We start from the raw sequence: 56,772 nt of genomic DNA, 5'->3' as shown, positions 1-56,772 counted from the left end.
TGTCAACGTCGCGTACCTGTTCTTTCAGGCGCTGGGCGATTCCCTTGAGCAGCAGGTCGCCGACCGGGTGGCCAAGGCTGTCGTTGATGTGCTTGAAGCGGTCGAGGTCCAGGAACAGCACTGCGCCCTGGCGGTTGGACACCTGCGCACAGGTGAGTACGCCCTGTAGCCGGTTTTCGAACAGGGTGCGATTGGGCAGGCCGGTCAGCGGGTCGTGGTGGGCCTGATAGTCGAGTTTGGCCTGGGCGTGCTTGATGCTGGAGATGTCTGCAAAAACCGCCACGAAGTGAGTGACCTCGCGGTCGCTGTTGCGCACGGCGCTGATGGTCAGCCAGCTTGGGTAAAGCTCGCCGTTCTTGCGCTTGTTGTAGATTTCGCCCTGCCAGTGGCCCTCGTCGGTAAGCTGGTGCCACATGGCCAGATAGAAAGCGCTGTCGTGCTGGCCCGAGGCGAGCAGGCGCGGGGTCTGGCCGAGGGCCTCGATCTCGCTGTAGCCGGTGATTTCGCTGAAGGCGCGGTTGACGGCACTGATGCGCTGGTCAATGTCGGTGATCAGCACGCCTTCGGCGGTGTTCTCGAACACGGTGGCGGCCAGCTGCAGTTTTTCTTGCATCAGGTGACGCTCGGTGATGTCGCGGGCGATGGTCAGCATGCAGTCGACGCCGGTAATCGGCAGGGGGCGGGCGGACAGCTCGCAAAGGCGGATCTGCCCGTCGCTGCGGCGGATATGGCAGGTGAAGTCGCGCACGAAGCCGTCGCGGTTGAGCTGGTCGACCAGGCGTTTGCGCTCGTTGAGGTCGACCCAGATGCCCAGGTCCAGCGAGGTCTGGTCGATGGTTGGGTTGAGGGCGTAGCCGGTGAGGCGGCAGAAGCCCTCGTTCACCTCCAGCAGCAAACCGTCGCTCTGGCGCGACAGCAGCAGGCCGTCGGGCGAAGCGTGGAAGGCTTTTGCGAACTTTTCTTCTGAAGTTTGCAGCTGCTGCTGGGTCTCCTTGAGCTGGCTGATGTCGCGTACTGCCACAACCAGCGCGGGCGTGCCGTCCAGTTCGAAGGTTTCGGCCGAAGTCAGGCCGGTGAACAGTTGGCCGTTGCTGCGGCGGAAGCTCATTTCCAGGTTGCGGATACCACCTTGGTGCAACCTTTCAAGCAGGAGCGGGCCACTGCCTTCTATGCCCCAAAGGTCAAGATCGGTGGCGGTGCGGCCAATGACCTGGTCTGGCGGCAGGCCGATCTGCTCTTCGAAAGCCTCGTTCACCTCCAGCAGGCAGCCATCGCTGTGGCGGGCGATCAGCAAGATATCGGGACACTGCTGGAATACCGAGGCGAACTTCTGTTCGGACAGGCGCAGGGCGTCCTCAGTGCGCTTGGTTTCGCTGATGTCGATCATCAGCCCGCGCATCACTGGCTGGTGGCCGTGTTCGATCATGCTGACGATGTTGCGTACCCAGAGGGGCTGGCCGTCAGCCCGGATCACCCGGTAGTCCAGGCTGTGGTCCCGTCCTGCTGCAGTCTCGCTGTCGCAGTAGGCCTGTGCCCAGAGCGCGTCCTCCGGATGCAGGATGCTGCGCCAAAAACCGGGCCTGAGCCAGTCACTCAATGGGTAGCCGAGCAGGTCTTCGGCATGGGGTGAAACGTAGCTGTAGGTGAAGTCGTTGGCATCGGCTTCCCAGGCGATGGCTGACAGGCTCTCGACCAGGCCGCGATAGTGGTATTCGCTGCTGCGCAGCTCTTGCTCCAGGGCGATGCGACGGGAAATTTCCGAGCTGAGTCGGCGGTTGATGCGAATGACCACTGCCAGCACAGCCATCAGCAACAGCACCGCTGGCAGGCCATACACCAGCAGGTCGGACCAGAACATCCGCTGGTCGACTACATTGCCCACCCAGTGCTGCTGGATCTGGCTGATTTCGCTGCTGCTCATGTCGGCCATCACTTTATCGAGAATGCCGACCAGCACGCTCTTGTCGCGGGGGACGGCCATCGCCAGCTGGTAGCGGTAGGGCGTTTCGCCGCTGACATAGAGGCCGTCGAGCTTGAGTTGGCGCAGGCTCCAGATACTGGAAGCGAGGTCGCCGACCACGGCATCCACCTGGTCGGTGGCCAGGGCTTGCAGCGTGGAGCTGACGTTTGGCAGGGCAACCAGGTTGAGGTCCGGGTGGTGGGTGCGCAGCAGTTCGTGCGGGGCGTAGTTTTCTACCACGGCGATTTTCAGGCCGTACAGGTCAGCCAGCTTTCGCGGCTGTGCGCCGCCTTTGTGCGCGAGGATGACAATGGGGAAGTCGAGGTACGGGCGAGTGAAGGCCAGGAAGCCCTGGCGTTCCGGGGTGGACATGATGCCGGGCAGCAGGTCGATACGGCTTTCCCGCGCCTGCGCCAGCACCTCGGTCCAACTGCTGGGCTCGACCGGTTTGAACGTCACACCCAGGCGCTGCTGGATCATGGCAATGTAGTCGGCGGCCAATCCCTGGTAACGGCCCTCCTGGTCGCGAAACTCGAACGGTGGCCAAGAGGCGTCTACGCCCAGGTTGAGCTGCGGGTGGGCAGCCAGCCAGGTTTTCTCCTCGTCTGTCAGGGTCAGGGCGCCGGCCGTTGTGTTCCACAGAATCAGGATCAGCAACAGAATGGCCGGCTTCAAGGACATGGCAGCCTCGCACTCAGGTGGTCTGAAGTCGAGTGTAGACGGGCATTGCTGCAGGCGTGCAACGGAAGGGGGGCTTTATGTGGCGGGCCACTAAAGAAAAACCCCGGCCTGGGCCGGGGTTTTGTCATCACTCGTCGAGGAAGGAGCGCAGGTGCTCGCTGCGGGTCGGGTGGCGCAGTTTGCGCAACGCCTTCGCTTCGATCTGACGGATCCGCTCACGCGTTACGTCAAACTGCTTGCCCACCTCTTCGAGGGTGTGGTCGGTGTTCATGTCGATACCGAAACGCATGCGCAGCACCTTGGCTTCGCGCGCAGTCAGGCCCGAGAGCACGTCACGGGTGGCTTCCTTGAGGCTTTCGACCGTGGCCACGTCGATCGGGGACTGCATGGTCGAGTCCTCGATGAAGTCGCCCAGGTGCGAATCTTCGTCGTCACCGATCGGGGTTTCCATGGAGATCGGCTCTTTGGCGATCTTCAGTACCTTGCGGATCTTGTCCTCAGGCATTTCCATGCGCTCGCCCAGCTCTTCCGGCGTCGGTTCACGACCCATTTCCTGCAGCATCTGGCGGGAAATACGGTTGAGCTTGTTGATCGTCTCGATCATGTGCACCGGAATCCGGATGGTGCGTGCCTGGTCGGCGATCGAACGGGTGATCGCCTGACGGATCCACCAGGTGGCATAGGTCGAGAACTTGTAGCCGCGACGGTATTCGAACTTGTCTACCGCTTTCATCAAGCCGATGTTGCCTTCCTGGATCAGGTCGAGGAACTGCAGGCCACGGTTGGTGTACTTCTTGGCGATGGAAATCACCAGACGCAGGTTCGCCTCGACCATTTCTTTCTTGGCGCGGCGGGCCTTGGCTTCACCGATCGACATGCGACGGTTGATTTCCTTGATCTCGGCAACGGTCAGGCCGGTTTCGGTCTCAAGGTCGATCAGCTTCTGTTGGCAAGCGACGATGGCAGCGTTCTTTTCACCCAGGGCGGCAGCCCACTTGGTGTTGCGCTTGGCCAGGTCACCGCTCCAGGTCTGGTCGGTTTCGTTGCTTGGGAACATGCGCAGGAAGTCGGCTCGCGGCATGCGGGCGTCACGTACGCACAACTGCATGATGGCGCGTTCTTGCTGTCGCAGACGGCTCAGGGCGTCACGTACACGCTCGACCAGTACCTCGAACTGCTTCGGTACCAGCTTGATCGGCATGAACAGGTCGGCCAGGGCCTGCAGGGCCTCGATGCTTTCCTTGTGGCTACGACCATTTTTCTTCAGGACCTTGGAGGTTACCTGAAGCTGATCGGATACCGCACCGAAGCGCTGGGCCGCGACTACCGGGTCCGGGCCGCTTTCGGCCTCTTCCTCGTCGTCACCGCTTTCGGATTCTTCTTCGTCGTCGTCGGACTCTTCCTTCGCCGCAGCGGCCTTGGCGCCCGGGATCGGCACTTCTTCGGTTGGCGCGGCAATGTTGTCGTCAGGGTCGATGTAACCGCTGAGAACGTCCGACAGGCGGCCACCCTCGGTGGTGACGCGGTCATATTCGCCGAGAATGTAGTCGACAGTGCCCGGGAAGTGGGCGATGGCGCCCATGACTTCGCGAATGCCTTCCTCGATACGCTTGGCGATTTCGATCTCGCCTTCGCGGGTCAGCAGCTCGACAGTACCCATTTCGCGCATATACATGCGCACCGGGTCGGTCGTGCGGCCGATATCGGTTTCAACTGCCGCCAACGCAGCAGCGGCTTCTTCGGCCGCGGCTTCATCGGTGTCGGCTTCCGCCAACAGAAGGGCATCCGCATCCGGAGCACTCTCGAATACGTTGATCCCCATGTCGTTGATCATGCGGATGATGTCTTCCACCTGTTCCGGATCTGAAATATCCTCAGGCAGGTGGTCGTTGACCTCCGCGTAAGTCAGGTAGCCCTGCTCACGACCGCGGGTGATCAACTCTTTGATACGAGACTGCTGTTGCGCTTTTCCGGACATAACACCCTATCCACTGAAGGTCTTGGCGGGCAAAAAACAAGCCGAGGATTATACCCGAGCATGGGCCTCACGCGCCAGATGAGGTCGGCGTTTGTGCGGGAACATTTCGGCTCAGCAGGGCGAGGAGCTGGTTTTTTTCCTCGCTGGTCAATTCGCTTTGACGTGATTTCCTGAGCAGTTGTTCCAGGCTGCGCTCGCGTTGGCGGGCGGACAAGCTAGTTATAGTGTCGAAAAACTGTTGTTCAAGGTTGTCGGCTACGATAAGCCATTCCTTTTCCGCCAGGGCCCGCAGCAGGCGGCCTTGTTCGGTGCCGTGCCAACGTGCGATCAACTGCATTGAGCTTAGCCCAGGATTTTTCTGCGCGGCTTCGATCAGTGCAACCAGCAGCTGGCTGTACAGGTGTTCTTCGTCGGCGAAGTGGCTGGCATCCTCCACCTTGCCGGCCAGCAGCGGATGGTGCAGCAAGGTTCGCAGGGCGGCCAGGGTGGGCGGCTCGACCGGTGCTGGCACGCGGGGAGGTGCTTCGTCGCGTTGCTGCCAGGGCTTGCCGCCCTTGCGGTTCTTGTCCCAGGGCTTGTCGCTCCACGGCTTCTTGCTGCCACCCTTGTTGGGTTTCCACGCCTGCTCCTGATGAACGGGGGCAAAGTCGTGCTGCGGCATGTCGCCGTAGTCGGGGGTGTAGCTGGCCATGGCGTCGTAGTCGTAGCCAGGGTCATAGTCCGGCATGCTGCTGGCCGCCGGGGCTTGTTGTGCCAGCTGCTCGACCTGCTGCGGGTCCAGGCCGGTGATTTCCTTCAGGCGGTTGCGCATCAGCTGACGCAGGTTGGCGCCGGGGATCTTTTCGATCAACGGTGCGGCCAAGGTCGCCATATGCGCCTTGCCTTCCAGCGAGCGCGGGTCGGCTTCGACGCCAAGTTGCTCGAAGAAGTAGTCGGCCAGCGGTTGGGCGTGCTGGTTGATACGGGCCATGAAAGCGTCGGTACCTTCGGCGCGCACCAGGCTGTCCGGGTCTTCGCCTTCGGGCAGGAACAGGAAGCGCGCGCGACGGCCGTCCTGCAGGTTCGACAATGTCGATTCCAGTGCGCGCCAGGCCGCCTTGCGCCCGGCCTGGTCGCCGTCAAAACAGAACAGCACGCTGGGCACCACGCGGAACAGGCGCTTGAGATGCTCTTCGCTGGTGGCGGTGCCTAGGGTGGCCACGGCATTGCGCAGGCCTTGCTGGGCCAGGGCAATGACGTCCATGTAGCCCTCGACGACGATGATCTCGTCGAGGTTGCGGTTGTGCTTGCGCGCCTCGTACAGCCCGTACAGCTCCTGCCCCTTGTGGAACACAGGTGTTTCCGGGGAGTTCAGGTACTTGGGCTTGTCGTCGCCGAGCACCCGGCCACCGAAGGCGATGATGCGCCCGCGGCTGTCACGAATCGGGAACATTACCCGGTCGCGGAAGCGGTCGTAGCGCTTGCCGCTCTCGGCGTTCTCGATCAGCAGGCCGGCATCGATCATCACCTTTTGCTGCAGGGTGTCGGCACCCAGGTGCTTGAGCAGGTTGTCCCAGCCGGGCGGGGCAAAGCCCAGGCCGAAGTCGCGGGCAATTTCCCCGGACAGGCCGCGGCCCTTGAGGTAGTCCACCGCTGCCTTGCGTGACGGGTGGCTGCGCAGGGCCTGGCGGTAAAACTCCGAGGCGGCGTCCAGTAGCGGGTACAGTGGCGAGTCAGTGGGCTGGCGCGGCTTCTGGTCGCGGCGGCCTTGCTCGCGGGGTACTTCCATGCCGGCGGCGCGGGCCAGTTCCTCGACGGCCTGGGGGAAGTCCAGGTTGTCGTGGTCCATGACAAAGCCCAAGGCGTTGCCACCGGCGCCACAGCCGAAGCAGTAGTAGAACTGCTTGTCGGGGCTGACCGTGAAGGACGGGGTTTTTTCTTTGTGGAACGGGCAGCAGGCGGAGTAGTTCTTGCCGGTTTTTTTCAGCTGGACGCGCGAACTTACCACGTCGACGATGTCGAGGCGGTTGATCAGGTCGTCAATGAAACTCTGGGGAATCAGCCCGGCCATGGCAGTCTCGTCATCTGGCAACTGGCAAGTCTAATCGTTCACGCGCCGAATGGGGCGAGTGCTGCTTGGGGAAGTGCGAGGGAATGTGCTCGTCGCCAGCCCCTAAGGGCTCGTCAGTCGGACGTGCACGTCTGGTCATACAGCAAGGAGGACCAGCTCTGACGTTTCAGGCAGGTTGCCCATGATGCAGTCCGCATGAAGCTTGTGCAGGGCCTTGAGCTAGCTGCTCAAGTTTGAAGCGACCACTGCCATCGCCCGGGGGTTAGCCGGGCAGGGCAGAAGCTTTGCGTTGAACGCCTGTATTAGTACAGACGAACGGCGCGGCGCTGTTCGCGCTGAACTTTCTTGGCGTGACGCTTAACAGCAGCAGCTGCTTTGCGCTTACGCTCTGCGGTCGGCTTCTCGTAAAACTCGCGGCTACGAACTTCAGCCAGTACACCGGCTTTTTCGCAGGAGCGCTTGAAACGACGCAGAGCTACGTCGAAGGGTTCGTTCTCTTTAACTTTGACGGCTGGCATCCAGGGCTACCTTAATTCATTACCGGGGTAGACGTGCTCCTGGCAAAACAAAGGTGTGCTGGAGAACGTCGGTTTTCAAGGGTTGCGGATGTTAACCCTTAGCAAGCCGGAATGCAAAGCCTCTGATCGAAAACCGCTGGTCGGCACCCGACACGGGGACTATCATGCGCGGCTTCGAATTCAGCCCCCACAAGGGACGAGCCCATGCTAGTACTGGGATTGGAAACATCCTGCGACGAAACTGGCGTCGCATTATACGACAGTGAACGCGGTTTGTTGGCCGACGCACTGTTCAGCCAGATCGACCTGCACCGCGTCTTCGGCGGCGTGGTGCCCGAGCTTGCCTCGCGTGATCACGTCAAGCGCATGCTGCCGCTCATCCGTCAGGTGCTGGACGAGGCAGGCTGCGTTGCCACCGAAATCGACGCCATCGCCTACACCGCGGGCCCCGGCCTGGTCGGCGCCTTGCTGGTGGGCGCTTCCTGCGCCCAGGCGCTGGCCTTTGCCTGGGACATCCCGGCGATCGGTGTGCACCACATGGAAGGCCACCTGCTGGCGCCCATGCTGGAAGAAAACCCGCCCGAGTTTCCGTTCGTCGCTTTGTTGGTTTCCGGTGGCCATACCCAGCTGGTCCGGGTCGATGGCATCGGTCAGTACGAACTGTTGGGCGAGAGCCTGGACGACGCTGCCGGTGAAGCGTTCGACAAGACCGCCAAACTGATCGGCCTCAATTATCCCGGTGGTCCGGAAATCGCGCGTCTGGCCGAACAAGGTGTGGCCGGGCGCTTCGTGTTCCCGCGGCCAATGACCGATCGGCCAGGCCTGGAATTCAGCTTCAGTGGCCTCAAGACCTTCGCCCTGAACACCTGGCAGCAATGCAAGAATGCTGGCGACGACAGTGAGCAAACCCGTTGCGACCTGTCTCTGGCATTCCAGCAGGCGGTGGTGGAGACTTTGACCATCAAGTGCAAGCGGGCGCTCAAGCAGACCGGCCTCAAGCGCCTGGTCATCGCGGGTGGCGTGAGTGCCAACAAGGCCCTGCGCGCGTCCCTGGAGGACATGCTCGGTAGCATCAAGGGCAACGTGTACTACGCGCGCCCGCAATTCTGTACCGACAATGGTGCGATGATCGCCTACGCCGGTTGCCAGCGCCTGTTGGCCGGGCAGCAGCAAGACCTGGCGATCAGCGTGCAGGCACGCTGGCCGATGGAGCAGTTGCCGCCGCTGTAAGGTAGTGCGTCGAAGGTTCAGAAGTGCCGTTCGCGCCCTGCAAACAAGTCGCGCAGGTTGTTGCGGTGGCGCCACACGATCATCAAAGTCAGTACGCTGATCGGCAGCAGGGCCTCGGGCTCGCGCCAGGCCAGCAATGGCAGGGTGAGTGGCGTGGCAATCAGTGCGGCCAGTGAGCTGGTACGCGTGAGGTAGAAGGTCAGCAGCCAGGCGCCGATGGCCAGCAGCGCGGCCGGGAAATACAGGCCCATGAGCATGCCGGCTGCCGTCGCCACGCCCTTGCCGCCCTTGAAACGGAAGTACAGCGGGAACAGGTGGCCCAGCACCGCGCATATGCCTACCCAGGCCTGCGCGTGCAGGTCCAGCCCGGCAACGCGGGCGAGCAATACCGGCAAAAGGCCCTTGCACAGGTCGCCAAGCAGGGTCAGGATCGCCAGTTTACGGCCTGCCAGGCGAAGCATGTTGGTGGCGCCGGCATTGCCTGAACCGCTGGAACGCGGGTCCGGGCTGCCCGAGAGGCGGCTGAGAACAATGGCGAAGGACAGCGAGCCGAGCAGGTAGGCGAGCAACGCCAGTAACCAAAACATGCTAACTATTCCGGGCGAGGACGCCCTGATTCTAACGGCGCCAGTCGCCCTTGTCGTGCTGTGGAGAGAAGTGCTTGGACAGAGTGTTCATCGAAGGCCTGGAAGTCGATACCGTCATCGGTGCCTATGACTGGGAGCGGGATATTCGCCAGTGCTTGCGCCTGGACCTGAGCTTTGCCTGGGACAACCGCCCGGCCGCCGCCGGAGACGACCTGAACCTGGCGCTGGACTATGCCAGTGTGTCGGCGCGCATCCAGGCGTTTGCCGAACAGGCCCGTTTCGAGCTGGTTGAAACATTTGCCGAGCGCCTGGTGGCCACCTTGATGGACGAGTTCCACATCCCCTGGGTGCGGTTGAAGCTGACCAAGCCGGGCGCGGTGCCGGCGGCCCGTGGTGGTGTAGGCGTGGAGATCGAGCGCGGATGTCTTTGAGCACGGTTTACCTGGGCCTGGGCAGCAATATCGACCGTGAGGCGCATTTGTGCGCCGGGCTCGATGCATTGGCTGGCATTCTGAATGACATGCGCTGTTCGCCGGCATTCGAAAGCCAGGCGGTGGGCATCAAGAGCGGGCCGTTCATCAACTTCGTGGTGACCGGGCAAACCGCGTTGCCGTTGATCGAACTGGACCGCCGGCTGAAGTTCATCGAGGCCGACAATGGGCGCTATGCACCGGACCGCAAAGGGTTGCCGCTGGATATCGACGTGCTGATGTATGGCGATTTGCACGGTACCTTCGATGGGCTGGTACTGCCCCGGGCCGAGATCCTGAAGAACGCCTTTGTGCTGTGGCCGCTGTCGTTGCTGGCGCCCGACCTGGTGCATCCGGGGGTGGGCAAACGGATGGCGCAGCTGTGGCAGGAAGCGCAGATCGATCAGGTACTCGCCCCGGTCGCCTTTGAGTGGCGCGGGTTGCAGTTGACGCCCGCTTAAGCCTGTATCGGCCTCTTCGCGGGTAAACCCGCTCCTACAACGGCCTGTGCCCAGCCCTTGATGTGTGCCCCCTGTAGGAGCGGGTTTACCCGCGAATACGGTGGCGGCTGCGACGGTGAACAGCGGGTGGAAATTGGCCAGCAGGCCCGGCCCTTTCGCGGGTGAACCCGCTTCTACAACGGCCTGTGCCCAGCCCCTGATGTGTGCCCCCTGTAGGAGCGGGTTTACCCGCGAATACGGTGGCGGCGGCAACGGTGAACGGCGGGTGGAGATTGGCCAGCAGGCCCGGCCTTTTCGCGGAAACCCGCTCCTACAGCGGCTTCAGCCGCGAAGAGGCGGGTATGTCTAGCCGCGCTGGTAAGCCTCGAGCGCTTTCAGCCGCTCACCTTTGAGGGCTTCGCCCAGGGCCTTACCCGTGAGCCCGGCTTGCACCAACGGCTTCACATCCACCGCTCGCGCCGCCGCTGCTGCGCCTCGCAGATAATCGGCCTGTGGATAACCTCGCTCGCCATCGCCCAACGCCGCCATCTCGCAAACGACCACAAAATCCTCGAACCGCTGCGGCCGTCGGTAAACATCGAACTTCTGCAACAGATCCAGCAGTACCGTGGCAGGCAATTCGAGCGCCTGATTGCCCTGCGCCAGGCATTCCCCTGTCAGCATGGCCAGTTCATGGCACTCACGCGGTGCCTTCAGGCGCTGGTTGACGGTTTTGATCGATGTCGCTGCCAACCCGCGCAACAGGCAGGCCCAGCGCACGTGCAGCGGTTGTTCGTGCGCCGCTGCCTGCTCCAGCGCCGCCAGTGTACGGGAGCCGTCATCAAGCTCAGGCAGCAGCTCCTGCAGGGCTCCGCACGCGCTCATTACCTTGAAGAATACCTGCGGTTGCGCTTCCATCAGCGCGCGCTCGATTTCCTTCCAGCTGCGCTCGGCAGTGAGTGCCTGCAGTTCGCCTGAGGCGCTGATCTGGCGCATCAGCGTCAAGGTTTCATCGGCAACCCGGAAACCCAGTGGCGCATAGCGGGCAGCAAAGCGGGCAACACGCAGCACGCGTAGAGGATCTTCGGCGAATGCTGGGGAAACATGGCGTAGCAGGCGTTGATCCAGATCTTTCTTGCCTTGGTAGGGGTCGTATACCGTTCCCGCCTCATCCTCGGCCATCGCATTGATGGTGAGGTCGCGACGGATCAGGTCCTCTTCCAGGGTTACGTCGGGGCTGGCGTGAAAAGTGAACCCGCCGTAGCCTCGCCCACTCTTGCGCTCGGTGCGCGCCAGGGCGTATTCCTCGCCGGTTTTTGGGTGCAGGAACACCGGGAAATCGGCGCCCACCGGCCGATAGCCCTTGGCGAGCATTTCTTCGACGGTGGCGCCCACCACCAGCCAGTCGATATCGCTGACAGGGCGGCCGAGCAGGCGGTCGCGCACGGCGCCGCCAACTTTGTAGATGTGCATGTGCAGCTCTCCATAACTGCCGACAGGATAACCCGTCGGCGGTCATGGAGTTGCATCAGAGGTGGTGGATAACGGCCAGGTCCATGCGACCGTAGTCGGCGCTTTCGCTATGCTCGCCGCGCGGCGGCATGTGGTGAGTATTCATCACTTGCTCGCCTTGCACTGTCTCCAGGTGGATATCGAAGCCCCACAGGCGATGCAGGTGCTTGAGTACTTCGTCGGTCGAGTCGCCCAGCGGTTTGCGGTTGTGTTGCTGGTGTCGCAGGGTCAGCGAGCGGTCTCCGCGGCGGTCGACGCTCCAGATCTGTACGTTCGGTTCACGGTTGCCCAGGTTGTACTGCGCTGCCAGTTGCTCCCGAATCACCCGGTAGCCGGCCTCATCATGAATGGCGGGTACCAGCAGGTCGTCGCGCTGGTCGTCATCAAGGATGCTGAACAGCTTGAGGTCGCGCATCACCTTGGGCGAGAGGTACTGGAGGATGAAGCTCTCGTCCTTGAAGCTGCTCATGGCGAACTTGATGGTAGAAAGCCAGTCGCTGCCGGCAATTTCGGGGAACCAGTGGCGATCTTCTTCAGTGGGGTTTTCGCACATGCGGCGGATGTCGGTGTACATCGCAAAGCCCAGCGCGTAGGGGTTGATGCCGCTGTAGTACGGGCTGTCGAAGCCGGGCTGGAACACCACGCTGGTGTGCGACTGCAAGAACTCCATCATGAAGCCTTCGGTAATCAGCCCCTCGTCGTACAGGTCGTTCATCAGGGTGTAGTGCCAGAAGGTTGCCCAGCCTTCGTTCATCACCTGGGTCTGGCGTTGCGGGTAGAAGTACTGGGCGATCTTGCGCACGATGCGCACTACCTCACGTTGCCAGGGTTCAAGCAGCGGGGCGTTTTTCTCGATGAAATACAGGATGTTTTCCTGTGGTTCGGCGGGGAAGCGCCCCTCATCGCGGTCGTTACCCTTTTCGGCGTTTTTCGGAATTGTCCGCCAAAGGTCGTTGATCTGCCGTTGAAGATGCTCTTCGCGCTCCTGTTGCCGGCGCCGCTCTTCTTCGGCAGAAATAGGATAGGGCCGCTTGTAGCGGTCGACACCGTAGTTCATCAGGGCATGGCAGGAGTCGATCAAGTCCTCCACAGCATCGATACCGTGGCGCTCTTCGCACTGGGCGATGTACTGCTTGGCGAACACCAGATAGTCGATGATCGAACTGGCGTCAGTCCAGGTGCGGAACAGGTAATTGCCTTTGAAGAAACTGTTATGCCCGTAGCAGGCGTGCGCAATCACCAGTGCCTGCATGCACATGGTGTTTTCTTCCATCAGGTAGGCGATACAAGGGTCGGAGTTGATCACGATCTCGTAGGCCAGGCCCATCTGGCCGCGGCTGTAGGACTTTTCCGTGCTGAGGAACTGCTTGCCGTAGGACCAGTGGTGGTAGCCCAGCGGCATGCCGACCGAGGCGTAGGCGTCCATCATCTGTTCGGCAGTGATTACCTCGATCTGGTTGGGGTAGGTGTCCAGGGCGTAACGCTCGGCCAGACGGCTGATTTCCCGGTCGTAGGTCTGGATCAGCTCGAACGTCCACTCGGACCCAGTGGAAATGGGTTGGCGTCTCTGTGCTCTGGCGGTCATGTGGCTAACCTGCGCTGGAAGAGTTCACGGAAGACCGGGTAGATGTCGCCGGCCGATACCAGCTGCTGTTGGGCGAACGTGTCGGGGAAAGCATCGCCGATACGCTCGTACTCATACCACAGCGCCTGGTGTTCACGGGGGGTGATCTCAACGTAAGTGTAGTACTGCACATGCGGCATGATCTGTTTGGAGAGGATGTCGCGGCAGATCGGCGAGTCGTCGTTCCAGTTGTCGCCATCAGAAGCCTGCGCGGCATAAATGTTCCAGTCGCTGGCCGGGTAGCGCTCGGCCATGATCTCCTGCATCAGCTTGAGGGCACTGGAAACGATGGTGCCGCCGGTTTCCCGCGAGTAGAAGAACTCTTCTTCGTCGACTTCCCGGGCGCTGGTGTGGTGGCGAATGAAAACGACTTCGATGCGCTCGTAGTTACGCTTGAGGAACAGGTACAGCAGGATGAAGAAGCGCTTTGCGATGTCCTTGGTGGCCTGGGTCATCGAGCCGGATACGTCCATCAGGCAGAACATCACCGCCTTCGAGCTTGGGTTGGGTTGCTTGACCAGCAGGTTGTACTTGAGGTCGAAGGTGTCGAGGAAGGGCAGGCGGTTGATACGCGCTTTCAGGCGCTCGATTTCCTGTTCGATTTCCTGGATATCGGTGAAATTGTCCGGCTCTTCGACCCGCAGGCGGTCGAGTTCCTTTTGTGCTTCGCGCAGCAGGGCGCGGCTGCTGCCGGTCAGGGCGATACGCCGGGCATGAGCCGAGCGCAGGGTGCGCACGATGTTGATGCGTGACGGGTTGCCTTCGTTGGCGATGCCGGCGCGAACAGTCTTGAAGGTGTCGGCGCCAGTCAGGTGACGTTTGACCAGGTTGGGTAGCTCAAGGTCTTCGAACATGAATTCGAGAAATTCTTCCTGGGTGATCTGGAAGACGAACTCGTCCATGCCTTCGCCGGAATTGCCGGCCTTGCCGCGACCGCCACCACCTCCACCGCCTTGCGGCCGGGGGATGTGTTCACCGGCAGTGAATTCTTTGTTGCCAGGGTGCACGATGGTCTGTTTGCCCCCACGACCATGATGCAAGACCGGTTCGTCGATGTCGCGTCCGGGAATACTGATCTGCTCGCCGTGTTCCATATCCATGATGGAACGGCGGCTCACCGCCTCTTCGACGGCCTTCTTGATATGTTCGCGGTACCGCCGCAGAAAGCGCTGGCGGTTGACCGTGCTCTTGTTCTTGCCGTTCAGGCGTCGGTCTATAACGTAGCTCATGGTCCCTCCGGTGACTGGATGCAGCTGCAACCCACAAGCTGCAAGCCACAAGCTTCAAGCTGCAAGAAAGAGCAGCCACCGCCGCCGCAAGCTGTGACGCGGGCCGTAATGCCAGCGCCAGGCAGCTTGCAGCTTGCGGCTAGTAGCTTGCCGCTTTATTGCGATTTCCTGACCCGCAGGTACCATTCCGACAGCAGGCGCACCTGTTTGTCGGTATAGCCACGCTCCACCATCCGGGTGACGAAGTCGTTGTGTTTCTTCTGGTCCTCTTTGCTGGCCTTGGCGTTGAAGCTGATGACAGGCAGCAGGTCTTCGGTGTTGGAGAACATTTTCTTCTCGATCACGACCCGTAGCTTTTCATAACTCAGCCAGCTTGGATTTTTGCCATTGTTGTTGGCGCGTGCGCGCAGTACGAAGTTGACGATCTCGTTGCGGAAGTCTTTCGGGTTGCTGATGCCAGCCGGTTTCTCGATCTTCTCCAGTTCTTCGTTGAGCGCAATGCGGTTGAGAATTTCGCCGGTTTCCGGGTCACGGTATTCCTGATCCTGGATCCAGAAGTCTGCATACAGCACGTAGCGGTCGAAGATGTTCTGGCCGTATTCGCTGTAGGACTCCAGGTAGGCGGTCTGGATTTCCTTGCCGATAAACTCGATGTAGCGCGGCGCCAGGTATTCCTTCAGGTAGCGCAGATAGCGTTCGCGCACCTCAGCCGGGAACTGTTCCTGTTCGATCTGCTGTTCGAGCACATACAGCAGGTGCACCGGGTTGGCGGCAATTTCGTGTGGGTCGAAGTTGAACACCTTGGACAGGATCTTGAAGGCGAAGCGAGTCGACAGGCCGTTCATGCCTTCGTCGACACCTGCGGTGTCCCGGTATTCCTGGATCGACTTGGCCTTTGGATCGGTGTCCTTGAGGTTTTCCCCGTCGTAAACGCGCATCTTGGAATAGATATTGGAGTTCTCTGGCTCTTTCAGGCGCGAAAGCACAGTGAACTGAGCCAACATCTTGAGCGTGTCTGGCGCACAGTGGGCCTTGGACAGCGAGCTGTTGATCAGCAACTTGTCGTAGATCTTGATTTCATCGCTGACCCGCAGGCAGTACGGCACCTTGACGATATAGATCCTGTCGATGAACGCTTCGTTGTTCTTGTTGTTACGGAAGGTGTGCCATTCCGATTCGTTCGAGTGCGCCAGCAGAATACCGGTATAGGGAATCGCCCCAAGGCCTTCGGTACTGTTGTAGTTGCCTTCCTGGGTGGCGGTGAGCAAGGGGTGCAGGACCTTGATCGGCGCCTTGAACATTTCGACGAATTCCATCAGGCCCTGGTTGGCCCGGCACAGCGCGCCCGAGTAGCTATAAGCATCGGCGTCGTTCTGTGGGTATTCCTCAAGTTTGCGGATATCGACCTTGCCGACCAGGGCAGAAATGTCCTGGTTGTTTTCATCGCCGGGTTCGGTCTTGGCAATGGCGATCTGGTTAAGAATCGACGGGTACAGCTTCACTACCTTGAACTTGGAGATGTCACCGCCAAATTCCTGCAGGCGCTTGGTGGCCCAAGGCGACATGATGGTGTTGAGGTAGCGCCGTGGGATGCCGAACTCTTCCTCGAGAATGGCCCCATCTTCGGTGGCATTGAACAAGCCCAGAGGTGACTCGAATACCGGCGAGCCCTTGATCGCGTAGAACGGCACCTTTTCCATCAGCTGCTTGAGTTTTTCCGCCAGCGAGGACTTGCCGCCGCCTACCGGGCCCAGCAGATAGAGGATCTGTTTCTTCTCTTCCAGGCCTTGGGCGGCGTGGCGGAAGTACGACACGATCTGGTCGATGCACTCTTCCATGCCATGGAAGTCGGCAAAGGCCGGATAGCGACGGATAACCTTGTTGGAGAAGATGCGCGACAGCCTGGAGTTGGTAGAGGTGTCGATCAGCTCTGGCTCACCGATGGCCAGCAACAGCCGTTCGGCCGCCGATGCGTAGGCACTGCGATCCTCTTTGCACAGCTCGAGGTACTCCTGCAGCGAGAGTTCTTCCTGGCGCGTTGACTCGAAACGTTGTTGGAAGTGGCTAAAAATACTCATGACGTCACCTCGCTCGATACGTGGAGACGACGCCGGATCAGTCAGCTGATGCTGGCATGCAACCGGGTTGGCCGATTGCTGTATACCCCCCAGAACACCCTGTAACGCTACCGATGACCCGCACGCCGGTGTACCGGCTCTCCCCTTTTTGGATGGCCTGAGCTTAAGCGTAGTTGGTTATCTGCAAGATCAAGGGGTGAGGAAGGCAGAAGTTACGAACGACCGTTCGTCAGATAAGCCGCAAGCCCGCGCGGGGCACGGGCTGCAGGGGAAAATAAAAAATTATTCAGCGTTGCCCTGAGCGGTCTCGGCCGGGTAGGTCGCGCGCCACAGTTCGAAGCCGCCGTCCACGCTGTAAACGTCGGAGAAACCTTGGCCTACCAGGTAGGCGGCAGCGCTTTGGCTGGAATTGCCGTGGTAGCAGACCACCAGGGTTGGCGCGTCGAGGTCGGCGTTGCGGATGAAATCGGCGACCGAGTGGTTGTCCAGGTGCAGGGCGCCAGTGATGTGGCCGGCGGCGAAGGCCTGCGGGTCGCGAATGTCGACCACGACCGCACCGTCTTTCCTGCGAAGCTCCAAGGCCTGCTCAGGAGGGATGCGCTTGAATTCGCTCATGGGTACTACTTCCTTCAGGTGTGGTCATTGAGTGTAGTGGGTTGTGCCGGCTGGCGCAGGGTGCCGTCGTCGGCACAGTCGCAGCGGTGGTATTCGCCGCTGTCGACGTTGTACAGGGTCATGGCGCCGCCCCATACGCAGCCAGTGTCCAGGGCGATGACGTCGGGCTCGGTGACCTCACCCTGCAGAGCGGCCCAATGGCCAAAGATGATCTTCACGTGGCGTGAGCGGCGGTCTTTGTGCGCGTACCAGGCTTTGTAGCCTTTGGGCGCGCTACCCAGGCCTTCCTTGCTCTTGAGGTCGAGTTTGCCATCGGCAGTGCAGAAGCGCATGCGGGTGAAGTAGTTGGTGATGACCCGTAGGCGTTCGACGCCGGCGAGGTTCTTGCGCCACTTGTTCGGCTCGTTGCCGTACATGCCGTCGAGGTACAGCTGCAGGCGGGTGTCGTCACGCAGCACTTCCTCGACCTCGGCGGCGAGCTCCAGGGCTTTGCCAAGGGTCCATTGTGGCGGTATGCCGGCGTGAACCAGGGCGATGCCGCGGGGCTCGTCGTAATGCAGCAGCTTTTGCTGGCGCAACCAGTCGAACAGCTGGTCGGCGTCCGGCGCTTCGATGATCTCGCGCAGTGTGTCGCTTTTCTTGAGGCGCTCGACGTTGTGCCAGGCGGCCAGCAGGTGCAGGTCATGGTTGCCCAGCACGCAGACCAGTGACTGACGGATCGAGTAAAGGAAGCGCAGGGTTTCCAGTGACTCGGGGCCGCGGTTGACCAGGTCGCCGACCAGCCACAGGCGGTCGACGGCGGGGTTGAAACTGACGCGATCGAGCAGGCATTTGAGTGGCTGCAGGCAGCCCTGCAGGTCACCGACGGCGTAGGTAGCCATCAGTGCAGCGCCCCGGGCACTGCCAGGCGGAAGGGGGCAATCTCGGCGTCGAAGCGCTTACCGTCTTCGGCGAACATCTGGTAGCTGCCCTGCATGGTGCCAACGCGGGTGCTGATGACGGCACCACTGCTGTAAGTATGGCTTTGGCCAGGGTCGATATTGGGTTGCTGGCCGACCACACCGGCGCCGCGTACTTCCTCTACCTCGCCGTCACCGTTGGTGATCAGCCAGTGGCGCGACAGCAGCTTGGCCGTGAGCGAGCCATTGTTCTGCACGGTAATGGTGTAGGCGAAAGCGAAACGACTGTTTTCGGGGTCGGATTGTTCTTTCAGGTAGCGGGTCACGACGCTGACGTCGATTTGATAGCGGGGGTCGGACATGCAAGGGCCTTGGGCGAACTGACGCAATAATGCAGTCTAGGCCATTGGAAGGGGGGAGGGCCAGCGGTGATCGGGCTTTGGGGGGGGCTGTGCCGGCCTCTTCGCGGGTAAACCCGCTCCTACAAGGGTTCGCACAGGATTTGAGGGTTGTGCGATCCCTTGTGGCCCGCGAAGAGGCGGGTACAGGCTAAATCAGGCTTGTTGCTGATCAGCCAGTTGGTCAGCCAGGCGCACGAAGGCTGCCAGGTCGAGCTGTTCAGGGCGCAGGCTGCCATCAACGCCGGCAGCTTCGATGGCGGCGCTGTCCAGCAGGCCTTTCATGGTGTTGCGCAGGGTCTTGCGGCGCTGGTTGAACGCTTCGCGAACGACACGCTCCAGCAGCAGGTGGTCCTTGGCCGGGAACGGCAGCACTTCGTGGGGCACCAGGCGGACGATCGCCGAATCCACTTTCGGGGGAGGGTTGAAGGCACCAGGGCCGACATTGAACAGGTGCTCCACGCGGCAGTGGTACTGCACCATGATCGACAAGCGTCCCCAATCACCGCCGCCAGGGCCGGCGGCCATGCGCTCGACCACTTCCTTCTGCAGCATGAAATGCATGTCGCGGATCAGCCCGGCGTGGCTGAGCAGGTGGAAGATCAGCGGGGTGGAGATGTTGTAGGGCAGGTTGCCAACCACCTTGAGGCTGCGCGGCGGCACGCCCAGCTGGTTGAAGTCGAACTTCAGGGCGTCGCCCTGGTGCAGGCGGAAGTTGCTGCGATCGGCGAACTTGTGCTGCAGGATCGGCACCAGGTCTTTGTCCAGCTCCACCACGTCCAGCTGTGCGCCGCTGCCCAGCAGGCCTTCGGTCAGGGCGCCCTGGCCCGGGCCGATTTCCAGCAGATGTTCGCCGGCTTTGGCGTTGATGGCACGCAGGATGCGGTCGATGATACCGGCGTCGTGCAGGAAGTTCTGGCCGAAGCGCTTGCGCGCCCGGTGTTGGTATTGCTCGTTCATGGTCGGTTCTCGGCCATCTGGTAGGCGGTTTCCAGTGCGACGCGCAGGCTGCCGGTGTCGACTTTGCCAGTGCCGGCCAGGTCCAGGGCGGTGCCGTGGTCAACCGACGTGCGGATGATTGGCAGGCCCAAGGTCACGTTCACTGCAGCGCCGAAGCCTTTGTACTTGAGTACGGGAAGGCCCTGGTCGTGGTACATCGCCAGCACCGCATCGCAGTGCTCCAGATATTTGGGGGTAAACAGGGTATCGGCCGGCAGCGGCCCGCGCAGGTCCATGCCTTCGGTGCGCAGGCGGGCCAAGGTCGGCTCGATGATGTCGATTTCTTCGCGGCCCAGGTGGCCGCCCTCGCCCGCGTGCGGGTTGAGGCCGCACACCAGGATACGCGGGTTGGCAATGCCGAACTTGTCGCGCATGTCGGCATGCAGGATACGGGTTACACGTTCGACGCGCTCGGCAGTGATAGCGTCGGCAATATCACGAAGTGGCAGGTGCGTGGTCACCAGGGCCACGCGCAGGCCGCGGGTAGCCAGCATCATTACCACTTGTGCGGTGCGGGTCAGTTCGGCAAGGAATTCGGTATGCCCGGAAAAGGCGATACCGCTTTCATTGATCACACCCTTGTGCACCGGGGCAGTGATCATCCCGGCGAAGTGCCCGTCCAGGCAGCCTTGCCCGGCGCGGGTCAGTGTTTCCAGCACGAACGCCGCGTTGGCCTTGTCGAGCTGGCCTGGCACCACCGGGGCCGCCAAGGGGGTATCCCAGACGTACAGGCTACGTGCGGGTGCCGGGAGGTCAGGCCATTGGCCCGGAGCTACCGGCAGCAGGCTGACGGCCAGCCCCAGCTGCGTGGCCCGCTCGGCGAGCAGGTCACGGCTGGTGATGGCGATCAGGGGGTGGGGCTGGGCGTCTGCGGCGAGCAGCAGGCACAGGTCGGGGCCTATGCCGGCCGGCTCGCCGGGGGTGACGGCGAAGCGCAGGGGCTTCACTGGGCGGCCTGGTCAGCGCCAGGCAGCTTGATTTCAACGTAGGCTTCGTCGCGGATCTGGCGCAGCCAGGTTTGCAGCTCTTCGTCGTACTTGCGATTGCGCAGTACGCTCAGGGCCTGCTGTTCGCGAGCCTGCTCGGTGCTGTCGGTGGCGCGGCGGCCCAGCACTTCCAGAACGTGCCAGCCGTACTGGGTCTTGAACGGTTTGGTCACTACGCCTTGCTGGGCATTGGCCATCTGTTCACGGAACTCCGGTACCAGGCTGTTCGGATCGACCCAGTTGAGGTCGCCGCCGTTAAGTGCCGAACCCGGGTCTTCCGAGAAGCTCTTGGCCAATTCGCCGAAGTCTTCGCCGCTCTTGATCCGCTCGTACAGACGCTCGGCCAGCTGCTTGGTGGCCGCCTCGCTGCGGATTTCGCTTGGTTTGATCAGGATGTGGCGTACATGCACTTCGTCACGCAGCACGTTCTCGCTGCCACCGCGCTTTTCCTCGAGCTTGAGGATGATGAAGCCGTTGGGGATGCGAATCGGCTGGGTAATTTCGCCCACCGGCATGCTGCTGAGCATCTTGGCGAAGTCGGGTGGCAGCTGACCGGCTTTACGCCAGCCCATCTCGCCGCCTTCCAGGGCGTTTTCGCTGGCCGAGTTGGCAATCGCCATCTGGCCGAAGTCGGCGCCCTGGCGCAGTTGCTGGTACACGTCACCGACCTTGCGGGCAGCCTTCTGGATATCGTCCGAGTTGGCCGCTTCCGGGGTAGGGATGAGGATGTTGGCCAGGCGGTACTCTTCCGACATCTGCATCTTGCCCAGGTCCGAAGCCAGGAAGTTCTTCACTTCCTGCTCGGACACCTGAATGCGTTCGGCAACGCGGCGCTGGCGCACGCGGCTGATGATCATCTCGCGCTTGACCTGCTCGCGAGCATCGTCGAACGACAGGCCGTCATGGGCCAGCGCCGCGCGGAACTGGTCCAGCGACATACCATTGCGCTGAGCAATGGTGCCAATGGCCTGGTTCAGCTCCTCGTCGGTGATGCGGATGCCGGAGCGCTCGCCGATCTGCAACTGCAGGTTCTCGACGATCAGGCGCTCCAGCACCTGTTGTTCCAGGGCGCTGGTCGGTGGCACGCCGCCGCCGCGCTTGGCGATGGTTCGCTGGACTTCATGGACACGCTGTTCCAACTGGCTTTGCATGACCACGTCGTTGTCGACGATAGCCACCACGCGATCAAGAGGTTGCACCGCGGCATGCACCGCGCCACTCAGCATAGCGACGCCCAGCAACACTGGGCGCAGACGATCAATAAGCTTGGTCTTCACGTTCACGGTAACCTTGAATGCCTTGGTCGAGGAAAGACTCGACCTTGTTGCCAACTACGCCGCCGAGGCCTTTCAGGACGATCTGAAGGAAGACACCGTGGTCGCCTTTTTCGTTCTGTGGAAGGGCCTGGCTGAAATCGTCGTAGTCGATCCAGTAACGGTTGATCAGGCGCAGCTTCCAGCAGCAGTTGTCGTATTCGAAACCGCCCATGGCTTCCAGGGTGCGGTTGCGGTTGTAGTCATGCTGCCAGCGAGCGATAACGTTCCACTGCGGCACGATCGGCCAGATGACCGAGAAGTCGTGCTGCTGGATCTTGTAGTAATCCTTGATGTAGTTCGGATCGCCCGGGGTGCCATAGTCACCGCCGCCCACTTTCCAGGTACCCGTGGTCGAGTCGTAGGCAATGGTGTCGTTACGGTAGCGATAACCGAGGTTGACGATCTTGTTCGGGTTGTCTTCAGGCTGGTAGTGGAACATCGCGCTGCCCGAGCGGGTGCTGCGGCTGTCCGGGTCCCAGTTGAAGTCCGAATTGAAGCGCCAGTCGCGGTTGAAGTAGTAGTTGTATACCAAGGCATATGGCGATACATCGGACTGCGCGTCCTTGCGGGTGCGGTAGTCGATACCTGGCAGCTGGACCTTGCGGTCCTTGAAGTAGTAGGCCTGACCGATGCTGAAGTTCTGGCGCTCGAAGCCGTTGTCTTCGATCCAGCGTGTGGTCACGCCCAGCGACAGTTTGTTTTCGTCGCCGATACGGTCAGTGCCGCTGAAGCGGTTGTCGCGGAATAGCGAATCGTAGCTGAACAGGGTTTCGCCGGTATCGAACAGCGGGATGTCCTTCTGGTCCTTGTACGGAACATAGAGGTAGAACATGCGCGGTTCGAGGGTTTGACGGTAATTGTTGCCAAACAGCGAGGTGTTGCGGTCGAAGTACAGGCCGCTGTCGACGCTGAAGATTGGCACGTCGCGGCTAACAGAGCTGTCGTAGCTTCCGTACGCGCCTGGATTGGCGGTTTGCAAGGCGATTGCATCGGCTTTGCCTTTGCTGTCCAGATCAAGATCATACTGGGTGTAGGCATATTTCAGCTTGGGTGTGAGGAACCCATAGCTGGCTGTCATTGGATAGCTGATTGACGGCGCGACATTCAGGCGCGTGCCGTTGGCCCGCTCGATACCTTGAATATTTTCGTCAAGCCGACGACCATCGGGCCCCGCAGTGAGGTCCAGGTTGCCGTCCTTGTCGAACACAGTGTCGTTCTTCAAGTCACGTTCGAAGCGCGCGGCCTCGGTTTCGTAAGCGAAGTTCAACCCCCCTGGTTGATAAGGCAGTACGCCATTGAGGGTAATCTGCGGCAGTCGATCATAAGGCGTGATCTGCGAAATGGTCGCCGCCTCGTAGGCATGTACATTCAACCGCGCGGTGTAGCTATCGCCCCGGTAGGTCAATGCACCCTGCTGATTCAGGAAATCGCGGCTTTCGACGCCAATCTGGTCGGACTCCAGGTCCTGGAAGTAGAACGGGTCGCTGATGTCGGTGTAGTCCACCTCGGTCATCAGGCGTTCGTCCAGACCACCCTTGTGCTGCCAGTTGACCATCCAGCGCTGATCTTTGTAGTCAGTCTGGTCTTTGCGGTCGTCGTCTTTGTCGTTCAGGTAGGCGCCGCCGAACTGGCCTTCGCTGGAAGGCGTCAGGTAGCGGAACTCGCCTTCCATCAGCAGGCCGCGCTTGGCCATGTAGCGCGGGTACAACGTGGCGTCGTAGTTCGGCGCCAGGTTGAAGTAGTACGGCGTGACCAGCATGAAGCCGGTGTCGCTGCTGGTGCTGAACGATGGCGGCAGGAAGCCGGACTGGCGACGGTCGTCAATCGGGAAGTAGATGTACGGTGTGTAGAACACCGGGAAATCCTTGACCCGTAGCGTAACGTTGGTCGCAGTACCGAAACCGGTGGCCGGGTTCAGGGTGATGTTGTTGCCCTTCAGTTGCCAGGCGTTGCTGCCCGGTTCGCAGGTGGTGTACGTACCGTCCTTGAGGCGGATGATGGCGTTTTCGCTGCGCTTGGCGTATAGGGCATTGCCGCGGATGTGCGACTTGTGCATCACGTATTCGGCGTTGTCGACCTGGGCTTCGCCAGTGTCGAGCTGAATCTGAGCCTCGTCACCGACCACCAGCGAACCGTTGTCACGGATCTTGACGTTGCCCTTGAGCTCGCCACGGTTTTCGGCCTGATAGAGGTTGGCCTCGTCGGCTTCGGCCTGCATGCTGCCCTGGCGCATCACCACGTCACCGGCGAGGGTGGCGATCTGCTGCTCCTGCTGGTACTTGGATACCTTGGCATTGATGTAGGTCGGCGACTCATCCTTCGGCGTGGTGTCGGCCATGCCCGGGCGGGTTGGCTCGATGTACGCGCCACCGCAGTAAGGGCCGGTTTCAGCCAGCTGCGCGGCGGTGAGCTTTTCACGCGGAACCCAGTCCAGATGGCTGTAGTCTTCGCTGCGCGACTTCAGGCCACGGCCCTTGGCCTCGGTAACCAGCATGGGCCGGTCCGCAGTTTCGGCTTCGCCCGCAGCTTCGGTACCGGAGCTGACGGCTGCACCTTCGTGCACCGGGCGCGGTGGCAAGTTGTTGACTGGGGTTTTGGGCTTGCAGTCCCAACCACCGGCGGCGGACACTTGGCAGTCGAACTGTTCGGCTGCCACTACGTATGAGGTGGCCAGAGGTTGCAGGGCCAGCAGACCGCCGGTTACCAGCAACGGAAACTTTCTACGAAACGCGGGGGATTTCAATGCCATCTTATTAGTCCGGGCTTCCTGCGTGCCATCTGCCCGCGTGTGGGGCCGCACGCCTCTCGATGGTCTGAAAAAGATGCTGGATAATAAAGCATGACCCGCTTGACGGCTAGGGCCGTCGGAGACCCTTGCAATGCCTGAACACGATGTACGCCTGCAACAACTGTCGGTCTGGCTCGATGAGCAGCTCAATGATCTTTTCCGTGACAACGCCTGGGGCGAGGTGCCTGCAGGCAGCTTGACCGCTGCCAGCAGCGACGCCAGCTTCCGCCGCTATTTCCGCTGGCAGGGCGCTGGCCACAGTTTCGTGATCATGGATGCGCCCCCCCCGCAGGAGAACTGCCGACCGTTCGTCGCCATCGACCACCTGCTGGCCGGCGCTGACGTGCATGTGCCGCTGATCCACGCCCAAGACTTGGAACGCGGCTTCCTGCTGCTTGGGGATCTGGGCACCCAGACATACCTTGACATCATCAATGCCGACAACGCCGATGGCCTGTTCGCCGACGCCATCGATGCCCTTCTGAAGTTCCAGCGTTTGCCGATGGACGCGCCGCTGCCCAGCTACGATGACGCCCTGCTGCGCCGTGAAGTGGAACTGTTCCCCGAATGGTACGTGGGGCGTGAGCTGGGCCTGACTTTCACCGATGCACAGAAGGCCGCCTGGCAGCGCGTCAGCCAGTTGCTGATCGACAGCGCCCTGGCGCAACCCAAGGTGCTGGTACACCGTGACTACATGCCGCGCAACCTGATGCAGAGCAGCCCCAACCCTGGTGTGCTGGACTTTCAGGATGCGGTATATGGCCCGGTCACCTACGACATTACTTGCCTGTTCAAGGACGCCTTTGTCAGCTGGCCACAGGCGCGGGTCGAAGGCTGGCTGAGCGACTACTGGCAGCAGGCGCAGGCGGCCGGCATCCCGGTGCACGCCGAGTTCGAAGACTTCCACCGCGCCAGTGATCTGATGGGCGTGCAGCGCCACCTGAAGGTTATCGGCATCTTCGCCCGTATCTGCCACCGCGACGGCAAGCCGCGTTACCTGGGCGACGTGCCGCGTTTCTTCGCCTATATAAATGAAGTGATCGGTCGCCGGCCCGAATTGGCGGAGCTGGGTGAGCTGATTGCCGAGTTGCAGGCCGGAGCGCGTGCATGAAGGCCATGATCCTGGCTGCGGGGAAGGGCGAGCGCATGCGCCCGCTGACCCTGCACACCCCAAAACCGTTGGTCCCGGTCGCCGGCCAGCCGCTGATCGAGTACCACCTGCGCGCCCTGGCGGCAGCGGGCGTGACCGAAGTGGTGATCAACCATGCGTGGCTTGGCCAGCAGATTGAAGACCACCTGGGTGACGGTAGCCGCTTCGGCCTGAGCATCCGCTATTCACCTGAAGGTGAACCGCTGGAAACCGGTGGCGGCATCTTCAAGGCCTTGCCTTTGCTGGGTGATGAGCCGTTCCTGCTGGTGAATGGCGATGTCTGGACCGACTACGACTTCGCGCGTCTGCAGGCTCCCCTGCAAGGCCTGGCTCACCTGGTGCTGGTCGACAACCCTGGCCATCACGGCCGCGGTGACTTCCGCCTGATGGGCGAGCAGGTCGTTGACGGCGATGACGCGCCAGGCACGCTGACCTTCAGCGGCATTTCGGTGCTGCACCCGGCGCTGTTCGAAGGTTGCCAGGCGGGCGCCTTCAAGCTGGCACCGTTGCTGCGCCAGGCGATGGCGGCCGGCAGGGTATCTGGCGAACACTACCGTGGGCACTGGGTGGATGTTGGCACGCTTGAACGCCTGGCCGAGGCTGAGTCTCTGATTGGCGAGCGTGCCTGACATGTGGTGGCCAGGCACGGTGATTGGTGTGGGTGCCGGCTTTGCCGTTGCGAGCATACCGGGTGCCTTGCTCGGTGCGTTGCTTGGGCAGGCCGTTGACCGCCGGCTGCGCTTGCAAGGCTGGGAAGACATGCGTGAGCGCCTGGGTGGGCGCCCTGCATTACGCGACGACGAGTTGTTGTTCGTGATGCTCGGGCGCTTGGCCAAGTGCGATGGCCGGGTAGCCGAGCAGCATATCCAGCAGGCGCGTCAGGAGATGGTGCGCCTGGACCTGGCCGAACCCGCCCGGCTGCGCGCCATCAAAGCGTTCAACCGTGGCAAGGCGGGCAAGGACCGGCTTGGCGGGCACCTGCGGCGCATCAGTCAGCAGCCCCACGCGGCGGAAGACACCTTGCGGGCCTGTTGGCGCATGGTCTGGGCTGACGGCAAGATGGGCAACAAGGAGCGTGAGCTGCTGCTGGACTGGGGGCAGAAGCTGGGCATGAGCCGACGCCAGGTGCAGGCCATGTCGCTGGAGTACGAGCCGCGCAAGGCCACGGGGGCAGAAAGCGTGCCCATGACCTATGCGGCAGCGTTGCGCTTGCTGGCGGTGGAGACAGATACCGACACTGATAAGATCAAGCAGGCGTATCGTCGGCTTGTCAGCCGGCATCACCCGGACAAGCTGGCGGGTACCGGTGCCAGCGAGGCGCAGGTGCGTGAAGCGACCGCGCGTACCCGTGAGTTGCACCAGGCCTATGCCATGATCCGTAAGCGGCGCGGCCTTTGACGCCCCCCACTAGGATCAAGCCGGGCTCAACCCTGAGGGCTCATCCACCCCCGCACCCGGCGGAACAATTGCTCTTGTGCCGCCGTTCTGTTTCCCGGCATGGCGATCAATGACAACTGGCGGTACTGGCTATCCTTCTGCCGCTTACTGGCCTGCAGGCGTTGCCGGGCTGCGTTGCGGTCAGCGCTGCGGGTGGCGTAGTAGATATCGGCTGTCGGTACCTTCAAGGTTGGGGCCAGGCTTTCCAGGTCATGCTCCACCCGTGCAGGTGTCTGAGCAGCGACCATCACCAGTTTTTGTACCTGCGGTGGCTGCTTCTCGCTCAGGTAGCGCGCCGCCCAATATGCACCGCTACCATGGCCGATCAGTACGATGCTGCGGGCGTTGTGTTGCTGGGCGAACGCCACGGCGGCATCCAGGCGGGCGAAGATGCGTTCGGCATCTGCCGGGTCGGACTGCTCGCTGGCTTGTTCGGCATCGGTGCTTTCTGCCGTGTCGGCATCGGCTGCCGTGGCTTGGGCCACGTTGGCGTTGGCGTCGGCCGGTACGTCCTTGGCCGGTGCGCTTTCGCCTTTGTCTTGTGCAGGCGCTACAGGTGGTGTGGCTTCGGCCCGCGCTTGCGGGCTGTCTGCGAGCAGGTCGGGCAGGCTGACGCTCAGGCTGTGCCAGCCGATATCAGGGAATTTTTGCCGCAGTGGGCCGACTGCATTTGGCCAGTCGGCCGTTTCGCCTGCACCGGGGACGATGATCACTGCCCCTTGCGGATCGTTGACGTTGGCCGGCTTCCACAGGGCCAGGAAGCTGTCGGCACCGGCCTGCAGGGTCTGCTGCTCAGCCTTGGGCAGCAGCCGCTCCAGCGCCAGGGCATCCTCCTGGCTGCGTTCCAGCAAAGGTGGCCGTGGGGCCTCGGCCGCCGGTGCCACGGTACTTGCAGGTGGTGTTTCGGCATCAGCGGCCAGGGCGCGGAGTGGAAGGACCGAGGCCAGGCAGCACAGTGCCAGCGTCGTGCGATAAAGTGTGGACATGAGTCAACCCAAGGCCAGAATTAAACCGGCAGCCTAATGGTATTTGCCCGTGACGGCCATGCTGGATGGCCGTCTTTGAAAGTCGAGCGTATAGATGAAGCGAGTGCGTCGCCTGTTGGTTATCGGCTGCTTGTGGCTGCCCTTGATTGTCTGGGCCAGGCCCGAGGCGCTGCCTTCTGTGGTGCTGGAGCCTGACCAGCAGCAGTGGCTGGACACCCACCGCAGCCTGCGTGTCGGCCTGGTGTTGCGGGCCCCATACGCCCAGTTCGACCGGCGTCTGCAGCAACTGTACGGGGCCAATGTGGAGCTGGTGAACAGCCTGGCGCAGGCGCTGCGGCTGGACCTAACCTGGCGTAACTTCAGCGACCAGGCCAGTTTGGAACATGCCCTGCAGCGCGGCGAAATCGACTTCGCCCCTGGCCTTACCCAGACGCCGGCCAGCCTGCGCCTGTGGCTATTCAGCGACCCGTACATGCGCGTGCCACAACTGGTGGTGGGGCCGCGAACCGGGGCCATGGCCGTGGAGCTGGAAAAGCTTGAAGCCGAGCAACGCGTGGCGGTGCGCATGCCCAGCCCGCTGGCGGATTACCTGCGCGGCAACTACGGCAACCTCAACCTGCAGGGGGTGCCCGACGATCGTGAGGCCTTGCAACTGGTGGTCGGTGGCCAGGCCAGTTTCGCTGTGCTGGATGAAGCGCAGCTCAGCCGCCTGTCGCGCGAGAGCGAGTTCGGTGAGCTGGCGGTGGTTGGCGATATTGGCCTGCCGCAGCTGTTGCGTATCGGTTCGCGGCGCGACTGGCCGCTGCTGGCCGATGTACTTGAACGCGGCCTGCAGGCACTGCCGGCCAAGGAGCTGGAACAACTGCATCAGCGTTGGTTGCAGCCGAAAAACCCACGCCTGAGCGAGTCGCCTGGCTTCTGGCAGAACATCGCCTTGCTGTTCGGTATGTTGCTGCTGTGTGCCTTGGCCACGCTGGTGTGGCAACGCCGGCAGCAGCGCCAGCTGGAGCGCAGCCTGTTGGCCGCGCGGGAAAGCCTTGTGGAGCGCCAGGTGCGCGAAGAGGCGTTGCGCCTGAGCCAGTTCGCCATCGATCAGAGCACCGTGGGGATCCTCTGGGTCAATTGGGACAGCCATGTGCGTTACGCCAACCATGCCGCCGAGCGCATGTTGGGCTACACCGAGGGTGAACTGCTGGAGCGGCCGCTGAGCGACTTCGAGCCAAGCCTGAACATGGACCGCTGGCTAGAGCTGTGGAAGGGCGCGCGTACGGGGGCGGGTGGTGTCGGTCAGTTTGAGACGCAGTGCCAGCGGGCTGATCAAAGCTTGCTACCCGTGGAGCTGTCGCTGAGCTTTCTGCGCTTTCGTGATTCCGAATATCTGGTGGTCTACCTCGCCGATGTCACCGAACGCCACCGCGCTTTGGCGGCCCTGCGCGAGAGCGAGGCGCGGCTCAAGGGCATTGCTGGCAACGTACCCGGGCTGGTGTTTCGCCTGGAGCGTGACCCGGCCGAGGGCGATCTGGAGTTCCCCTATATCAGCGAGGGTAGCGAGGCGTTGGTGGGTTATGCACCCAGCGAGATCCAGCATCCGCAGATGGGGCTGCGCAACCTGGTACACCCCGAGGACCGTGCGGATTACCACCGGGTGCAGGACCTGGCTTTGGTCAGCGACCAGGACTGGTCCTGGCAGGGGCGCATCCTCACCCGGCAGGGCGAACAGCGCTGGGCCGATATCAAGGCCAGCGCCCGGCGCCTGGGCAACGGCCAGGTGGTGTGGGACGGTGTAGTCTGGGACATCACACAGGGCAAGCGGGCCGAGCTGGCGCTGGCGAAGTCCCAGGAGCAGCTGCGCGAACTCTCGGCCCACCTGGAGAGCGTGCGTGAAGAAGAAAAAGCCCGTATCGCCCGGGAAGTGCATGATGAACTGGGGCAGATGCTGACCGTGCTCAAGCTGGAAGTGTCGATGTGCGAGCTGGCCTATGCCGAACTGGATCCAGGCCTGAATGAGCGCCTGGCGAGCATGAAACGCCTGATCGCCCAATTGTTCCAGTTGGTGCGCGATGTCGCCACTGCCTTGCGTCCGCCGATCCTCGACGCCGGCATTGCTTCGGCCATCGAATGGCAGGCGCGGCGCTTCGAGGCGCGCACGCAAATCCCCTGTCTGGTGCAAGTACCCGATAATCTGCCAGCATTGAGTGACGCCAAGGCCATCGGGCTGTTTCGTATCCTCCAGGAGGCGCTGACCAATGTGATGCGTCACGCCCAGGCGCATAGCGTAGAGATTGAGCTGGTACGTGAGGGTGGACAGCTGCGCATGACGGTCAGCGATGATGGCCAAGGCTTTTGCCGCGAGCAGACCCGGCCCACCTCGTTTGGCCTGGTGGGTGTGCGCGAGCGGGTGCTGATGCTGGGGGGGAGCATGGCGCTGGACAGTGAGCAGGGTGAAGGCACCAGCCTGAGCGTGGCCATTCCGTTGGAGTAGGAGAGCAATCGTGATTCGAGTACTGGTGGCCGAAGACCACACCATTGTCCGTGAAGGCATCAAACAGTTGATTGGCCTGGCCAAGGACATGCAAGTGGCGGGGGAGGCCGGTAACGGCGAGCAGTTGCTCGAAACCCTGCGGCACACACCGTGCGAGGTGGTACTGCTGGACATCTCGATGCCGGGTGTGAACGGTCTGGAGGCGATCCCGCGTATCCGTGCGTTGCACGATGCGCCGGCGATCCTGATGCTGTCGATGCACGATGAGGCGCAGATGGCGGCGCGGGCGCTGAAGGCCGGTGCTGCGGGCTATGCCACCAAAGACAGTGATCCGGCGCTGTTACTGACGGCGATTCGCCGGGTGGCGGGTGGTGGGCGTTATATCGACCCGTCGTTGGCCGACCGCATGGTGTTCGAAGTGGGCCTGACCGAATCCCGGCCGTTGCACACATTGCTCTCAGAGCGCGAGTTTTCGGTGTTCGAGCGCCTGGCCCAGGGCGCCAACGTCAACGACATTGCCCAGCAGTTGGCGCTGTCGAGCAAGACCATCAGCACCCACAAGGCGCGCCTGATGCAGAAGTTGAAAGTGAACTCGCTTGCGGAGCTGGTGAAATACGCCATGGAACACAAGCTGGTCTGATTGCGACATACGCAATAGTTGAACCTGTCGAGGCCTTTGTGGGAGCGGGCGTGCCCGCGAAAGGGCCTTGCCGGTTGATTTCTATGGTTGCACCGGCCTCTTCGCGGGCATGCCCGCTCCCACAGGTTCGGTGGACTGCTTTGGAGGGCATTCCAATCCCGCCATCCTTGTAGGGCGATCCCTACAACAAGTCTTCCATCCGGATGATGGCATTCTCTCAGTACCCCCGATTTTCGGGCGCTTGCGTCTCTTCTACTCTTTTGCCTACGCAGTCATCCAACAAGAAGGTGCAGGCATGAGCGAGGCGAAGTCGAACGCTGCAACCGGCGAAACGCTGGTCAGCTTCCGTGGTGTGCAGAAGAGCTACGACGGCGAGTCGCTGATCGTCAAAGACCTCAACCTGGATATCCGCAAGGGCGAGTTCCTCACCCTGCTTGGCCCGTCCGGTTCCGGCAAAACCACCAGCCTGATGATGCTGGCGGGCTTCGAAACCCCCACCGCTGGTGAAATCCAGCTTGGCGGGCGCTCGATCAACAACGTGCCGCCGCACAAGCGTGATATCGGCATGGTGTTCCAGAACTACGCGCTGTTTCCGCACATGACCGTGGCCGAGAACCTGGCCTTCCCGCTGACCGTGCGCAACCTGAGCAAGACCGACATCAGCGAGCGGGTCAAACGTGTGCTGAACATGGTCCAGCTCGACGCTTTCGCCAAACGCTACCCCGGCCAGTTGTCCGGCGGCCAGCAGCAGCGTGTGGCGCTGGCCCGGGCATTGGTGTTCGAGCCGCAGCTGGTGCTGATGGATGAGCCACTCGGCGCACTGGATAAGCAACTGCGCGAACACATGCAGATGGAAATCAAGCACATTCACCAGCGCCTCGGTGTGACAGTGGTGTACGTGACCCATGACCAGGGCGAAGCGCTGACCATGTCCGACCGCGTGGCGGTGTTCCACCAGGGCGAAATCCAGCAGATCGCCGACCCGCGCACGCTCTACGAAGAGCCTTGCAACACCTTCGTCGCCAACTTCATCGGCGAGAACAACCGCATTAGCGGCACGCTGCTGGCCAGCGATGGAAACCGTTGCCAGGTGCAGTTGCCTCGCGGCGAGCGGGTCGAGGCGCTGGCGGTGAATGTCGGCCAGGCCGGCGAGCCGGTGACCCTGTCGATTCGCCCGGAGCGCGTGCGCCTGAATGGCCGCAGTGAAAACTGCGTCAACCGGTTCTCTGGCCGTGTGGCCGAATTCATTTATCTGGGCGACCACGTGCGCGTGCGTCTGGAAGTTTGCGGCAAGGGCGACTTCTTCGTGAAGCAGCCTATTGCCGAGCTCGACCCGGCATTGGCCGTGGGCGATGTAGTACCGCTGGGCTGGGAGGTGGAGCACGCCCGCGCGCTCGATCCGATTGCCGAAGCCCATTGATGGATTGCTTCACCAACCCTGTACTGTGGAGAGAATAATAATGCGCAAGCAGTTGAAACTGACCGCCCTCGCTTTGGGGCTGTTCACCGCTGGCCAGGCCCTGGCCGCAGACCTCACCGTGATCTCGTTCGGGGGCGCCAACAAGGCTGCCCAGGTCAAAGCGTTCTACGAACCCTGGGAAAAAGCGGGTAATGGCAAGATTGTCGCGGGTGAGTACAACGGCGAAATGGCCAAGGTCAAGGCGATGGTCGACACCAAGAGTGTGTCGTGGAACCTGGTAGAGGTTGAGTCGCCAGAGCTGGCGCGTGGTTGCGACGAGGGCATGTTCGAAGAGCTAGACCCGGCACTGTTCGGTAACGAGTCCGATTATGTGAAGGGCGCCATCCAGCCGTGTGGCGTAGGTTTCTTCGTTTGGTCCACGGTCATGGCCTACAACGCTGACAAGCTGAAGACCGCACCCACCAGCTGGGCGGATTTCTGGGACACCAAGAAATTCCCTGGCAAGCGCGGCCTGCGCAAGGGAGCCAAGTACACCCTGGAGTTCGCCCTGATGGCCGACGGTGTGGCACCGAAGGACGTGTATCAGGTGCTAAGCACCAAAGAGGGTGTGGACCGCGCCTTCAAGAAACTCGATGAACTCAAGCCCAGTATCCAGTGGTGGGAAGCGGGTGCACAGCCGCCACAGTTCCTGGCGTCTGGCGACGTGGTCATGAGTTCTGCCTACAACGGGCGTATTGCTGCTGTGCAGAAAGAGAGCAACCTCAAGGTGGTGTGGAACGGCGGCATCTACGACTTTGATGCATGGGCGATCCCTAAGGGTGCCAAGAACGTCGAAGAGGCGAAGAAGTTCATCGCCTACAGCGTCAAGCCCGAGCAGCAGAAGATCTACTCCGAGAACATCGCCTATGGCCCGGCCAACTCCAAGGCCGTGAGCCTGCTGTCGGACGAAGTGAAGAAAGATATGCCGACCACGCCTGAGAACATTGCCAACCAGGTGCAGATCGACGTGGCGTTCTGGGCCGACAACAGCGAGCAACTGGAGCAACGCTTCAACGCCTGGGCGGCGAAGAAGTAAACGTCCAGTGTGTGGGGCCGCAAAGCGGCCCCCATTTCAGCCTGTATTGCGGAGTTCGCCATGGCCATTGCAGTGCCCCTCAAAGAAGGCGCAGATCCAAGTCTCAAGCAGCGCCTCAAACACGCCGAGCGGGTCAACCGCTGGAAGGCGCAGGCGTTGATCGCGCCGCTGGCGCTGTTTCTTCTGCTGGTGTTCCTGGTGCCGATTGCGGCGCTGCTGTACAAGAGCGTCGGCAACCCTGAAGTGGTCGGCGGCTTGCCGCGCACGGTGGAAGTCATCAGCCAGTGGGATGGCAAGAGCCTACCTGGCGAGGACGTTTACAAGGCGCTCAGCCAGGATTTGGCTGTGGCGCGCAAGAACCATACCCTTGGTGACCTTTCCAAACGCTTGAACATGGAACTGGCCGGCTACCGCAGCTTGTTGACCAAGACCGCCCGTGCGCTGCCATTCAAGGCTGAGCCTGCCTCTTATAAAGACGCGTTGCAGGCTGTCGACGAGCGTTGGGGCGACCCGGCTTATTGGCAGGCGATACGCCGCAATACCAGTTCGGTGACTTCTTTCTACCTGCTGGCCTCGGTGGACCACCGCATCGATGATCTTGGTGAACTGGCCAAGGCCACCCCGGACCAGGCCATTTACCTGGACATCTTTGTACGTACCCTGTGGATGGGGGTGGTGATTACCACTATCTGCCTGGTACTGGCCTACCCACTGGCTTACCTGCTGGCCAACCTGCCGACCCGGCAGAGCAACCTGCTGATGATTCTGGTGCTGTTGCCTTTCTGGACATCGATCCTGGTGCGGGTGGCGGCCTGGATCGTGCTGCTGCAGTCGGGCGGCCTGATCAACGGCGCGCTGATGGCCATGGGCATCATCGATCAGCCGCTGGAGCTGGTGTTCAACCGCACAGGCGTTTACATCTCGATGGTGCACATCCTGCTGCCGTTCATGATCCTGCCGCTGTACAGCGTGATGAAGGGTATTTCCCCGAGCTACATGCGTGCGGCGATCTCGCTGGGCTGCCACCCGTTCGCCAGTTTCTGGCGGGTGTACTTCCCGCAGACCTACGCCGGTGTTGGCGCCGGTTGCCTGCTGGTGTTCATCCTGGCCATCGGTTACTACATCACCCCGGCGCTGCTGGGTAGCCCGAACGACCAGATGGTCAGCTACTTCGTCGCCTTCTACACCAACACCAGCATCAACTGGGGCATGGCCACCGCACTGGGCGGGCTGTTGCTGCTGGCGACCGTGCTGTTGTACCTGATCTATAGCTGGCTGGTCGGCGCCAGCCGCCTGCGCCTGAGCTGAGGAGCCTGTCATGCTGAGCCCATACATGTCGCCCGTGGAGCGGGTCTGGTACTACAGCCTGCGCATTCTCTGTGGCTTGATCCTGCTGTTCCTGATCCTGCCAGTGCTGGTGATCGTGCCGCTGTCGTTCAACAGTGGCAGCTTCCTGGTGTACCCGCTGCAGGGCTTCTCGCTGCAGTGGTATCAGGACTTCTTCGGCTCGGCCGAGTGGATGCGGGCGTTGAAGAACAGCATCATCGTTGCTCCGGCGGCCACGGTGCTGGCCATGGTGTTCGGCACCTTGGCGGCCATCGGCCTGACCCGTGGCGATTTCCCCGGCAAGTCGCTGGTGATGGCGTTGGTGATCTCGCCGATGGTGGTGCCGGTAGTGATCATCGGGGTGGCCAGTTACCTGTTCTTCGCCCCTTTGGGCATGGGCAACAGCTTCATCTCGCTGATTCTGGTGCATGCGGTACTGGGTGTGCCGTTCGTCATCATTACCGTGTCGGCGACGCTGCAGGGCTTCAACTACAATCTGGTGCGCGCGGCGGCCAGCCTGGGAGCCTCGCCTTTGCTGGCTTTCCGCCGGGTGACCCTGCCGCTGATCGCGCCTGGTGTCATCTCGGGAGCGTTGTTTGCCTTTGCCACCTCGTTTGACGAGGTGGTGGTGACGCTGTTTCTCGCCGGGCCGGAACAGGCAACCCTGCCGCGGCAGATGTTCAGCGGTATTCGCGAGAACCTGAGCCCGACCATTGCCGCAGCGGCGACCTTGCTGATTGCGTTCTCGGTGGTGTTGCTGCTGACCCTGGAATGGTTGCGTGGGCGTAGTGAGAAGTTGAGGACTCAACAGCCGGCTTGATGATGGGTTGCCTGTGCCGGCCTCTTCGCGGCTAAAGCCGCTCCTACAGGGTACTGCGGGCCCGGTAGGACCGGCTTCAAGCCGTGAAGAGGCCGGTACAGGTTGCGCTGGTCGACACCAATTGATACCAATCAGCCTTCATCGCTTTCCCTGAGTTACAATGCGCGCCACCGTGACTCTGCCAACAGGTGCGCCATGCAGCCCTACGCTATTGCCCCCTCCATTCTCTCTGCCGATTTTGCCCGCCTGGGTGAGGACGTCGACAAGGTATTGGCTGCGGGTGCAGACATCGTCCACTTCGATGTCATGGACAATCATTATGTCCCCAACCTGACCATCGGTCCGATGGTCTGTACCGCTCTGCGCAAGTATGGCGTCACTGCGCCGATCGACGTACACCTGATGGTCAGCCCGGTTGATCGCATCATTGGCGACTTTATCGAAGCGGGTGCTACCTACATCACCTTCCACCCTGAAGCCACACAGCACATCGACCGTTCCCTTCAGCTGATCAAGGATGGTGGCTGCAAGGCCGGCCTGGTGTTCAACCCGGCTACCAGCCTGGACGCCCTGAAGTACGTGATGGACAAGATCGACATGGTCCTGCTGATGAGCGTCAACCCAGGCTTCGGTGGGCAGAAGTTCATCCCCGGCACCCTCGACAAGCTGCGCGAAGCGCGTGCGCTGATCGACGCCAGTGGCCGTGATATCCGTCTGGAGATCGATGGTGGCGTGAACGTCAACAACATCCGCGAGATCGCTGCCGCTGGCGCCGATACCTTCGTGGCCGGCTCGGCGATCTTCAACGCCCCGGACTACCAGGAAGTGATCGCCAAGATGCGCGCCGAACTGGCCCTGGCCCGCCCATGAGCGGCTTCGAGCAGCTGTTCCCGGGGACGCTGCCCAGGCTGGTAATGTTCGATCTGGACGGCACCCTGATCGATTCCGTGCCTGACCTGGCCGCCGCAGTGGACCGCATGCTGCTCGAACTGGGGCGCCCGCCTGCTGGCCTTGAGGCCGTGCGCCACTGGGTTGGCAATGGCGCCCAGGTGCTGGTGCGCCGCGCGTTGGCGGGCGGCATCGACCATGCCGCCGTGGACGATGCGCTGGCAGAACAGGCGCTGGCGCTGTTCATGGACGCTTATGCCGAAAGCCATGAACTGACTGTGGTCTACCCCGGCGTGCGCGACACCCTGCGCTGGCTGCGCAAGCAGGGCGTGGAGATGGCGCTGATTACCAACAAGCCTGAGCGCTTTGTTGGCCCACTGTTGGACCAGATGAAGATCGGTAATTTCTTCCGCTGGATCATTGGTGGCGACACCCTGCCGCAGAAAAAGCCCGACCCGGCGGCGTTGCTGTTCGTCATGCAGATGGCCGGTGTTACCCCGCAGCAATCCCTGTTCGTGGGGGATTCGCGCAGTGACGTGCAGGCGGCCAAGGCGGCAGGCGTGCAATGCGTGGGCCTGACCTACGGCTATAACCATGGCCGGCCGATCGACGCTGAATCCCCCAGCCTGGTAATCGACGACCTGCGCGCATTGCTGCCCGGTTGCGCAGACCCGGCCACTGGGATAACGTTGGCGGACCTTCAAGCCTCACAAGACAGAGAGTCCACCGTGGCGGTTACTGGCAAATTCTGGATGAAAGTCATCAAGGCCTTGGCCCGTTGGCGTTGGCGCGCCTGACTTCAGCCTGCCGGCGTGTGCCGGCCCGTCCGTTTGCCTGACCTATTGCTGCTTGCCACGAGACTACTCATGAACCGCGAAGAATTCCTGCGCCTGGCTGCTGCCGGCTACAACCGTATTCCTTTGGCCTGTGAAACCTTGGCCGACTTCGACACGCCGCTGTCGATCTACCTGAAACTGGCTGACCAGCCCAACTCGTACCTGCTCGAGTCGGTGCAGGGCGGCGAGAAGTGGGGCCGTTACTCGATGATCGGCTTGCCATCGCGCACGGTGATGCGTGTGCATGGCTACCATGTCAGCATCCTGCAGGATGGCGTCGAGGTGGAAAGCTGTGAGGTCGAAGACCCGCTGGCATTCGTTGAAACTTTCAAGGACCGCTACAAAGTTGCCGATATCCCCGGCCTGCCGCGCTTCAATGGCGGCCTGGTCGGCTACTTTGGCTACGACTGTGTGCGCTATGTAGAAAAGCGCCTGGGCGCCAGTCCCAATCCGGACCCGCTGGGCGTACCGGATATCCTGCTGATGGTGTCCGACGCGGTGGTGGTGTTCGACAACCTGGCGGGCAAGATGCACGCCATCGTGTTGGTCGACCCAGCTGAAGATCAGGCTTTCGAACAAGGCCAGGCACGCCTGCAAGGCTTGCTGGAAACCTTGCGCCAGCCAATCACACCGCGCCGCGGACTGGACCTGAGTGGTCCGCAGGCTGCCGAGCCGGCGTTCCGCTCCAGCTATACCCGCGAGGATTACGAAAACGCCGTCGGTCGTATCAAGGAATACATCCTGGCCGGTGACTGTATGCAGGTGGTGCCGTCGCAGCGCATGTCGATCGACTTCAAGGCTGCGCCAATCGACCTGTACCGCGCGTTACGCTGCTTCAACCCGACGCCATACATGTACTTCTTCAACTTCGGTGATTTCCATGTGGTCGGCAGCTCGCCCGAGGTGCTGGTACGTGTCGAGGACAACCTGGTCACCGTGCGCCCGATTGCCGGTACCCGGCCTCGTGGTGCGACCGAGGAGGCCGACCGTGCGCTGGAAGACGACCTGCTGTCGGACGACAAGGAAATTGCCGAGCACCTGATGCTGATCGATCTGGGCCGCAACGATGTGGGCCGTGTGTCTTCGACCGGCAGTGTGCGCCTGACCGAGAAGATGGTGATCGAGCGTTACTCCAACGTGATGCACATTGTCTCCAACGTTACCGGCCAGTTGCGTGAAGGCCTGACGGCGATGGATGCACTGCGGGCGATTTTGCCGGCTGGCACCTTGTCGGGTGCGCCGAAGATCCGCGCGATGGAGATCATCGACGAGCTGGAGCCGGTCAAGCGTGGTGTTTACGGCGGTGCCGTCGGCTATTTTGCCTGGAACGGCAACATGGATACCGCAATTGCCATTCGTACTGCAGTGATCAAGGACGGCGAGCTGCATGTGCAGGCCGGTGGTGGCATCGTTGCCGACTCGGTGCCGGCGCTGGAATGGGAAGAAACCATCAACAAGCGCCGGGCGATGTTCCGTGCGGTGGCGTTGGCAGAGCAGACTTCCGCCAGATAAATTGATTGGGGCTGCTGCGCAGCCCATTCGCGGTTCAACCCCGCTCCTACAAGGGTTGCGCAAGCCTCAGGCATACGAGGCCGTCGTAGGAGCGGGTTCACCCGCGAATGGGCCGTGCCTGCTGGCCAATTTCTACCTGCCGTTCACCGTTTCCGCCGCTATCGTATTCGCGGGTAAACCCGCTCCTACAAGGTTGCGCAAGCCTCAGGCATACGAGGCCGTCGTAGGAGCGGGTTTACCCGCGAAAGGGCCGGCCCTGCTGGCCAATCTCCACCCGCCGTTCAACGTTGCCGCCGCCACCGTATTCGCGGGTAAACCGCTCCTACAAGGTTGCGCAAGCCTCAGGCATACGAGGCCGTTGTAGGAGCGGGTTCACCCGCGAATGGGCCGCAAAGCGGCCCCAGCAATTTAGAAGTCCACACTAACCCCCAGGCTAATGCCCTGCTGCGTCAACTCATCACTCTTGCGCCAGTTGTAGTTCCCGCGCAAATGCACCCCCGCCACCAGTTCATGGCTTACGCCCAGGCTCGCCCGGGTCAGGTCGCTGTGCGGTGTATACCCGGTCAGGGTGAAGTCATTTGCCGGCAAGCTGGTCAGGTGCATCGTCACATCCTGCTCGTCGTCCTCGAACTCATGCTCCTGCGCCACCTCGGCGAAAATCCGGGTACCTGCCAGTACCTGCACACTGCCCAGCAGCCCCACGCCCAGGCGGCGTGACGTGCGCTCCTGGTCATCGAAGCCAAGCGCCGTCGAGCGTCCGCTCTTCTCGTTGTAGCCATCCACCTTCACCCGCGCATAGTCGGCACTGATGAAAGGTGCCAACTGCCAGTTGCTGGTGTCGGCCGCCAGGTTGTAGCCCAGCCGCCCGGACAATGCCCAGGCTTCGCCGTCGGTGTCGCCCTTCTCACTGCGGTCATTCACGCCCAGGGCGAAGGTACGCTTGAGGTCGCTGTAGTCCAGGTGCCCGGCGGTCAGCGCTGCGTCGGCCCACCAGCGGTCCTGGCGGTATTGGGCAAAGGCACTGGCCATATAGCTGTTCAGCTTGTAGTCCGAGTCCTGTTCGCCAGCTTCCAGCTTCTGCCGGTACGCACCGCCGGCCAGGCCCAGGCGCCAGGCGTCGCTCAGGCGATAGCTGCCGCCAAAGGTCAGGTTGTAGCCGCGACCGTCACCGCTGGCCGCGCTGTGCTGGCCGTCGAAGTCCAAGTCCTGAGCGCCGCTGGCGACAAAGGCTTGCCAATGGCCAACTGCTTGCCAAGGCGTCTGCCACTGATTGCGCAACTCATCCTGGTGAGCCCGCAGACTGGCGTGGGCCATTTCCGGTAGCAGGGTCAGTTCCCAAGGGGCAGCGAGGATCGAGTAGGCGTAATCGGCAATCAGTTGTTGGCCCGCGATGGTCGGGTGTACCGAGTCGTTGAACAGCAGTTTGGTCGGGTCTGGCGTGGTGCCGTTGACCCCGTACACCGGGTTTTCCACGCAGCTGTCTCCGCTGTAGCAGGTGCCGACCAGGTTCTGGTCGCTGGCCAGGCCGAACTGGCTGGGGCTGGCCAGCGCCTCGCTCAAAAGCACAGGGATGTTCAGTGGAATGATCTGGGCATCGATCTGCCCTAGCTGGCTGATCAATGACTGGTTGAACGCAGCGGAGAGCAGTGACAGTGGGTTTTGCTGTGGCGTGCCGCTGAAATTGGGTGTTTGGCCGAGGTCAGGCAGTAGCCAAACCATGATGTAGCGCGCACCTCCTTGCTGAAGCGCTTGGGCGCTGGCAGCCAGGCGGGCGCCGGCGGCTACGGCGTCGGCCGGGCTATTCACCAGGCCCTGCAGGAAGTCGTTACCGCCGCCTGTCAGATAGTACAAGGCATTTGGGTCGGCGCGCAGGCCGTTGGCCAGGTAGCCGGGGCGCTCGCGCAGCACCTGCCCGGCATTGGGGTTTCCAGGTGGGATGACGGTCTCGGACGTTGTCGTGATCGAGTCCAGGATCTGCTGGGTGGTGTACCCACCGACTGCCCAGTTATTACCATCGGGCTGGATGCCTATGGATGTCGACGGGTTAAGGTCGCCTGGCGCGACGCCCAGGCGGCCACCGAGGATCATCGGCGACACCGGGGCGAAGTTGCCGTCGGCGTCACGGTTGGTGAAACGCGCGCCTGGGGTACCGCCACCAAGATCGGGAAACTGCCCCGCATCGGCGAGGCTGTCGCCAAACACGATCAGTGAGGAATAGGGCGAAGGGCCAGCCAACGCCTGGCTGCATGCCAGGGCCAGTGAAGCGAGGGTAAAGCGCAATAACGGGGCTTTTCGCATCAGGGAACATCCTTTTCTTTGTTTTTATCAGGACAAGCCCATCGACCTTAGCAAATCGTCGTGCTTCGCTCCCAAGTCCATTCGTTTCCCCGTGTTTACAGGCATATTGCGCCCGTCGCCCCGGTAGGCTACTGTGCCGGGACGTATGAGCGAGACCTATCCTGTGTTGATCGTCAGCAAACTCTTGATGCGCGTAATCAAGGCCCACGCCCGTTGGCGTTGGCGCGCCTGACTTTATCTCCTGCCGGCCCGTCCGGCCCGTCCCCGTTTGCCTTCTCGTTTACCGCCCGTTGTGGCAAAGCCGCGCCTGTGGCTGGTGCTGGAAGGTTCGAATCATGAAGTCAGTAGATTCAAGAGGTTTAACACCATGTTACTGATGATCGACAATTACGACTCATTCACTTACAACGTCGTTCAGTACCTTGGCGAGTTGGGTGCTGAGGTCAAGGTCATTCGCAATGACGAAATGACAATCGCCCAGATCGAGGCCCTCAACCCTGAGCGCATCGTCGTATCCCCGGGGCCGTGCACTCCAAGTGAGGCAGGCGTGTCCATCGAGGCCATCCTGCATTTCGCCGGGAAGTTGCCAATCCTTGGCGTATGCCTGGGCCACCAGTCAATCGGGCAGGCCTTTGGCGGCGACGTTGTACGTGCACGCCAGGTCATGCACGGCAAGACCAGCCCGGTATATCACCGCGACCTGGGCGTGTTCGCCAGCCTTAACAATCCGCTGACCGTGACCCGTTACCACTCGCTGGTGGTAAAGCGTGAAACCTTGCCAGACTGCCTGGAAGTTACCGCCTGGACCTCCCATGCTGACGGTTCGGTCGATGAGATCATGGGCCTACGCCACAAGACGCTGAATATCGAAGGGGTGCAATTCCACCCTGAGTCGATCCTGACCGAGCAGGGCCACGAACTGTTCGCCAATTTCCTCAAGCAGACCGGCGGCCGCCGTTAAGGATCGAACATGGATATCAAGAGTGCGTTGAGCCGTATCGTCGGCCAACTGGACCTTACTACCGAAGAAATGCGTCAGGTCATGCGCCAGATCATGACCGGTCAGTGCAGCGAGGCGCAGATAGGCGCTTTCCTGATGGGCATGCGCATGAAAAGCGAAAGCATCGACGAAATCGTCGGTGCGGTGTCGGTGATGCGTGAGCTGGCCGAAAAGGTCGAGCTGCAAAGCCTTGATGGTGTCGTCGATATTGTCGGTACCGGCGGTGATGGCGCCAACATCTTCAACGTCTCCACCGCTTCGTCCTTCGTCCTGGCGGCGGCGGGCTGCCCGGTGGCCAAGCATGGTAACCGCGCAGTATCGGGCAAGAGCGGCAGTGCCGACCTGCTGGAAGCTGCCGGCATCTACCTGAACCTGACGCCAACTCAAGTGGCGCGCTGCATCGACAGCCTGGGCATCGGATTCATGTTCGCGCAAAGTCACCACTCGGCCATGAAACACGCCGCAGGCCCGCGTCGAGAACTGGGGTTGCGCACCCTGTTCAATATGCTCGGCCCGCTTACGAATCCGGCCGGAGTGAAGCACCAGGTGGTCGGTGTGTTCGCGCAAACCCTTTGCCGCCCGCTGGCTGAGGTGCTGCAGCGCCTGGGTAGCAAGCATGTGCTGGTAGTACACTCGAAGGATGGCCTGGACGAGTTCAGCCTGGCGGCACCCACCTTCGTCGCCGAACTGAAAAACGATGAGATCACTGAATATTGGGTCGAGCCGGAAGACCTCGGCATTAAGAGCCAGAGCCTTCATGGCCTGGCTGTCGAGAGCCCGCAGGCTTCGCTGGAGCTGATTCGCGATGCGCTGGGCCGGCGCAAGACCGAGAACGGCCAGAAGGCCGCCGAGATGATCGTGCTTAATGCTGGCGCGGCGCTGTATGCCGCTGACCATGCCATGAGCCTGAAAGCCGGTGTAGAACTGGCCCATGATGTACTGCACACCGGCTTGGCCTGGGAGAAGCTGCAGGAACTGGGTGCCTTTACTGCAGTATTCAAGGTGGAGAACGAAGCATGAGTGTGCCGACAGTGCTGGAAAGGATCATTGCCCGCAAATTTCAGGAAGTGGCCGAGCGCAGTGCACGCGTCAGCTTCGCCGAGCTGGAGGGCCTGGCCAAGGCCGCCGACGCCCCTCGTGGCTTCGCCAATGCGCTGATCGAGCAGGCCAAGCGCAAGCAGCCAGCGGTGATTGCCGAAATCAAGAAGGCTTCGCCAAGCAAGGGCGTGATCCGTGAGCACTTCGTGCCGGCGGAAATCGCGGTCAGCTACGAGAAGGGCGGGGCCACCTGCCTGTCGGTGCTGACCGATGTTGATTATTTCCAGGGTGCCGATGAGTACTTGCAGCAGGCCCGCGCAGCGGTTTCGCTGCCGGTGATCCGCAAGGACTTCATGGTCGACCCTTACCAGATCGTCGAAGCCCGGGCCTTGGGGGCAGACTGCGTACTGCTGATCGTGTCGGCGTTGGACGACGTGAAGATGGCTGAACTGGCCGCCACTGCCAAGGACGTCGGCCTCGACGTGCTGGTAGAAGTGCACGATGGCGATGAGCTGGAGCGCGCGCTGAAAACCCTGGATACGCCGCTGGTGGGGGTGAACAACCGCAACCTGCACACTTTCGAGGTCAGCCTGGAAACCACCCTCGACCTGTTGCCACGCATTCCGCGTGACCGTCTGGCGATTACCGAAAGCGGTATTCTCAACCGGGCCGATGTGGAGCTGATGGCAATCAACGAGGTTTACTCGTTCCTGGTGGGGGAGGCGTTCATGCGCGCCGAGCAGCCTGGCCTGGAATTACAGCGGCTGTTCTTCCCCGAGCAGGTGAAGAAGACTGTTCAGCATCTGGACTGATCAAATGAAGCCGGCGTTTTTGCCGGCTTTTTTGTACCTGTAATGGCCTCTTCGCGGGCAAGCCCGCTCCTACACGATTACGCGTCCCGTTGTAGGAGCGGGTTTACCCGCGAAGAGACCTGTTAAATCAACATCATAGGTGGATCAATGACCGATCAACCCCTGGCCCTGACTGTCGAACAGGGCCTGCACGCGGAGCAGGAACTGCTGGCCGCCGTCTGCCGCGGCGAACGCGAGAGTGGTGTGCTGTTCTGGCGTCCGACCGACCACGCTCTGGTCATGCCTCGGCGCATGAGCCGGCTGGGCAACTTCGAAGTCGCCTGCGCGGAATTGGCTATTGCTGGCTGGCCGGTGCTGCTGCGAGAAACCGGCGGTGAGCCGGTACCTCAGTCGCATTCGACGGTGAACGTTGCACTGGTCTACGCCGCGCCGCGCAGTGAAGGCGACCACGGCCGTATCGAAAATGCCTACGAGCGCCTGTGTCTGCCGCTGTGCGATGTGCTGCGTGAGTGGGGTGGGGTAGCGTCAGTCGGGGAAATTGACGGGGCCTTCTGCGATGGCCGCTACAACGTCAACCTCAATGGCCGCAAACTGGTGGGTACCGCCCAGCGCTGGCGTCAGGGCCTGGGTGGCAAGCGCCCGGTGGTGCTGGTGCACGGTGCGCTGCTGCTGGACAACGAGCGCGAGTCGATGGTGGCGGCGGTCAACCGCTTCAACGAGTGCTGCGAGCTGGAACAACGCTGTCGCGCTGATGCGCACATCGCCTTGCACGAAGTAGCGCCGGCAGCACCCTGGTTTGAGCGCCTTTCGCAGGCCTACGCCAAGGTACTGGCCGAGTTGCCCAAGGACTAGCGGGTACCGTAGACCACCATGGTCTTACCCTTGACCTGCACCAGGCTGCGTTCCTCCAAATCCTTTAGAACGCGGCCGACCATTTCCCGAGAGCAACCGACGATTCGGCCGATTTCTTGACGGGTAATCTTGATCTGCATGCCATCGGGGTGGGTCATGGCATCGGGCTGCTTGCACAGCTCCAGCAGGCAACGGGCAACTCGCCCGGTCACGTCGAAAAATGCCAAATCGCCAACCTTGCGCGTAGTGTTGCGCAGGCGCTGGGCCATCTGGCTACCCAGGGCGTAGAGGATTTCAGGGTCCTGGCGCGCCAGTTCGCGAAACTTCTCGTAGCTGATTTCGGCCACTTCGCATTCGGTCTTGGCGCGTACCCAGGCACTGCGCTGCTGTTCGCCATCAACGGGCTCGAACAGGCCTAGCTCGCCAAAGAAATCGCCATTGTTGAGGTAGGCGATGATCATTTCATGGCCGTCGTCGTCCTCGATGAGGATGGTGACCGAACCCTTGATGATGAACGACAGTGTCTCGGCCCGGTCGCCGGCGCAGATGATGTTGCTTTTGGCGGTGTAGCGGCGGCGCTGGCAGTGTACCAGCAGCTTGTCGATGTTCTTTATCTTGGCGGGTAGGGCGGAGGCAACCATCACGAAATCCTGTTCGATACGACGCATAGGCTTTTTATAGAGGTTGGCTGACGGAAAGCGCCAGTCATTTGGCGCCAGCTTATCAGACACTACAGGATGTTTCGGTACTAAACCGACACATCTCGTGCTTTTCCCACAGCCGCACAAGGTCTAAGCTGACACCCTTTTCCGAAAATCAGGAGTCCGGGTAGATGAAGGCACGTATCCAGTGGGCCGGTGAGGCAATGTTCCTCGGCGAATCGGGGAGCGGCCATGTCGTCGTAATGGACGGCCCGCCCGAGGCCGGTGGCCGCAACCTGGGCGTGCGACCGATGGAAATGCTGTTGCTGGGCCTGGGTGGCTGCAGCAGCTTTGACGTGGTGAGCATTCTGAAGAAGTCGCGCCAGGCAGTGGAAAGCTGCGAGGCGTTTCTGGACGCGGAGCGCGCCAGCGAAGACCCGAAGGTGTTCACCAAGATTCACATGAACTTCGTGGTCAAGGGGCGTGGGCTGAAAGAAGCGCAGGTCAAGCGGGCGGTGGAGTTGTCGGCGGAGAAGTACTGCTCGGCTTCGATCATGCTCGAGCGTGCCGGGGTTGAGATTACCCATGGGTATGAAATCGTAGAGCTGGGTTAAGGCTGAGATACCGGGGCCGCTTTGCAGCCCTTGTGGAAGCGGGTGAACCCGCTCCCTTATGCGGCCCGGGTGGCCTTCAGTTGCGCAGGGCCGGAAGGGCCATCCGCAACCATTGCGGAAGACTGCTTCTCAGGGCCTGGCTCATCCGCTCCCGGTGCTTCTGGTAAACCAGGCCAAGCCAGATAACCCCCAGCCCAATCAAGGTCACCACCACCGGGAACAGCAACGACTGAGCAAACACCTCGTACGACAGATATCCCAGATAAGCCGCCACCCCCAGCGCACCAAACACCATGAACACCGGTCGGCGCAGCAGTACCGCCATGCCCATCAGCGCAATGTTGATCAGGCAGTACAGGGCCTTGCCCAACTCACTGCCGCTGTCCAGCAGTGTCAGCCCGCCCCAGAATGCTGCCAGCCCGGCCAGATAACCCCAACGGGCGTAGTCTTCACGTGTGCGACCGTCTATCACGAGGAAAACCACCAGCAAGCCCAACCCAAACCACAGGGATACCTGGCGGCGCTGCTCCCAGCTGAACGGGGAGCCGAAGAACCACTCGCTAAGGTCCATCGACATGAACCACAAGGCCACGGCTATTGGCATGACGACGAACGGGTAGGGGATCAACCGCAGCATTAGCAGGCCGGCAAGCACCGTGGCGGCCTCCATCGCCAGCCAGCCGCCCTGCACGTAGGTGTAGTACTGATGGTAGTCGGCCTGCGCATCGTCCAGTGGCCACCAGCCGAACATGCGTTCGATAGCGAATACCGCCAGCGGCACGATGCTGACTGCAACGGCAGCCAGTACGCCAGCAGCGACGGGTTGGGCGCGGCGCTGCAGATTGAGGGCGAGCAGGGTGATCAGCAGGATGTAGAGGCTGGCGATGATCAACAGCGCGCCGTCACCGATGCTCATCCAGGCCTCGGTGAGTAACCAGCCCATGGCCGCCATGATCAGCATGGCGCCAAAGTAGAAAGCAACATGGGCCAGCTGGAAGCTGCCACGAGGTGCGGGTTGCTGGCGTAGGAATGCCAGCAGGCTTTGGTCCTGACCCGGCTGGAGAATGCCTGCTTGCACGGCGCGCGCCAGGTCCTTGGCGTCGAATCGATCCGTCATGGTGATGCCTTCAGATGCGGTATGTGCTCTTGGTCATGACCTTGGCCAGCAAGCTCATGCCAAAGCGGACGGGGGCCGGAAAGCGATAACCACCGGCTTCCAGTGCAGACTCGGCGTGTTGCTCTTCGTCAATGCGCATTTGCTCGAGAATGGCCCGGGATTTTTCATCTTCGTGCGGCAACTGCTCCAGGTGCTCGTCGAGGTGCTTGCACACCTGATGTTCGGTAGCGGCGACGAAGCCCAGGCTGACCTTGTCGCTGACCAGCCCGGCGAGTGCGCCGATGCCGAACGACATGCCGTAGAACAGCGGGTTGAGCACGCTCGGGTGGCTGTTCAGCTGGCGAATGCGCTGTTCGCACCAGGCCAGGTGGTCCACTTCTTCCTCGGCGGCATGCTCCATGGCCTTGCGCACTTCCGGGAGCTTGGCGGTCAGGGCCTGGCCTTGGTACAGCGCCTGGGCGCAGACTTCACCGGTATGGTTGATGCGCATCAGCCCGGCAATATGACGGGCCTGTTGCTCGTCCAGGTCAGCGTCTGGCTGGACGATGGCCGGCGATGGCCGGGCGGGTTGGCCGCTGAAGGGCAGCAAGGTGCGCATGGCAGTATCGGCCTGCAGCAACAAGCGGTCGAGCGGCGAGTAGTGACGTTCGGTAGCCATCGGGCACCTCCGCAAGAATGTGCCCGACAGTTTACCGCAATAGCGGCGGGGTCGCTTGCCGTGGGTCAGCCCGGTGGCCAGTTCATCTGGCGCTGGCCAAGCACGTGCATATGGATGTGGTAGACGGTCTGGCCGCCTTTGGGGTTGCAGTTCATGACCACACGGAAACCTTCCTCGCAGCCTTGTTCGACAGCCAGGCGCTGGGCGGTGAACAGGATGTGGCCAGCCAGGGCCTTGTCTTCTTCGGTCAGGTCATTGAGGGTGCGAATGTGCTTTTTCGGGATGACCAGAAAATGTACCGGTGCCGCGGGTGCAATGTCCTTGAAGGCCAGGATCTGGTCGTCTTCATAGATGATATCTGCCGGGATTTCCCGGTTGATGATTTTGAGGAATAGATCGTCCACAGCACTTGCTCCATGGTGAGGGTCGGGCCGAGTGTACTCAGCCGGGCGCCGCTCGCCCAGTGGCTATTCCATGCCTAAGGGGCAATAGCGGCGGTGGATGGCCCCGGCCAGCTTGCGCACCAGCCAGCGCGGCAGCAGCCGCGGGGCGAACGCCAGCCAGCGGTTGCGCCGGCCGGGCATGATCAGCGCGCGGTTCTTGTCCAGTGCCCGCACGGTGTACAGCGCCACTTCCTCGGGGCTGAGACAGCGTTGCTTGCCATCGAGCCGCGCAATGCGCCTGCGTGCGGAACGCACTGGGCCAGGGCACAGTACAGAGACCTTGATGCCGGTGCGCTTCAGTTCTTCGCGCAGGGCCTGGGAAAAGCTCAAAACGTAGGCCTTGCTGGCGGCATAGGCGGCCATCCATGGGCCAGGCGCCACCCCGGCCAAGCCGGCGACGTTGAGAATCTGCCCGCCACCCTGCACAGCCATCAGGTTACCGATGGCGTGGCACAGGCGGCTCAGGGCCAGCACGTTGACCTCCAGCAGGTCTTGTTCGTCGGCCCATTCATGGGCCAGAAACGGCCCAAAGGTGCGCAAGCCTGCGCAGTTGACCAGCAAATCGATACGCCGCTCACCTTCTTCCAGCTCTAGCACGAAGCCTGAAAGGCGCAACGGCTGACTGAGGTCGCAGGCGCGGAACAGCACCTCGACACCGAAACGTTGGGTCAGCTCGATGGCGACAGGCTCCAGCGTTTCTCGTTGGCGTGCCACCAGGATCAGGTTGCGCCCGCGCCGTGCCAGCGCTTCCGCCAAGGCCAGGCCCAGGCCGCTGGAAGCACCAGTGATCATGGCGTAACGGGTCATGCAAGGCTCCTGGGGGCGGAAGAGGGCGCCTAGTGTACAACTTGCCCGTGCAAGGTGTTGCCTTTTGCTACAAGGTGCTGGCGCGCAAAACCTGGCAGCGTTCCAGGGCTTGTCGGTACTCGCCATGCAGGCGCTCGATCAATGAGCTGGCGCTGGGCAGGTCATGGATGGCTCCGACGCCCTGGCCCGCTGACCATACGGTCTTCCAGGCCTTGGCTTCGTCATCGATCGGCTTGAGCTTACCTTGCACCTGCCCCCCTTTGAGGGTGTTCATATCGTAGCCGGCCTGCTCCAGGCTCTGGCGCAGGAAGCTGGCTGGGATTCCGGACACCACTGGTGTGTGGATGATGTCGGCGGCGTGGGCATCCAGCAGCATCTGTTTGTAGGCGCCCTGAGCCTGGCTTTCTGTGGTAGCGATGAAGCGCGTGCCCATGTACGCCAGGTCCGCCCCCAGCAGTTGTGCGGCCAGGATTTCGTGGCCGTGGTTAATGCAGCCAGCCAGCAGCAGGGTCTTGTCGAAGAACTGGCGAATTTCTGCGGCCAGGGCGAACGGGCTCCAGGTGCCGGCATGGCCGCCCGCGCCTGCGGCGACGGCGATAAGGCCATCGACACCGGCTTCGGCGGCCTTTTCGGCATGCCGGCGGGTGGTGACATCATGAAACACCAGGCCGCCGTAGCTGTGTACGGCATCGACCACTTCCTTCACCGCGCCCAGGCTGGTGATGACGATCGGCACCCGGTGCTTCACGCACAAGGCAAGGTCGGCCTGCAGGCGCGGGTTGGTCGGGTGGACGATCAGGTTGACGGCATAGGGCGCTGGTGCCTGCAGTTGAGCCAGGCCAGCCTCGATCTCTTCCAGCCAGGCCTTGAAGCCAGCGCTGTCGCGTTGGTTCAGGGCCGGGAAACTGCCAACCACGCCGCTGGCGCAGCAGGCCAGCACCAGTTGGGGGTTGGAGATGAGGAACATCGGCGCGGCAACCACGGGCAGCCGCAGGCGTTGTTCGAGCGAGGCAGGTAGCGACATGGCAAGGCTCCTTGAGCGGGTGGCTATGTCAGAACGGTTTCACCACCACCAGAATGACGATAGCCAGCAGGATCAGCACGGGCACTTCGTTGAACCAGCGATAGTAGACATGGCTGCGGTTGTTGGTGCCGTTGGCGAAGCGTTTGCGCTGGGCACCGCACACGTGATGGTAGCCGGTCAGCAGGATGACCAGAGTGAGCTTGGCATGCAGCCATCCCTGGCTCAGCCAGCCGGGGGTGAGGTACAGCATCCAGACGCCAAAAACGTAGGTGGCGATCATCGCCGGGTTCATGATGCCGCGGTACAGCTTGCGCTCCATGGTCACGAAGCGTTCCTGGCTGATGCTGTCCTGGCTCTGGGCGTGGTAGACGAACAGCCTGGGCAGGTAAAACAGGCCGGCGAACCAGCAGACCACGCTGACGATATGCAGCGCTTTGATCCATAGGTAAAGCATGGAGGAGTTCCTTCAGGTAATCACGGTCGTCAGATAGTAGTGGTCAAGCGCCCGAAGGGTCACCCGAAGAGTTGTTACAGGCGCCCTGCGCCCCTATTATCGTGCGCTTTCCACACGGCTCGTTGATAAGGGGCAAGCGTTATGATCAAGGTCGGTATCGTCGGCGGCACGGGTTACACCGGCGTCGAACTGTTGCGTCTGCTGGCACAGCATCCACAGGCCGAAGTGGCGGTCATCACTTCGCGCTCCGAGGCGGGCGTGGCGGTGGCGGACATGTACCCGAACCTGCGCGGCCACTATGACGGGCTGGCGTTCAGCGTACCGGACAGCAAGGCTTTGGCCGCCTGCGATGTGGTGTTCTTCGCCACGCCGCATGGTGTTGCCCACGCCCTGGCTGGTGAGTTGCTGGTGGCCGGCACCAAGGTGATCGACCTGTCGGCCGACTTCCGCCTGCAGGATGCCGCCGAGTGGGGCAAGTGGTACGGTCAGCCGCATGGCGCGCCAGAGCTGCTTAAGGACGCCGTGTATGGCCTGCCTGAAGTCAACCGCGAGAAGATCCGCCAGGCTCGCCTGATCGCTGTGCCGGGTTGCTATCCGACCGCCACCCAGCTGGGCTTCCTGCCGCTGCTGGAAGCAGGGCTGGCTGACCCGTCGCGCCTGATCGCCGACTGCAAGTCGGGCGTCAGCGGTGCAGGCCGTGGTGCGGCAGTGGGCTCGCTGTTCTGCGAAGCCGGCGAAAGCATGAAAGCATACGCGGTAAAGGGCCATCGCCACCTGCCGGAGATCAGCCAAGGCTTGCGCCTGGCCGCGGGCAAGGACATCGGGCTGACTTTCGTGCCGCATCTGACGCCGATGATCCGCGGCATCCATGCCACCCTGTACGCGAATGTGGTCGATACCTCGGTCGACCTGCAGGCGCTGTACGAGAAGCGCTACGCCGACGAACCGTTCGTCGACGTGATGCCAGCTGGCAGCCATCCGGAAACCCGCAGCGTGCGCGGCGCCAACGTTTGTCGCATTGCGGTTCATCGCCCGCAGGGTGGTGACCTGGTGGTGGTGCTGTCGGTGATCGACAACCTGGTCAAGGGCGCCTCCGGCCAGGCGGTACAGAACCTCAACATTCTGTTCGGCCTGGATGAGCGCATGGGCCTGGCCCATGCCGGCTTGCTGCCGTAAGCAGCCAGCGTTCGAAAAGGCCCGCGTCGTGCGGGCCTTTTTGTATGTCGCGACTAAAGCCGCACAATTCTTGACCGATTTTCTCGGGAAAGCGGATAATGCGCGTCATCGAGTTTTATGGCGGCTACCGCGCCGGGAGAATCAACATGAGTGTCGAAACCTTCACCCCTACCGGCCTGGAGTTCACCCATGGGGCAGCCCAGAAGGTGAAAAACCTGGTCAATGAGGAAGGCAATGAACGTCTGAAACTGCGGGTGTTCGTGACCGGTGGTGGTTGCTCGGGCTTCCAGTATGGCTTTACGTTTGATGAAGATGTGGCCGAAGATGACACCATCGTCGAGCGCGAGGGCGTCTCCCTGGTGGTCGACCCGATGAGCTTCCAGTACCTGGCCGGCGCCGAAGTGGACTACCAGGAAGGCCTGGAAGGTTCGCGTTTCGTGATCAAGAATCCGAATGCCACCACCACCTGTGGTTGCGGCTCGTCGTTCTCGATCTAAGGCTTCGCCAGAAAGCAAAACGCCGCGCAATTGCGCGGCGTTTTGCTTTCTGGCGAAGCGGTCATGCCGGGTAGATCGCGCCCAGTATGCGCAACCCTTTGGCTGCAGTGACGGTGGGGCGGTTGGCAGCAATGCCTTCCAGGCAGCAATGGGCCAACCAGGCAAAGGCCATGGCCTCGACCCAGTCCGGGTCCACGCCATGGGCGCCAGTGCTGGCGACATGGGTGTCGGGTAGCAGCTGCCCGAGGCGGGCCATCAGCGCGCCGTTACGTGCCCCGCCACCACATACAAGAAGCGCTTCGGTGCCTTGCTGGGCGTTGTTCAACGAGTCGATGATGCTGCGAGCGGTCAGCTCCAGCAGTGTTGCCTGTACGTCTTCGTCGCGGTAAACGGGTAGGCGGGCCAGGTGAGCATCCAGCCAAGGCAGGTTGAATACCTCGCGGCCGGTGCTCTTCGGGCCGCTGCCGGCGAAGAACGGGTCGCCGAGCAATGCACTGAGCAGACCCGCTTGAACCACCCCCGAAGCCGCCCAGGCACCATCCTTATCGTAGGCCTGGCCAAGCTTGCGCTCGATCCAGGCATCCAGCAGCACGTTACCAGGGCCGCAGTCGAAGCCGTGCACCGGTTTCTCCTGTTCGATCAGGCTCAGGTTGCTGAAGCCGCCCACGTTCAGGATTGCCAGTCGCTGACCAAGGTGGTTGAACAGGGTCTCGTGGAAGGCGGGCACCAGCGGCGCACCTTGGCCGCCGGCTGCCACATCGCGGCGGCGGAAGTCGGCGACCACGCTGATGCCGGTAAGCTCGGCGAGCAACGCCGGGTTGCCGATCTGCACAGTAAAACCACGTGCCGGTTCGTGGCGGATGGTCTGGCCGTGGCTGCCAATGGCGCGGATGGCTTCCGCCTTCAGGCCCTGGCGAGCCAGCAACTGGTGGATACCTTCGCCTGCCAGGCTAGCCCAGCGGTTTTCCGCCAATGCCGCACGTGCGATCTCGTCAGGGCCGCTGCTGCACAGGGCAAGCAGTTCCTGACGCAAGTCGTCGGGCATTGGCAGGTAATGGGTGGCGAGCAGCTCAGGCTGCTCGCCTTGTTCGATCAGGGCAATGTCCAGGCCATCGAGGCTGGTGCCGGACATCACCCCCAGATAGAGCGCCATGGCTTAGCGCTTGTTCGCTGCGAGCATGGTTGCCTTTTCCTGGTCCATACGGGCAATCAGTGGTTGGCTCTGCTGCAGGAAGCGCTGGCGCTCGTTTCTGGCGATCGGGTCGGCCATCGGGACTTTCTGGCTCAGCGGATCGACGTGCACACCGTTGACCTGAAACTCGTAGTGCAGGTGCGGTCCGGTGGACAGGCCAGTGGTGCCGATATAGCCAATGATCTGGCCCTGCTTGACCGTGCTGCCAGTTTTGATGCCCTTGGCGAAGCCCTGCATGTGGCCGTACAGCGTCTTGTAACGGTTACCGTGCTGGATAATCACGGTATTGCCGTAGCCGCCTCGGCGACCGGCAAGCTCGATACGGCCGTCACCAGCTGCCTTGATCGGCGTACCGCGGGGAGCTGCGTAGTCGACGCCCTTATGGGCGCGGATCTTGTTCAGGATCGGGTGCTTGCGGCCGGCGGAAAAGCGTGAGCTGATGCGGGCGAAGTCGACTGGGGTACGGATGAAGGCCTTGCGCAGGCTGTTGCCGTCGGCAGTGTAGTAGCTAGTGTTGCCCTGCTTGTTGGTATAGCGCACGGCGGTGTAGGTCTTGCCGCGGTTGGTGAAGCGGGCGGACAGGATATTGCCGGTACCGACGACCTTGCCGTCCATCACTTTCTGCTCATAGACCACGTCGAACTCGTCGCCCGGGCGAATGTCCTGAGCGAAGTCGATGTCGTAACCCAGCACGCGGGCCAGGTTCATGGTCATGCTGTGGGACAGGCCGGCGCGCTGGGCCGATGCCGACAGCGAACTCTTGATCACACCGTGGGCATAGGCGGTACGCACCACCGGCTTGCTGACTTCACGATTGAAGGTGTAGCCCTTGGCGGTCTTGGTCAGGTGAATGGTTTCTAGGCTGCTGACCTTGCTGCTCAGGCTGGCCAGTTGGCCATCCTTGTCGAGCTCGAACTGCAGCACTTGGCCGTGCTTGAGCTGGCTGAACTGCTTGGCCTGCTTGTTACTTGCCAGCAGGTCATGCACTGCATTGGCTGGCAGGCCAACCTTGGCGAACAGGGTTGACAGTGTATCGCCACGGGCCACGGTGATCTCTCGGTGGCCTGGTTCTTTGGTAGGTTCGGCGACCGGGGCTTTCTGTTCGGCTTTCTGGGTCTCGGGAGTAGCGTCTTCGATCTGGACGAAAGGCGAGGTTTGCCCACCTTCTGCCTGCACCAGCGGCGCAGCACGGGACTCGTCTCTCAGTTGCTCGACAGGGCTTTCCAGCTCGAGGTTGAGGGTAGTTTTCTTGGCTTCCACTTCGCTGGATGGGAATACCAGCAGAGCCAAGCTGAGCAGGGCGGCAATGCCGCTGGCGGCCAACAGATGGCTTTTCGGATAAAGCGGGGGCGCTTTAGGCGGTTCGTTGGTCATAGGCAAGGTGACTTTGAAAAAAGTGAAATGGAAAAGATGAATGACATGATGAAGATGAAATAACTGTATAAAATATAACCAAATCCATTTTCACGCAAGGGCGCGTAGACGCCGCAAGCCTGTACCCGGGTCACATTCCTTTGCGAAACTTGTATTTGACGGCCGATCTTGTATGGTTGGCTCCCCCTGAATCTGAGCCTTGCGGGTTTGTCTATGAAGTCGGTTGAAGAGCAGCTGGCGCTTATAAAGCGCGGTGCGGAAGAAGTACTGGTCGAGTCGGAACTGGTGGAGAAGCTCAAGCGCGGCCAGCCTCTGCGCATCAAGGCTGGCTTCGACCCGACTGCACCTGACCTGCACCTTGGTCACACGGTGCTGATCAACAAGCTGCGTCAGTTCCAGGAGCTGGGCCATCAGGTCATCTTCCTGATCGGTGACTTCACCGGCATGATCGGCGACCCTAGTGGCAAAAGTGCCACTCGCCCGCCGCTGACCCGTGAACAGGTGCTGGATAACGCCGAGACTTACAAGCAGCAGGTGTTCAAGATCCTCGACCCGGCCAAGACCGAAGTCGCGTTCAACTCCACCTGGATGGACAAGCTGAGCCCCGCTGACTTCATTCGCCTGGCGTCGCAGTGCACTGTGGCGCGCATGCTGGAGCGTGATGACTTCGACAAGCGTTACACCACCAATCAGCCGATTGCTATCCACGAGTTCCTCTACCCGCTGGTGCAAGGCTACGACTCGGTGGCGCTGAAGGCGGATGTGGAGCTGGGAGGTACCGACCAGAAGTTCAACCTGCTGATGGGGCGCGAACTGCAGCGCGCCTATGGTCAGGAAGCGCAGAACATCGTGACCATGCCGTTGCTCGAAGGGCTCGACGGCGTGAAGAAGATGTCCAAGTCGCTGGGTAACTATGTCGGCATCCAGGAGGCGCCAGGGGTGATGTACAGCAAGCTGGTGTCTATCCCGGATACCCTGATGTGGCGTTACTTCGAGCTGCTGAGCTTCCGATCTATGGAAGAAATCGAGCAGTTCCGTGCCGACGTTGCCAGCGGCGCCAACCCGCGTGACATCAAGATCAAGTTGGCAGAAGAAATCGTTGCGCGCTTCCACGGTGAAGAGGCGGCTGCCAATGCTCACCGTGCTGCGGGTAACCGTATGAAGGAAGGTGAGCTGCCGGAAGATCTGCCGGAAGTCGAAGTGGTCGCGGCGGAAGACCTGCCGATTGCTGCTGTGCTGAACCGGGCCGGGTTGGTGAAGAACTCGGCACAGGCTCGTGATTTGCTTAGTGGCGGCGCGGTGAAGGTTGATGGTGCCGTGGTCGACAAGGACTTCATGTTTGTCCTTGGTGCTACTCATGTATGCCAGGCGGGTAAGAAGTCGTTTGGCCGGGTTACCCTCAAGGCTGAGTGATTGGCTGGTGGTGTAGCTATATAGAAGCGGGGAGGCCGGTAGGCCTCCCCGTTTTGTTTTTGGGGTTTGGTTGTTGCTGTTGTAGGGGGGGTATGTCTTGAGGTGGTTTTGGCGGTGAGATGTGTCTGCCATAACCCCTGCAGCGCATGTGGCGAACACTTGGCAGCCCCGATACGGTCTTTTCCCCTTATATTTCACTTTCTTGAAATTAAAGGTTGACGCCCTCTCGAATCCCCTTATAATGCGCCCCACTTCCAGCGACAACGGAACGACAAACTCCTTGAAATTCAATGAGTTAGACAATTCTGAAGGTGCTGTAAGGGCTACGATCAAATGATCGAAAGCGGTTGAAAAGGTGGTTGACAGTGCTTCTAAGTGCTGTATGATTCGCCTCCCGCTACGAGAGATCGCAGCGAGCCAAGTGTTTGAAGC

Annotated in this window: 50 protein-coding genes (1 of these 50 only partly in view); 23 read left to right on the top strand and 27 right to left on the bottom strand. The window is 61.6% G+C overall.

Translation table 11 applies throughout. The features are described from left to right. The 4 genes from INQ47_RS09240 to rpsU all read right to left on the bottom strand — a co-directional run. Positions 1-2,641: the 5' portion of an EAL domain-containing protein gene (locus tag INQ47_RS09240; RefSeq protein WP_404701553.1), read on the bottom strand. It extends 1,103 nt beyond the left edge of the window; 2,641 of the gene's 3,744 nt are visible here — the first part of the coding sequence; it begins with the start codon at positions 2,639-2,641; its stop codon lies beyond the left edge, outside the window. A gap of 127 nt (positions 2,642-2,768) precedes the next feature. After that, complete coding sequence (rpoD, locus tag INQ47_RS09235) at positions 2,769-4,619, bottom strand: RNA polymerase sigma factor RpoD (protein WP_021782703.1); 1,851 nt, start codon at positions 4,617-4,619, stop codon at positions 2,769-2,771. Between the two features lie 67 nt (positions 4,620-4,686). Next, a complete protein-coding gene (gene dnaG / locus INQ47_RS09230) occupies positions 4,687-6,669 on the bottom strand; it encodes a DNA primase (protein WP_252460379.1) in 1,983 nt (660 codons plus the stop codon). A gap of 302 nt (positions 6,670-6,971) precedes the next feature. Next, positions 6,972-7,187, bottom strand: a complete 216-nt coding sequence (rpsU, locus tag INQ47_RS09225) for a 30S ribosomal protein S21 (protein ID WP_003255575.1) — start codon at positions 7,185-7,187, stop codon at positions 6,972-6,974. 204 nt (positions 7,188-7,391) lie between these two features. Here rpsU and tsaD point away from each other — a divergent pair, with 204 nt between their 5' ends. After that, positions 7,392-8,417, top strand: coding sequence for a tRNA (adenosine(37)-N6)-threonylcarbamoyltransferase complex transferase subunit TsaD (tsaD, locus tag INQ47_RS09220; protein ID WP_021782705.1), 1,026 nt, complete (start codon positions 7,392-7,394; stop codon positions 8,415-8,417). A 17-nt stretch (positions 8,418-8,434) separates the two neighbouring features. Here the strand turns inward: tsaD and plsY are convergent, their stop codons facing one another. Continuing rightward, positions 8,435-9,004 carry a glycerol-3-phosphate 1-O-acyltransferase PlsY gene (plsY, locus tag INQ47_RS09215; RefSeq protein ID WP_252460378.1) on the bottom strand — a complete coding sequence of 190 codons (570 nt, stop codon included), beginning with the start codon at positions 9,002-9,004 and terminating at the stop codon, positions 8,435-8,437. A gap of 74 nt (positions 9,005-9,078) precedes the next feature. On the opposite strand from plsY, the gene folB reads away from it, so the two are divergent. Beyond that, positions 9,079-9,435: a dihydroneopterin aldolase gene (folB, locus tag INQ47_RS09210; protein WP_004576188.1), complete on the top strand. Its 357-nt coding sequence runs from the start codon at positions 9,079-9,081 to the stop codon at positions 9,433-9,435. Beyond that, a complete protein-coding gene (gene folK, locus INQ47_RS09205) occupies positions 9,426-9,935 on the top strand; it encodes a 2-amino-4-hydroxy-6-hydroxymethyldihydropteridine diphosphokinase (RefSeq protein WP_252460377.1) in 510 nt (169 codons plus the stop codon). The genes folB and folK overlap by 10 nt, the downstream gene beginning before the upstream one ends. 345 nt (positions 9,936-10,280) lie before the next feature. Here the strand turns inward: folK and INQ47_RS09200 are convergent, their stop codons facing one another. From INQ47_RS09200 to INQ47_RS09150, 11 genes are all read right to left on the bottom strand, one after another. Next, positions 10,281-11,387 (bottom strand): multifunctional CCA addition/repair protein, encoded by a 1,107-nt coding sequence (locus INQ47_RS09200; RefSeq protein WP_404701552.1) that lies wholly within the window; start codon positions 11,385-11,387, stop codon positions 10,281-10,283. A 55-nt stretch (positions 11,388-11,442) separates the two neighbouring features. Continuing rightward, entirely contained in the window at positions 11,443-13,011 is a 1,569-nt protein-coding gene (locus tag INQ47_RS09195; RefSeq protein WP_252460374.1) for a SpoVR family protein, read from the bottom strand. Further along, entirely contained in the window at positions 13,008-14,279 is a 1,272-nt protein-coding gene (locus INQ47_RS09190) for a YeaH/YhbH family protein (RefSeq protein WP_021782709.1), read from the bottom strand. The genes INQ47_RS09195 and INQ47_RS09190 overlap by 4 nt, the downstream gene beginning before the upstream one ends. A 155-nt stretch (positions 14,280-14,434) precedes the next feature. After that, the gene (locus tag INQ47_RS09185) at positions 14,435-16,357 is read right to left on the bottom strand and encodes a PrkA family serine protein kinase (RefSeq protein WP_252460373.1); all 1,923 of its coding nucleotides are present in this window, start codon (positions 16,355-16,357) and stop codon (positions 14,435-14,437) included. Positions 16,358-16,639: 282 nt separating this feature from the next. After that, positions 16,640-16,972: a thiosulfate sulfurtransferase GlpE gene (glpE, locus tag INQ47_RS09180; RefSeq protein WP_404701551.1), complete on the bottom strand. Its 333-nt coding sequence runs from the start codon at positions 16,970-16,972 to the stop codon at positions 16,640-16,642. 14 nt (positions 16,973-16,986) lie between these two features. Then, positions 16,987-17,853 carry a symmetrical bis(5'-nucleosyl)-tetraphosphatase gene (locus INQ47_RS09175; RefSeq protein WP_404701550.1) on the bottom strand — a complete coding sequence of 289 codons (867 nt, stop codon included), beginning with the start codon at positions 17,851-17,853 and terminating at the stop codon, positions 16,987-16,989. Further along, positions 17,853-18,233 (bottom strand): Co2+/Mg2+ efflux protein ApaG, encoded by a 381-nt coding sequence (gene apaG, locus INQ47_RS09170; protein ID WP_021782712.1) that lies wholly within the window; start codon positions 18,231-18,233, stop codon positions 17,853-17,855. The genes INQ47_RS09175 and apaG overlap by 1 nt, the downstream gene beginning before the upstream one ends. A 192-nt stretch (positions 18,234-18,425) precedes the next feature. Then, positions 18,426-19,229 (bottom strand): 16S rRNA (adenine(1518)-N(6)/adenine(1519)-N(6))-dimethyltransferase RsmA, encoded by an 804-nt coding sequence (gene rsmA / locus INQ47_RS09165; RefSeq protein ID WP_003255558.1) that lies wholly within the window; start codon positions 19,227-19,229, stop codon positions 18,426-18,428. Then, the gene (pdxA, locus tag INQ47_RS09160; RefSeq protein ID WP_404701549.1) at positions 19,226-20,215 is read right to left on the bottom strand and encodes a 4-hydroxythreonine-4-phosphate dehydrogenase PdxA; all 990 of its coding nucleotides are present in this window, start codon (positions 20,213-20,215) and stop codon (positions 19,226-19,228) included. Before pdxA ends, rsmA begins: the two co-directional genes overlap by 4 nt. Further along, positions 20,212-21,537, bottom strand: coding sequence for a peptidylprolyl isomerase SurA (gene surA, locus INQ47_RS09155; RefSeq protein ID WP_404701548.1), 1,326 nt, complete (start codon positions 21,535-21,537; stop codon positions 20,212-20,214). The genes pdxA and surA overlap by 4 nt, the downstream gene beginning before the upstream one ends. Further along, positions 21,512-24,319, bottom strand: coding sequence for an LPS-assembly protein LptD (locus INQ47_RS09150; protein WP_404701547.1), 2,808 nt, complete (start codon positions 24,317-24,319; stop codon positions 21,512-21,514). Before INQ47_RS09150 ends, surA begins: the two co-directional genes overlap by 26 nt. Before the next feature lie 130 nt (positions 24,320-24,449). Between INQ47_RS09150 and INQ47_RS09145 the strand changes: the two genes are divergently transcribed. The 3 genes from INQ47_RS09145 to INQ47_RS09135 are packed head-to-tail and all read left to right on the top strand — an operon-like array spanning position 24,450 to position 26,906. After that, the gene (locus tag INQ47_RS09145; RefSeq protein WP_404701546.1) at positions 24,450-25,469 is read left to right on the top strand and encodes an aminoglycoside phosphotransferase family protein; all 1,020 of its coding nucleotides are present in this window, start codon (positions 24,450-24,452) and stop codon (positions 25,467-25,469) included. Next, complete coding sequence (murU, locus tag INQ47_RS09140; RefSeq protein ID WP_404701545.1) at positions 25,466-26,137, top strand: N-acetylmuramate alpha-1-phosphate uridylyltransferase MurU; 672 nt, start codon at positions 25,466-25,468, stop codon at positions 26,135-26,137. The genes INQ47_RS09145 and murU overlap by 4 nt, the downstream gene beginning before the upstream one ends. Position 26,138: 1 nt before the next feature. After that, on the top strand, positions 26,139-26,906 hold the full coding sequence (locus tag INQ47_RS09135) for a TerB family tellurite resistance protein (RefSeq protein ID WP_404701630.1): 768 nt from the start codon (positions 26,139-26,141) through the stop codon (positions 26,904-26,906). Between the two features lie 26 nt (positions 26,907-26,932). Here INQ47_RS09135 and INQ47_RS09130 read toward each other — a convergent pair whose 3' ends face one another. Continuing rightward, positions 26,933-27,931: an alpha/beta hydrolase family protein gene (locus tag INQ47_RS09130; protein WP_404701544.1), complete on the bottom strand. Its 999-nt coding sequence runs from the start codon at positions 27,929-27,931 to the stop codon at positions 26,933-26,935. 94 nt (positions 27,932-28,025) lie between these two features. Here INQ47_RS09130 and INQ47_RS09125 point away from each other — a divergent pair, with 94 nt between their 5' ends. From INQ47_RS09125 to trpE, 9 genes are all read left to right on the top strand, one after another. Continuing rightward, a complete protein-coding gene (locus INQ47_RS09125; RefSeq protein WP_252460363.1) occupies positions 28,026-30,413 on the top strand; it encodes a PAS domain S-box protein in 2,388 nt (795 codons plus the stop codon). Between the two features lie 7 nt (positions 30,414-30,420). Continuing rightward, positions 30,421-31,053: a response regulator transcription factor gene (locus tag INQ47_RS09120; RefSeq protein ID WP_173401663.1), complete on the top strand. Its 633-nt coding sequence runs from the start codon at positions 30,421-30,423 to the stop codon at positions 31,051-31,053. Between the two features lie 295 nt (positions 31,054-31,348). After that, a complete protein-coding gene (locus tag INQ47_RS09115; RefSeq protein ID WP_404701543.1) occupies positions 31,349-32,473 on the top strand; it encodes an ABC transporter ATP-binding protein in 1,125 nt (374 codons plus the stop codon). Positions 32,474-32,513: 40 nt separating this feature from the next. After that, positions 32,514-33,548, top strand: a complete 1,035-nt coding sequence (locus INQ47_RS09110; RefSeq protein WP_252460359.1) for an ABC transporter substrate-binding protein — start codon at positions 32,514-32,516, stop codon at positions 33,546-33,548. Positions 33,549-33,608: 60 nt separating this feature from the next. Next, on the top strand, positions 33,609-34,856 hold the full coding sequence (locus INQ47_RS09105; RefSeq protein ID WP_176683494.1) for an ABC transporter permease: 1,248 nt from the start codon (positions 33,609-33,611) through the stop codon (positions 34,854-34,856). Positions 34,857-34,866: 10 nt separating this feature from the next. Beyond that, complete coding sequence (locus tag INQ47_RS09100; protein WP_209968361.1) at positions 34,867-35,694, top strand: ABC transporter permease; 828 nt, start codon at positions 34,867-34,869, stop codon at positions 35,692-35,694. 195 nt (positions 35,695-35,889) lie between these two features. After that, entirely contained in the window at positions 35,890-36,564 is a 675-nt protein-coding gene (gene rpe, locus INQ47_RS09095; protein WP_003255539.1) for a ribulose-phosphate 3-epimerase, read from the top strand. Continuing rightward, positions 36,561-37,379, top strand: a complete 819-nt coding sequence (locus INQ47_RS09090; protein WP_404701542.1) for a phosphoglycolate phosphatase — start codon at positions 36,561-36,563, stop codon at positions 37,377-37,379. The genes rpe and INQ47_RS09090 overlap by 4 nt, the downstream gene beginning before the upstream one ends. Before the next feature lie 69 nt (positions 37,380-37,448). Beyond that, positions 37,449-38,930 carry an anthranilate synthase component I gene (trpE, locus tag INQ47_RS09085; RefSeq protein WP_252460355.1) on the top strand — a complete coding sequence of 494 codons (1,482 nt, stop codon included), beginning with the start codon at positions 37,449-37,451 and terminating at the stop codon, positions 38,928-38,930. A gap of 408 nt (positions 38,931-39,338) precedes the next feature. Here trpE and estP read toward each other — a convergent pair whose 3' ends face one another. Continuing rightward, on the bottom strand, positions 39,339-41,228 hold the full coding sequence (gene estP, locus INQ47_RS09080) for an esterase EstP (protein ID WP_404701541.1): 1,890 nt from the start codon (positions 41,226-41,228) through the stop codon (positions 39,339-39,341). A gap of 367 nt (positions 41,229-41,595) precedes the next feature. Between estP and INQ47_RS09075 the strand changes: the two genes are divergently transcribed. From INQ47_RS09075 to INQ47_RS09060, 4 genes are all read left to right on the top strand, one after another. After that, positions 41,596-42,189, top strand: a complete 594-nt coding sequence (locus tag INQ47_RS09075) for an aminodeoxychorismate/anthranilate synthase component II (RefSeq protein ID WP_003255531.1) — start codon at positions 41,596-41,598, stop codon at positions 42,187-42,189. A gap of 9 nt (positions 42,190-42,198) precedes the next feature. Continuing rightward, positions 42,199-43,248 carry an anthranilate phosphoribosyltransferase gene (trpD, locus tag INQ47_RS09070; RefSeq protein WP_176683488.1) on the top strand — a complete coding sequence of 350 codons (1,050 nt, stop codon included), beginning with the start codon at positions 42,199-42,201 and terminating at the stop codon, positions 43,246-43,248. Further along, positions 43,245-44,078 (top strand): indole-3-glycerol phosphate synthase TrpC, encoded by an 834-nt coding sequence (trpC, locus tag INQ47_RS09065; RefSeq protein WP_404701540.1) that lies wholly within the window; start codon positions 43,245-43,247, stop codon positions 44,076-44,078. Before trpD ends, trpC begins: the two co-directional genes overlap by 4 nt. Positions 44,079-44,225: 147 nt before the next feature. Next, positions 44,226-44,930 (top strand): lipoyl protein ligase domain-containing protein, encoded by a 705-nt coding sequence (locus INQ47_RS09060; protein WP_209968346.1) that lies wholly within the window; start codon positions 44,226-44,228, stop codon positions 44,928-44,930. On the opposite strand, the gene crp is transcribed toward INQ47_RS09060, so the two are convergent. Then, positions 44,927-45,571 (bottom strand): cAMP-activated global transcriptional regulator CRP, encoded by a 645-nt coding sequence (crp, locus tag INQ47_RS09055; protein ID WP_019436724.1) that lies wholly within the window; start codon positions 45,569-45,571, stop codon positions 44,927-44,929. The genes INQ47_RS09060 and crp overlap by 4 nt on opposite strands. A gap of 191 nt (positions 45,572-45,762) precedes the next feature. Here crp and INQ47_RS09050 point away from each other — a divergent pair, with 191 nt between their 5' ends. Then, a complete protein-coding gene (locus tag INQ47_RS09050) occupies positions 45,763-46,185 on the top strand; it encodes an OsmC family protein (RefSeq protein WP_039602515.1) in 423 nt (140 codons plus the stop codon). 76 nt (positions 46,186-46,261) lie between these two features. Here INQ47_RS09050 and INQ47_RS09045 read toward each other — a convergent pair whose 3' ends face one another. From INQ47_RS09045 to hemJ, 6 genes are all read right to left on the bottom strand, one after another. Further along, a complete protein-coding gene (locus INQ47_RS09045; protein ID WP_404701539.1) occupies positions 46,262-47,302 on the bottom strand; it encodes a DUF2157 domain-containing protein in 1,041 nt (346 codons plus the stop codon). A gap of 10 nt (positions 47,303-47,312) precedes the next feature. After that, positions 47,313-47,960 carry a 2-polyprenyl-3-methyl-6-methoxy-1,4-benzoquinone monooxygenase gene (coq7, locus tag INQ47_RS09040; RefSeq protein ID WP_176683482.1) on the bottom strand — a complete coding sequence of 216 codons (648 nt, stop codon included), beginning with the start codon at positions 47,958-47,960 and terminating at the stop codon, positions 47,313-47,315. A 65-nt stretch (positions 47,961-48,025) separates the two neighbouring features. Next, complete coding sequence (locus tag INQ47_RS09035) at positions 48,026-48,364, bottom strand: histidine triad nucleotide-binding protein (RefSeq protein ID WP_003255518.1); 339 nt, start codon at positions 48,362-48,364, stop codon at positions 48,026-48,028. A gap of 63 nt (positions 48,365-48,427) precedes the next feature. After that, entirely contained in the window at positions 48,428-49,210 is a 783-nt protein-coding gene (locus INQ47_RS09030; protein ID WP_404701538.1) for an SDR family NAD(P)-dependent oxidoreductase, read from the bottom strand. Positions 49,211-49,277: 67 nt separating this feature from the next. Further along, positions 49,278-50,234 carry an NAD(P)H-dependent flavin oxidoreductase gene (locus INQ47_RS09025; RefSeq protein WP_404701537.1) on the bottom strand — a complete coding sequence of 319 codons (957 nt, stop codon included), beginning with the start codon at positions 50,232-50,234 and terminating at the stop codon, positions 49,278-49,280. 28 nt (positions 50,235-50,262) lie between these two features. Next, positions 50,263-50,688: a protoporphyrinogen oxidase HemJ gene (gene hemJ, locus INQ47_RS09020; protein WP_404701536.1), complete on the bottom strand. Its 426-nt coding sequence runs from the start codon at positions 50,686-50,688 to the stop codon at positions 50,263-50,265. A gap of 141 nt (positions 50,689-50,829) precedes the next feature. Between hemJ and argC the strand changes: the two genes are divergently transcribed. Further along, complete coding sequence (gene argC / locus INQ47_RS09015) at positions 50,830-51,864, top strand: N-acetyl-gamma-glutamyl-phosphate reductase (protein WP_209968330.1); 1,035 nt, start codon at positions 50,830-50,832, stop codon at positions 51,862-51,864. 146 nt (positions 51,865-52,010) lie between these two features. Further along, complete coding sequence (gene erpA, locus INQ47_RS09010; protein ID WP_173887432.1) at positions 52,011-52,361, top strand: iron-sulfur cluster insertion protein ErpA; 351 nt, start codon at positions 52,011-52,013, stop codon at positions 52,359-52,361. 61 nt (positions 52,362-52,422) lie between these two features. On the opposite strand, the gene INQ47_RS09005 is transcribed toward erpA, so the two are convergent. Both INQ47_RS09005 and INQ47_RS09000 read right to left on the bottom strand, forming a co-directional pair. Then, a complete protein-coding gene (locus INQ47_RS09005; RefSeq protein ID WP_404701535.1) occupies positions 52,423-53,514 on the bottom strand; it encodes an anhydro-N-acetylmuramic acid kinase in 1,092 nt (363 codons plus the stop codon). Positions 53,515-53,517: 3 nt separating this feature from the next. Beyond that, complete coding sequence (locus INQ47_RS09000; protein ID WP_404701534.1) at positions 53,518-54,927, bottom strand: peptidoglycan DD-metalloendopeptidase family protein; 1,410 nt, start codon at positions 54,925-54,927, stop codon at positions 53,518-53,520. A 213-nt stretch (positions 54,928-55,140) separates the two neighbouring features. On the opposite strand from INQ47_RS09000, the gene tyrS reads away from it, so the two are divergent. Continuing rightward, positions 55,141-56,340: a tyrosine--tRNA ligase gene (gene tyrS, locus INQ47_RS08995; protein ID WP_404701533.1), complete on the top strand. Its 1,200-nt coding sequence runs from the start codon at positions 55,141-55,143 to the stop codon at positions 56,338-56,340. Positions 56,341-56,772: the final 432 nt, after the last annotated feature.

This window comes from Pseudomonas sp. 3HC3 (assembly GCF_044904505.1).
GTDB classification, from domain to species: Bacteria; Pseudomonadota; Gammaproteobacteria; order Pseudomonadales; family Pseudomonadaceae; genus Aquipseudomonas; species Aquipseudomonas putida_Y.
The sequence above is the reverse complement of the archived record's forward strand: the minus strand, read 5'-3'. Positions and strand labels throughout refer to the sequence as shown.

Excerpts from the sequence above, each read along its gene's own strand:
- rpoD (WP_021782703.1), bottom strand. The coding sequence starts at position 4,619 with ATGTCCGGAAAAGCGCAACAGCAGTCTCGTATCAAAGAGTTGATCACC.
- dnaG (WP_252460379.1), bottom strand. The coding sequence starts at position 6,669 with ATGGCCGGGCTGATTCCCCAGAGTTTCATTGACGACCTGATCAACCGC.
- rpsU (WP_003255575.1), bottom strand. The coding sequence starts at position 7,187 with ATGCCAGCCGTCAAAGTTAAAGAGAACGAACCCTTCGACGTAGCTCTG.
- tsaD (WP_021782705.1), top strand. The coding sequence starts at position 7,392 with ATGCTAGTACTGGGATTGGAAACATCCTGCGACGAAACTGGCGTCGCA.
- plsY (WP_252460378.1), bottom strand. The coding sequence starts at position 9,004 with ATGTTTTGGTTACTGGCGTTGCTCGCCTACCTGCTCGGCTCGCTGTCC.
- folK (WP_252460377.1), top strand. The coding sequence starts at position 9,426 with ATGTCTTTGAGCACGGTTTACCTGGGCCTGGGCAGCAATATCGACCGT.
- INQ47_RS09200 (WP_404701552.1), bottom strand. The coding sequence starts at position 11,387 with ATGCACATCTACAAAGTTGGCGGCGCCGTGCGCGACCGCCTGCTCGGC.
- INQ47_RS09195 (WP_252460374.1), bottom strand. The coding sequence starts at position 13,011 with ATGACCGCCAGAGCACAGAGACGCCAACCCATTTCCACTGGGTCCGAG.
- INQ47_RS09190 (WP_021782709.1), bottom strand. The coding sequence starts at position 14,279 with ATGAGCTACGTTATAGACCGACGCCTGAACGGCAAGAACAAGAGCACG.
- INQ47_RS09185 (WP_252460373.1), bottom strand. The coding sequence starts at position 16,357 with ATGAGTATTTTTAGCCACTTCCAACAACGTTTCGAGTCAACGCGCCAG.
- glpE (WP_404701551.1), bottom strand. The coding sequence starts at position 16,972 with ATGAGCGAATTCAAGCGCATCCCTCCTGAGCAGGCCTTGGAGCTTCGC.
- INQ47_RS09175 (WP_404701550.1), bottom strand. The coding sequence starts at position 17,853 with ATGGCTACCTACGCCGTCGGTGACCTGCAGGGCTGCCTGCAGCCACTC.
- apaG (WP_021782712.1), bottom strand. The coding sequence starts at position 18,233 with ATGTCCGACCCCCGCTATCAAATCGACGTCAGCGTCGTGACCCGCTAC.
- rsmA (WP_003255558.1), bottom strand. The coding sequence starts at position 19,229 with ATGAACGAGCAATACCAACACCGGGCGCGCAAGCGCTTCGGCCAGAAC.
- INQ47_RS09150 (WP_404701547.1), bottom strand. The coding sequence starts at position 24,319 with ATGGCATTGAAATCCCCCGCGTTTCGTAGAAAGTTTCCGTTGCTGGTA.
- INQ47_RS09145 (WP_404701546.1), top strand. The coding sequence starts at position 24,450 with ATGCCTGAACACGATGTACGCCTGCAACAACTGTCGGTCTGGCTCGAT.
- murU (WP_404701545.1), top strand. The coding sequence starts at position 25,466 with ATGAAGGCCATGATCCTGGCTGCGGGGAAGGGCGAGCGCATGCGCCCG.
- INQ47_RS09135 (WP_404701630.1), top strand. The coding sequence starts at position 26,139 with ATGTGGTGGCCAGGCACGGTGATTGGTGTGGGTGCCGGCTTTGCCGTT.
- INQ47_RS09130 (WP_404701544.1), bottom strand. The coding sequence starts at position 27,931 with ATGTCCACACTTTATCGCACGACGCTGGCACTGTGCTGCCTGGCCTCG.
- INQ47_RS09125 (WP_252460363.1), top strand. The coding sequence starts at position 28,026 with ATGAAGCGAGTGCGTCGCCTGTTGGTTATCGGCTGCTTGTGGCTGCCC.
- INQ47_RS09115 (WP_404701543.1), top strand. The coding sequence starts at position 31,349 with ATGAGCGAGGCGAAGTCGAACGCTGCAACCGGCGAAACGCTGGTCAGC.
- INQ47_RS09110 (WP_252460359.1), top strand. The coding sequence starts at position 32,514 with ATGCGCAAGCAGTTGAAACTGACCGCCCTCGCTTTGGGGCTGTTCACC.
- INQ47_RS09105 (WP_176683494.1), top strand. The coding sequence starts at position 33,609 with ATGGCCATTGCAGTGCCCCTCAAAGAAGGCGCAGATCCAAGTCTCAAG.
- INQ47_RS09100 (WP_209968361.1), top strand. The coding sequence starts at position 34,867 with ATGCTGAGCCCATACATGTCGCCCGTGGAGCGGGTCTGGTACTACAGC.
- rpe (WP_003255539.1), top strand. The coding sequence starts at position 35,890 with ATGCAGCCCTACGCTATTGCCCCCTCCATTCTCTCTGCCGATTTTGCC.
- INQ47_RS09090 (WP_404701542.1), top strand. The coding sequence starts at position 36,561 with ATGAGCGGCTTCGAGCAGCTGTTCCCGGGGACGCTGCCCAGGCTGGTA.
- trpE (WP_252460355.1), top strand. The coding sequence starts at position 37,449 with ATGAACCGCGAAGAATTCCTGCGCCTGGCTGCTGCCGGCTACAACCGT.
- estP (WP_404701541.1), bottom strand. The coding sequence starts at position 41,228 with ATGCGAAAAGCCCCGTTATTGCGCTTTACCCTCGCTTCACTGGCCCTG.
- INQ47_RS09075 (WP_003255531.1), top strand. The coding sequence starts at position 41,596 with ATGTTACTGATGATCGACAATTACGACTCATTCACTTACAACGTCGTT.
- trpD (WP_176683488.1), top strand. The coding sequence starts at position 42,199 with ATGGATATCAAGAGTGCGTTGAGCCGTATCGTCGGCCAACTGGACCTT.
- trpC (WP_404701540.1), top strand. The coding sequence starts at position 43,245 with ATGAGTGTGCCGACAGTGCTGGAAAGGATCATTGCCCGCAAATTTCAG.
- INQ47_RS09060 (WP_209968346.1), top strand. The coding sequence starts at position 44,226 with ATGACCGATCAACCCCTGGCCCTGACTGTCGAACAGGGCCTGCACGCG.
- crp (WP_019436724.1), bottom strand. The coding sequence starts at position 45,571 with ATGGTTGCCTCCGCCCTACCCGCCAAGATAAAGAACATCGACAAGCTG.
- INQ47_RS09050 (WP_039602515.1), top strand. The coding sequence starts at position 45,763 with ATGAAGGCACGTATCCAGTGGGCCGGTGAGGCAATGTTCCTCGGCGAA.
- INQ47_RS09045 (WP_404701539.1), bottom strand. The coding sequence starts at position 47,302 with ATGACGGATCGATTCGACGCCAAGGACCTGGCGCGCGCCGTGCAAGCA.
- coq7 (WP_176683482.1), bottom strand. The coding sequence starts at position 47,960 with ATGGCTACCGAACGTCACTACTCGCCGCTCGACCGCTTGTTGCTGCAG.
- INQ47_RS09030 (WP_404701538.1), bottom strand. The coding sequence starts at position 49,210 with ATGACCCGTTACGCCATGATCACTGGTGCTTCCAGCGGCCTGGGCCTG.
- INQ47_RS09025 (WP_404701537.1), bottom strand. The coding sequence starts at position 50,234 with ATGTCGCTACCTGCCTCGCTCGAACAACGCCTGCGGCTGCCCGTGGTT.
- hemJ (WP_404701536.1), bottom strand. The coding sequence starts at position 50,688 with ATGCTTTACCTATGGATCAAAGCGCTGCATATCGTCAGCGTGGTCTGC.
- argC (WP_209968330.1), top strand. The coding sequence starts at position 50,830 with ATGATCAAGGTCGGTATCGTCGGCGGCACGGGTTACACCGGCGTCGAA.
- erpA (WP_173887432.1), top strand. The coding sequence starts at position 52,011 with ATGAGTGTCGAAACCTTCACCCCTACCGGCCTGGAGTTCACCCATGGG.
- INQ47_RS09005 (WP_404701535.1), bottom strand. The coding sequence starts at position 53,514 with ATGGCGCTCTATCTGGGGGTGATGTCCGGCACCAGCCTCGATGGCCTG.
- INQ47_RS09000 (WP_404701534.1), bottom strand. The coding sequence starts at position 54,927 with ATGACCAACGAACCGCCTAAAGCGCCCCCGCTTTATCCGAAAAGCCAT.
- tyrS (WP_404701533.1), top strand. The coding sequence starts at position 55,141 with ATGAAGTCGGTTGAAGAGCAGCTGGCGCTTATAAAGCGCGGTGCGGAA.